Genomic DNA, 56814 nt, shown 5'->3' with positions numbered 1-56814 from the left:
GAGTGATCGAACAATAGGTAAGGCATGTCCCGCAACCGAATCCAACCTTCATCCTGCCAGTGCAGCAAGCTCAGCGACATCTCCGGCCAATCCAACAAACTCAGCATCGGTCGATCCGAATTGTCCGACTGCTCCGCATCACGTAAGGCTGGCACCACTTGATGGGTGATCCACTCACGCAGCAACCGATTTCCAGGCGCGTAGTGATACACCAACAGTGCATATACGCCGGATTCACTGAGCATCAACTGCTTTTCCGGTTGCCGGTAATATTCAATCCACAATGTTCGGTGCTGGTCCTTGTCTAGCTTGTTGACCATGCGCTCACTTAGATGGAAACCCATCAAGCGGCCGATATCACGGGCGCAAAACCATGGTTGATTTTCAAGGAGAAGGGCGTGTAGAGGGAGGTTGTGGCGAGTGAAAATTGTCGAAATGTACGGATCAGATATGACTGATCTTTGAGGTGCCGCAGAGCGGTTGTGCGTGTCGACTGGCATTTCCATTACCCCTACGTATGAAGTTGATGAGGGCCGAACCCGACGTAGAGGATCTAAGAAATCCCAACAAGCTATCCCTTTCAGACACAGGATTACGCATTTATAGCTGATAACAGCATGCGGTCTGTGTGGCGAAATTAGCTTCTACGTTGGGCGTTTCTTAGGCACCTGCAATAGAGCTTAGAGCTGCTTGGAGTGGCCCTCAATACAGACGGTGCTGGAATTTCTGTAGGAGGTTTAGCTACTGCTGAGATGACGCGTAAGTGTTTTCCTAGCCAACAAAAAGCCCCGATCAGATCGGGGCTTTCAGATGTTCGATTTGTCGATTCAAGTCGTCAAATCGCGGCTAGCTTGGGAATCAATCCCAGCTAAGTGCACCACCAGTCTGATACTCAATAACCCGAGTCTCAAAGAAGTTCTTCTCTTTCTTCAAGTCCATGATCTCGCTCATCCAAGGGAACGGGTTAGTGGTCCCTGGGTACTCTTCCTTCAAACCGATCTGCGACAGGCGACGGTTAGCGATGAACTTGAGGTAGTCCTCCATCATCGCCGCGTTCATGCCCAACACCCCACGAGGCATGGTGTCACGTGCGTATTCAATCTCCAGCTGAGTACCTTGCAGGATCATCTGCGAGGCTTCTTCCTTCATCTCGGCATCCCACAAATGCGGGTTTTCGATTTTGATCTGGTTGATCACGTCGATGCCGAAGTTCAGGTGCATGGATTCGTCGCGCAGGATGTACTGGAACTGCTCGGCGACGCCGGTCATTTTGTTGCGGCGGCCCATGGAGAGGATCTGGGTGAAGCCGCAGTAGAAGAAGATGCCTTCCAGAACGCAGTAGTAGGCGATCAGGTTGCGCAGCAGTTCTTTGTCGGTTTCGACGGTGCCGGTTTCGAACTTCGGATCGGAGATCGAGCGGGTGTATTTCAGGCCCCAGGTGGCTTTTTTCGCGACCGATGGGATCTCGTGGTACATGTTGAAGATTTCGCCTTCATCCATGGCCAGCGATTCGATGCAGTACTGGTAGGCGTGGGTGTGGATCGCCTCTTCGAAGGCCTGGCGCAGGATGTATTGGCGGCATTCCGGGTTGGTGATCAGGCGGTACACGGCCAGGACCAGGTTGTTGGCAACCAGGGAGTCGGCGGTGGAGAAGAAGCCGAGGTTGCGCATTACGATGCGGCGCTCGTCGTCGGTCAGGCCTTCCGGGTTTTTCCAGAGGGCGATGTCGGCGGTCATGTTGACTTCTTGCGGCATCCAGTGGTTTGCGCAGCCGTCCAGGTATTTCTGCCAGGCCCAGTCGTACTTGAAGGGTACGAGTTGGTTGAGGTCGGCGCGGCAGTTGATCATGCGCTTTTCGTCAACGGCGACACGGGCGGAGGCGCCTTCGAGTTCGGCGAGGCCTTCGGCGACGTCGAGGGAGTCCAGGGCAGCTTTGGCGCGGGCAACGGCGGCGGAGTCAGCGGCGGTCACGGCACGGGCTTCCAGGGCGGCGGCACCGCCGGCGCTGTCGAGACGGTCCATGTTGGCTTCGGTGGCGTGGCCAGCGTTGGCGCTCTTGACTGCTACTTCCGTGTCTTCTTTGTCGAATTCGTCCCAGCTCAGCATGACGTGTCGTCTCCTGCGTGAGGGCCAGTGTGCCCGTGTGAAATTGGATAGGTCGGTTTTTCACACGGCCTTACTGGCCGCGTTGGATCTAAAGGAATCGTTTTTTGCGGCAGCTATACGCAGGCATCAAACAGAATTTTGTACGGGGTTCCGAGAGCCACTGATGGGCGCAGCAAGCGTTGATCGCTTGTGCGGGGCTTCAGACTGGCTTTTCGTCCCTGTAAGGGAATATTGCAGGCCCGTTTAAGGCCGCATTATAGGGAAGTTTTGCGTGCTGTGGTGCGGCGAAATGGCTCACGGAACGGTCGACGGGGGCCGTTTTTCGGTCGGAGTGAGGGTTTACAGGGCTTTGAACGATGTTGGCGGGGGAAGATTTTTTTTCTTAATTTTTTGCCTCTGATTATTTTTGTTCAAGAAATGACCAAAAAAGGCTTTTTTCACTACATCTTGTGTTTCGGTGGGGTTTTCTCAGGCTCCAGACACAACTAAGCCCGACCGAAGTCGGGCTGTGAAGTCACGCTGGCGGATCAGCTCAGGCGAGCGGCACCGACGTGATCGGCACCATCGGCGGCTAGACGGGCTGCGCCGGTGTGGTCGGAGCCATCGGAAGCCAGTTTGCCTGCCCCGACGTGATCGGCGCCATCGGCGGCGAGGCGGGCTGCGCCGGTGTGGTCAGAGCCGTCGGAGGCGAGTTTGCCTGCCCCGACGTGATCGGCACCATCGGCGGCGAGACGGGCGGCGCCAGTGTGGTCAGAACCGTCGGAAGCGACAGCGGCTTCAGTGGTGTAAGCAGCCGAGCCGGTGCGGTCGTAACCATCGGCGGCGAAGGTGTTGGCTGCCAGGACGGAGAGGGTCAGGGCGAGGATCAGTTGGGTTTTCATGGTTGTTGCTCCAGATTCGTGGGTGTTGTTTGTCTTGGGTTGCAGTTGATTCTACGTCTGCTATTTCGATTAAAAAGCGCAAATAAATGCTTAAAATAATCGAATTAATCGATCGTTAAGGTTCGGCGCTTCATCTGCCTGATCGCGGCGGGTGGGTCGAACCTTTTGGGGGAGGGGTGAAGCAGGGGATCAGCCGTTGGAGCAGCCATTGCCCATCATGCTGTAGCGCAGGATATGTCGTTGGCCGTGGGAGTCTTCGTATTCCATTTTCATCGGCACAACTTCACACACGTTCGGGGCTTCGCTCATGGAGATCACTTTGGCGATGTCCAGGTGGGTGGAGTAGGTGTATTCCTCTATTGCTGGTTGTTGCTGCGCGACATCAGTCGGGACCTCGTTTGCCATGGCGGTTGCGCACAGACTGCTGAGGGCCAGAACCAATAAAGCTTTCATTTGAAATTTACCTTTTAGAGGTCGAAAGGGGGCACGCAATCTTTTTGGGATTGCGTGTGGAGCTTCGGTATCAGGGGTTTGATTAACTGCCTTCGTGGGGGCTGCAACTTGGTTAATCAGGTTGCCTTGTTGGCGTGGCTGATTTTAGGCGTCGACGCTTCGTCCATATAGGCGTGGTTTTGATAAACACTTTTGACAGATCCTGTAACAATCCCTGAATAACCTCTTCTTTTGTAGGAGCGAGCTTGCTCGCGATGAACCTGAGGGCTCCGCGGGGTGTCAGGCTAGGCGCGTTATCGTTGACGACCATCGCGAGCAGGGCTCGCTCCTACAGGGAACTGTGGGCGGAGTAGGGGTATTCACGATATTTTGTAGGGACTTGTTACTACCATCGTCGAATGGTTCTATAGCCCCGGCCCGGCTAAAACAGGGTCATACAAAAACAACTATTCCACCGAGGTAAGAAAGATGAGTGCGGCTTCCCTGTATCCCGTTCGTCCCGAGGTTCTGGCTAACACGCTGACCGACGAGGCGACCTACAAGGCCATGTACCAGCAGTCGGTCGTCAACCCGGACGGCTTCTGGCGCGAGCAAGCCAAGCGCCTCGACTGGATCAAGCCTTTCACCACGGTGAAGCAGACTTCCTTCGACGATCACCATGTCGACATCAAATGGTTCGCCGACGGCACCCTGAACGTTTCCTACAACTGCCTGGACCGTCATCTGGCCGAGCGCGGCGATCAGGTCGCGATCATCTGGGAGGGCGATGACCCTGCCGAAAGCCGCAACATCACTTACCGCGAACTGCACGAGCAAGTGTGCAAGTTCGCCAACGCCCTGCGTGGTCAGGACGTGCACCGCGGCGACGTGGTGACTATCTATATGCCGATGATCCCCGAAGCCGTGGTCGCCATGCTGGCCTGTACCCGGATCGGCGCGATTCACTCGGTGGTGTTCGGCGGCTTCTCCCCGGAGGCCCTGGCCGGTCGCATCATCGACTGCAAATCCAAAGTGGTTATCACCGCCGACGAAGGCATTCGTGCCGGCAAGAAGATCCCGCTCAAGGCCAACGTCGACGACGCGCTGACCAACCCGGAAACCAGCAGCATCCAGAAAGTCATCGTGTGCAAGCGCACCGGTGGCGACATCAAGTGGAACCAGCATCGCGACATCTGGTTCGAGGACCTGATGAAAGTGGCCGGCACCGTGTGTGCGCCGAAAGAGATGGGCGCCGAAGAAGCGCTGTTCATCCTTTACACCTCCGGCTCCACTGGCAAGCCGAAGGGCGTGCAGCACACCACCGGCGGCTACCTGTTGTACGCAGCCATGACCCACGAGCGCGTGTTCGACTACCGCCCGGGTGAAATCTACTGGTGCACCGCCGACGTCGGCTGGGTCACCGGCCACAGCTACATCGTCTACGGCCCGCTGGCCAATGGCGCGACCACGCTGCTGTTCGAAGGCGTGCCGAACTACCCGGACATCACCCGGGTGGCGAAGATCGTCGACAAGCACAAGGTCAATATCCTCTACACCGCACCGACCGCGATCCGCGCCATGATGGCCTCGGGCACTGCGGCTGTTGAAGGCGCTGACGGCAGCAGCCTGCGCCTGTTGGGTTCGGTGGGCGAGCCGATCAACCCGGAAGCCTGGGACTGGTACTACAAGAATGTCGGCAAGTCCCGTTGCCCGATCGTCGACACCTGGTGGCAGACCGAAACCGGCGGCAACATGATGAGCCCGCTGCCGGGCGCTCATGCGCTCAAGCCAGGCTCTGCGGCGCGTCCGTTCTTCGGCGTGGTGCCGGCCCTGGTGGACAACCTGGGCAACATCGTCGAAGGCGAGGCCGAGGGCAACCTGGTGATTCTCGATTCGTGGCCAGGCCAGGCACGTACGCTGTTTGGCGACCATGACCGCTTCGTCGACACTTACTTCAAAACCTTCCGTGGCATGTACTTCACCGGTGACGGCGCCCGTCGCGATGCCGATGGTTACTACTGGATCACCGGTCGGGTGGACGACGTGCTCAACGTGTCCGGCCACCGCATGGGCACCGCCGAGATCGAAAGCGCGATGGTTGCGCACCCGAAAGTCGCCGAAGCGGCGGTGGTTGGCGTGCCGCACGACATCAAGGGGCAGGGCATTTATGTCTATGTCACCCTTAAGAACGGTGAAGAGCCGAACGAGCAGTTGCGCCTGGAACTGAAAAACTGGGTGCGCAAGGAGATCGGCCCGATTGCTTCACCGGATGTGATCCAGTGGGCGCCGGGGCTGCCGAAGACTCGTTCGGGCAAGATCATGCGCCGGATTCTGCGCAAGATTGCCACGGCGGAATATGAGGGGTTGGGTGATATTTCCACCTTGGCTGATCCGAGTGTGGTGCAGCATTTGATTGATACCCACAAGACCATGAATGTCGCGTAAGCGGCGGTTCTGAGTCACTTAAACGCCCTGTCAGGTGTTGAGCCTGGCGGGGCTTTTTTGTGCCTGGGTTTTTGTGTTGGTTGGGCTGGCCTCATCGCGAGCAAGCTCGCTCCCACAGGGGATCTGTGGTGAATGCGATATTTGCGTTCGACACAAAACCATTGTGGGAGCGGGCTTGCTCGCGATAGCGGTTTAGCAGGCGCTACAGCAACATCTACCAATAATTATCGGGATACTCTGTCGGCATTTTCCTACTGTTACCTGCGTTCTTTCAGGTTACTGAATGTGTAACCGCATCGCGCCAATACGGGGCATTGGGAAACGCCGGGGCTTAAATCCGGGCCTGAAATGCGCCTCAAAAAAATAAGCCGCTACACTGCGCTTGCCGGATTAGAAGGGTTTGCCAATAATAGGCCCGCAATTTGCAGCATAGATCGGTTCACTATCTTTTGCTCTTGCATGATTTTGCAGGGCTGTCAACGTGCTAAAACGGCTTTCTCGGTGCTTCTGTAATTAGTTGTCGCATTGAAGAAATATCGGCCTCGGGCCTGTCGTTAGAATGCCGATCACTCGCTCGTCGTTGCTCGTGTTGAATTTCAACACCCGCTTCCCAGGACGCAGCACTGCTTTCTGGTTCCACTCATTCGCATATTGGGCTGTCGCTCACTCTGCCGTTTTTGCCCTTTACCGATGGAGTCCCAAGATGAAGAAACTCGTGCTGCTTGGCGCCCTGGCACTGTCCGTGCTGTCCTTGCCAACCTTCGCCGATGAAAAACCTCTGAAAATCGGTATCGAGGCGGCTTACCCTCCGTTCGCGTCCAAGGCGCCGGATGGCAGCATCGTTGGTTTCGACTACGACATCGGCAACGCGCTGTGCGAAGAAATGAAGGTCAAGTGCGTGTGGGTCGAGCAAGAGTTCGACGGCCTGATCCCTGCGCTTAAAGTGCGCAAGATCGACGCGATCCTGTCGTCCATGTCGATCACTGAAGATCGCAAGAAGTCCGTGGACTTCACCAACAAGTACTACAACACCCCGGCTCGCCTGGTCATGAAGGCCGGCACTCAGGTCAGCGAAGGCCTGACCGAGCTCAAGGGCAAGAACATCGGCGTGCAGCGTGGTTCGATCCACGAGCGTTTCGCCCGCGAAGTCCTGGCCCCGCTGGGTGCCGAGATCAAGCCTTACGGTTCGCAGAACGAAATTTACCTCGACGTGGCCGCCGGCCGCCTCGACGGCACCGTGGCAGACGCTACGCTTTTGGATGACGGCTTCCTGAAAACCGATGCCGGTAAAGGCTTCGCCTTCGTCGGCCCTGCGTTCACCGACGTCAAATACTTCGGCGACGGCGTAGGTATCGCGGTGCGCAAGGGCGACAAGGAAGATCTGGACAAGCTCAACAACGCCATCGCAGCCATTCGTGCGAACGGCAAGTACAAGCAAATCCAGGACAAGTACTTCGCCTTCGATATCTACGGCAAGTAATTCGTCCCAGCGACAAGTCCGAAATGGCGCAAGCAACAGGATCTCTGAGGTTTGCGCCATTTTTTCATCCCAACTTTCGAGGACCTGAATCATGTTGAAAGGCTACGGGGCTGTCATCCTCGATGGCGCTTGGCTGACGCTTCAGCTCGCCTTGTCGTCCATGGCCATGGCCATCGTTCTGGGCCTGATCGGCGTGGCACTGCGTCTGTCGCCGGTGCGCTGGCTGGCCTGGCTGGGCGACCTGTATTCCACGGTGATCCGCGGTATTCCCGACCTGGTGCTGATCCTGCTGATTTTCTACGGCGGCCAGGACCTGCTCAACCGCGTCGCACCGCTGCTCGGCTTTGACGAGTACATCGACCTGAACCCGTTGGCGGCCGGTATCGGCACCCTGGGCTTCATCTTCGGTGCGTACCTGTCGGAAACCTTCCGTGGCGCCTTCATGGCGATCCCCAAGGGTCAGGCCGAAGCCGGCATGGCCTACGGCATGAGCAGTTTTCAGGTGTTCTTCCGGGTGTTGGTACCACAGATGATTCGCCTGGCGATTCCGGGTTTCACCAACAACTGGCTGGTATTGACCAAGGCTACCGCGCTGATTTCGGTGGTGGGTCTGCAAGACATGATGTTCAAGGCCAAGCAGGCGGCCGATGCCACCCGCGAGCCTTTCACCTTCTTCCTCGCAGTAGCCGCGATGTACCTGGTGATCACCAGTGTGTCGTTGCTGGCATTGCGTCACCTTGAGAAGCGCTACTCGGTAGGCGTAAGGGCGGCTGATCTATGATCTTCGACTACAACGTCATTTGGGAGGCCATGCCGCTGTACCTTGGCGGCCTGGTGACCACCCTCAAACTGCTCGCGCTGTCGCTGTTCTTCGGCTTGCTGTGCGCCTTGCCGCTGGGCCTGATGCGCGTCTCGAAGAACTCGGTCGTCAACATGTCGGCCTGGCTCTACACCTACGTGATCCGCGGCACGCCGATGCTGGTGCAGCTGTTCTTGATTTACTACGGTCTGGCGCAGTTCGAAGCGGTGCGGGAAAGTTTCCTCTGGCCGTGGCTGTCCAGCGCAACGTTCTGTGCGTGCCTGGCGTTCGCGATCAACACCAGCGCCTACACCGCCGAAATCATCGCCGGCAGCCTGCGCGCCACGCCGAACGGCGAGATCGAAGCGGCCAAGGCCATGGGCATGTCGCGGGTCAAGATGTACAAGCGCATCCTGCTGCCGTCGGCCCTGCGTCGCGCGCTGCCGCAGTACAGCAACGAAGTGATCATGATGCTGCAGACCACCAGTCTGGCGTCCATCGTGACCCTGATCGACATCACCGGTGCCGCGCGCACGGTCAACGCCCAGTTCTACCTGCCGTTCGAGGCGTACATCACCGCTGGCGTATTCTACCTGTGCCTGACCTTCATCCTGGTGAAGCTGTTCAAGATGGCCGAGCGCCGCTGGCTGGGCTACCTGGCCCCGCGCAAGCACTGATATCACTGACTGACTGTTTTTGTGAGAACCGACAGCATGTACAAACTTGAAGTCCAAGACCTGCATAAACGCTATGGCAGTCACGAAGTGCTCAAGGGCGTGTCCCTGAAAGCGGCAGCCGGCGATGTGATCAGCATCATCGGTTCCAGTGGCTCCGGCAAAAGTACTTTCCTGCGTTGCATCAACCTGCTGGAGCAGCCGCACGCGGGCAGGATTCTGCTCAACAACGAAGAGCTGAAGCTGGTGGCGAACAAGGACGGCGCGCTGAAGGCCGCCGACCCGAAACAGCTGCAACGCATGCGTTCGCGCCTGTCGATGGTGTTCCAGCATTTCAACCTGTGGTCGCACATGACCGCGCTGGAAAACATCATGGAAGCGCCGGTGCATGTGCTTGGCGTGTCCAAGGCTGAAGCTCGCGAGAAGGCCGAACACTACCTGAACAAGGTGGGCGTGGCCCATCGCAAGGATGCTTACCCTGGGCACATGTCCGGCGGCGAGCAGCAGCGCGTGGCGATTGCCCGTGCGCTGGCGATGGAACCTGAGGTGATGCTGTTCGACGAACCGACCTCGGCCCTCGACCCGGAGCTGGTCGGCGACGTGTTGAAAGTCATGCAGGCTCTGGCCCAGGAAGGCCGGACCATGGTCGTGGTGACCCACGAAATGGGCTTTGCCCGTGAAGTGTCGAACCAGCTGGTGTTCCTGCACAAAGGTGTGGTTGAAGAAAGCGGTAACCCGCGCGAAGTGCTGGTGAACCCGCAATCCGAGCGTCTGCAGCAATTCCTGTCGGGTAGCCTGAAGTAATCGCTCCCGTTACGCACCAAATTAGGCCATGCTGCGCAGCGCGCGCCAGATGGTCTAATTTGGTTGCAGCCGCTTTTGGCTTCTAACACTGTTTTCGTTTCGGATTGCCCACCATGACTGCCCATCGAATTGGTTTCCTGATTTGGCCCAGCACTAAAGCACTGACGCTTGCGCTGGCTGAGGAGGCCTTGCGTGTTGCCCAGCGTGTGCATCCAGACGTGGTTTACGAACTGTCGTTCCTGCAGGCCGAAGCGCCGAGCGAAAGCGCCTGGCAATTGCCGGGTGAGGCGTGGACCGGCAAGCTCGAAAACTTCCAGAAACTGTTCCTGCTCGCTGACGAACCACCGACCGCACTGGCGCCGGCGCTCAGCAGTGCGCTCAAGCAACTGGTGCGTTCCGGTTGCGTGATCGGCGGTCTGTCGGCCGGTGTTTACCCGCTGGCGCAGTTGGGTTTGCTCGACGGTTATCGCGCGGCTGTGCATTGGCGCTGGCAGGACGATTTCGCCGAGCGCTTTCCGAAGGTCATCGCCACCAGTCACTTGTTCGACTGGGATCGCGATCGCCTGACCGCGTGCGGCGGGATGTCGGTGCTCGACTTGTTGCTGGCCGTGCTGGCCCGCGATCACGGTGCGGAACTGGCCGGTGCGGTATCCGAAGAACTGGTGGTCGAGCGCATCCGCGAGGGCGGCGAACGCCAGCGCATTCCGTTACAGAACCGCCTGGGTTCCAGCCATCCGAAGCTCACACAAGCAGTGTTGCTCATGGAAGCCAACATCGAAGAACCGCTGACCACCGACGAAATCGCCCAGCACGTGTGCGTATCCCGTCGGCAGCTGGAGCGGATCTTCAAGCAATACCTCAACCGCGTGCCGAGCCAGTATTACCTGGAACTGCGCCTGAACAAGGCCCGGCAGATGTTGATGCAAACCAGCAAGTCGATCATCCAGATCGGCCTGTCCTGTGGCTTCTCCTCGGGGCCGCATTTCTCCAGCGCCTACCGCAATTTCTTCGGTGCCACGCCGCGGGAAGATCGCAACCAGCGGCGCAGCAGCAGCCCGTTCGAATTGTCATCGGTGCCGCCGGAGCGCGGCTGATCAGCACCTGATCCCGATCAGTCTTCCGGTTCGGACGCCTCGGACGTCGACACCTCCAATTCTGCCCGATCGATCACTTCCTGAATGCCGAAGTCGACACTGGTCAGCCTGAAATACTCGATCAGGGTCTGCAGGCTGTCTTCGGAGAACGGATTGCCCCGCAAGTTGATGCTTTCGGCGACTTCCAGCGGCAGTTCGAGGACGTCGGCGGGTATCCGGCTGATTGCGTTGTCGCTCAGGTCTACGGTTTCCAGGCTCTTGAGCTGCAACAGTCCAGCGGGTAATTCGGTGAGCCCGCAGTTGTCCAGTTGCAGGGTCGCCAGGTCCGCCATCTGGCTGATATCTGGAGCCAGCCCCAGCGGATTGTTCCTCAAGTCGATGAATTCCAGGCGGGCCATCTCGGCCAGGTTCAGGGCAGACTGCGGGGTCAGGGTGATGTTGCAGTCGAGGAGATTGAGCGATCTCAAATCGCTCATCCGGAAGATCGCCTCCGGGATATCGCCCAGTCTGAAGTCGTTGATAACGAGGGTCTTGAGTTTGGGGAAGCACTCCAGGAATCCGGTGACGCCTGTGGTCAGGCCACTTTCGCTACTCAGGTAAACCAGAGAAACATGGCTGAAATCTGCGCTCAGTGTCGGCAGGTTACCGGTAATCCGTGTCTCCAGACTCAGGTCATAAGTAGTTGCTTGCAGTGAAACGTCGAAGTCCTCCGGGTCGCTTTCCCGGCGCCAGCAGCGCAGTACGGACTCTCTGAATGCGTCCCGCGTCGAGTGTTCGATCAGCAGTTGCTGGGCAGTGAAGGGTTGATTGCTGTGGGGGTGGACGGCGGGAATATTGCCGGTCCAGGCGGACAGGTCGTTCTCCAGGGTGGTGAGTTCGACTTCCAGGCGGGTCAGTTCGACTCGCCCCTCATCCAGGGTCCCGGGCAGTTTGTAGACGAATTTGCTGGCGTCTTCCTGGTCCATCCAGGGGTACAGTGCCTGCGCGCGGTGGATATCTGTTTCTTCGGCAAAGATACCGAAGTCCTGACGGGTCTGCTGGAAGTGCTGTTTGAGGCGTTCGCGGGCTGCGTTTGAAAGCGGATTGTTGCCCAGGTCGAAACCCTCCTGGGTGCGTTGTTGCAGTGTGAACAATGCGCTGGGCAACTCTTTGATCTGGTTGTTATTGAGCAGGGCGGTGCGCAGGCGTGGGCGAGTCAATAATTCGCGCGGGAGTTCAGTAATGCCCGTCTGCGATAAGTCGATGTAATTCAAATCGGGCATGCTGCCGACATCGGGTGTCAGGCCCAAGGGGTTCTTGTACAGGTCCATTGTGGTCAACCGATGCAGGCCCGCGAGCCCGACTTGGCTTTCGGGGCTGAGGGTGATCGCGCAATTGCTCAGAATGAGTTCTTCGAGTTGCAACGATGGAAGGGTGTCCGGTAAGTGGCCAAGGTTGAAATCGCGCAGTTTCAGGATGCGTAAACCGGTAAAGCTGCGCAGAAACTCATGCATGCCCCGCGTGGCGCTGCTGCCTTCCAGTGTAAGCATTGTGACGCCGCTGAAGTCGGTGCTCAGGGCTGGCAATTCGCCGATGATCGGTTGGAAGAAGTTGAAGTCGACTCTTTCAAGCGCGGTCTCGGGAAGGGTCCATTGCTGTCGCCAGCAGTCCATCAGGTCGATGGTGAACTGTCGACGGAGCTGCTTTTGTGCAGCGAATTGCTCGGGAGTGACCCTGAGTTGTGTGTCTGGAATAAACAGCGGAATTTCGTCGCGCCAGGAAGAAAGCGTTTCCTGGAGCTGCGTGTGTTGAACCATAAGCCGATTCAGTTCTGCCCGCGGTCCGTTTGGGTGCTGTTGCAGGCGTTCGACGAAGGCGTCGAGCTCTTCGGCGGATAGATGGGGGAACAGTGTCTGAGCCCGAGCTTGCAAGGTAGGTGTGTTGCGTGGCATTTGACGATACCCGTCACCGCCACCGAGCAAGCGCATTACCTTTGGGTCGTAGGTGGGTTTGAGGTTGGGGTGTCGAGCCAGCAGCGAGCTTAATGCGTCACGGCTCAAGGCGTGATTGCGAATTAACTGTTTGAGTCGTTCACCTTCACCGATATGAAGGTTCAGGGCGGTGCGTTCACTGTCCGGCATGGCCTGTAATAGGCATGCGTAAAGCGAGTCCATGCCGCTGAGTTCTTCGCCGTCTTGATCGAACGCCTGATACTCGCCTTCTACTCTGAGCACCAGCACTTTACGCAGGGGCGCGTCGGCACTGCCAACGCTGTCGATCAGGAGGCCTTCATGGGCGTACTGGCGGGTTTCCAGTCGTAGCTGTCCCGTCCAGCCTGGCAGTTTTTCCAGGGTGTGCAAGGCCAGCCGGTCGGTGTCGAGGTTGTTCTCGGTCGATGGCAAATCAAGCCCCTCGTAGGCGCGTGTCACTCGTACTTGTAATCTGGCCTCCTGGCTCAGCTCGACCAGGCGAGGGGAAATGGTTGGTTTTTTCAGCTGTTGCAGTTCCTGTTCGTTTGCTGTGTTCACAATCGCTTCTGCAACGCTGCTTGGTAGTCCGGGCTCAGCATCCATGACTGCTTGTATGGGGCCTTGAGCGCCCCGTTCGAGTCTGCGATAACGCTGATCGAACAGGCCTTGCCGTTTCTGTTCGGCAAGCCGCGCGAGTATCTTGCGCAACCGCTGCGCCCGGTTTTCCAGGCCAGGGGAGGGGTGACCGAATTCTTCGCCCATCAGCGTTCTGGCTTCGCTGTCCGACAGGGTCAGGAGAAAGGTTTTCAGCAGGTCGCCGTCGGTGAGGCGGGTGGCGTCGATTTCCACCACGGGTACATCGGGCGCCGGGCTTTGCCAAAGGGTTTGCGCATTTTCGTCGATCAGTCGCAGGCCTTTGTTTGCCGGCCAGTAACCGTTTTCATTGAGCAGTTCCAGCTGTGTCACGGGATCCGCCTTGAGGGAGTGCTCCGGCTGGTCGCTGCCGATCTGATCAATAAAGGTTTGTATGTCCTGATCGATCCTGAAGCGTTTGAGTGTGTCGGCCAGTAACGGCGGCACCTGCCCGGCATGCACGTGTATCTTGCGCAGGGTATCTTCGTGGCTGCCGCTGATGCTGAGGATGCGCTCGCGGGTGCTGGCCGAAAATCGCTGCATGTCCGGGCCGATACGGTGCAGCACGGTGGCCTGGTCCCAGCTCAACGGCTGGTCGAGTTCGGTTTGCCAGGCGCCGGTGCCGTTGTGCCGCAGTTGTGGTTTGTAGGCGTCAGGGCGGGAGGGGTGGTCGATGCGGTACTCGCCGATGACGGAGTCCTCGCTGACGGCGTAGTTTTTGCCTTCCAGGGGTAACAGGGTTTTACCTTGATGCCTGTGCAGTCCGAGTGAATCCGGTTTTGAGTCCGCTGGGAGTGTGGCGGGGTGCTCGTAGGCGGTCAGGTCGGGTTTCCAATAGCGGGTTTCGCCATTGGGCCGCTTCACCGAATTGAAACGGTCGATGAACTGCACAATTTCCTTGGGCAGGATCGCGCGAAATTCTCCCGCCGCGATCACGCCACCCACCGCAAAGGTGCCCAGTTGTACGGCGGATTCAACAACGCCCATGAAATGCTCGAAGGCCTCGGTGGTGTGGCCCTCGGCCCAGTCAACAATGCTTTCGAAGGTTTCGTCGAGCAACTGGTAGGCCATGTAGGCCAGCATCAACTCGCCAAGGAAGGGTACGAACGGCAGGGCAATAAAGGCCGCGATGTTCAGCAGGGTCGAAGCTATTTCCGTAAAGGAGTCCCATAAGGCCCAGCGGGCTCTCTGGTCGACTGTTGCGGTGGACACGGCGATCACTCGCGCATCGTTGAGGATCTTGTTGAGCTTGCTCTGATAGAGGTGGGTCAAGAGATCGTCTTTCACCGGTGTGGCCGCAATGTGCAAGTCGGGACGTTGGTTGGGGCGCTCTCGCCAGGTCGGGTGCGGATCGCCCGGTGGAACAGGCTGCCAGGTTAAAGGTGATAGCTCGTTGTTCAACTGCGCGAAAAAGTGCCCACGATCCTCATGATTGATGAATCGACTGAAAAACTGTTGGTATTCGGGGGCACGCAAGCGCTGACCAAGTTCCTCGGCGAATGCGGCGGTTGAACTGTATTCCTTGATCGGGTGTTCGGGGTCGTCAGGAATGTAGGCCACCACTCTGACCACTTCTGTTGCGCGCTCCAGATCCGGTGCAAACAAAACGATGCCAGTCAGGCGAGCGTTCATGATTGTCAGTTCATGGTAGCCCCAGGGCAGACCATGCAAACGTAAAGAAGGCAGGTTGTCGAGCAAGCCAAGAGTCAGTCGGTGGACGTCACTGCCCAGCAATTTTTGCATCTGCGCCATGTGCAGGGCAGCGGTGAGTGCGGTTTTCTGGCTGTCGTGAATTTTCGATTTCAGTATTGCCGCGGCCACGGGATTGCTGATGCCAAGGTTGTCGTCCAGATACTCTTTATAGCGCTGGCCAATGTCCAGTTCCCGGCAGAGGCTGGTAAAAGCCGTGATGGGCATCTTTTCCAGTATCTGCGGCAATGTATTGAATTGCCCGGTAGCAGAGGGGGGGCGTGATGTAAGTCGAGGCGGGCTCGAAGGCGTCTGCTTTGGTTTCGGTGCTTTCAAAATTGTGCAGTGCGGCATCCAGCAGGGACACCGTCCAGGTGCGCGCAGCGCCGGATTTCAGCCGAAGCCATGGGATGTGAGCCGGGATGTAAAGGCGAAGGAACGTTTTACGAGCGTCCAGTTCCAGGCCGAATCGGGTCTTGAGCGCCGCTTCGAGAAGTGGTTCGGCGAAGTCGGCGGGGCTCTGCAGCTTTGCCATCATTTGATCAACCTGGTTCTGGCTGGTCACATGACGGGCAATGAGTTTGCCCAGTTCTGCATGCTGATGGGGTGGAGCGTCCTTGAGCCCGGCCGGAATGCCTGGCGCGCTGTTGCGCAGTGCCTCACGCCGTTGAGGCGTTGCTTGGCGGAGCCAGGAGGGGATCACGTTGATCAGGTGCTGATAGTGAGCGTCTGGCCTGAAGGCGTCGCGAGCAATGTCGGTATGTTGGGTATTCATGCGGTTAAGGTGACCATCGAAGTGGGATGAGGCCCTTAGGAAACCGCGCGAACCCGGACGCTGTGCGGTACATATTTACCGCACTCGGGTCATTGCCATGAGTTACAACGCAGCAAGCCTGCCGCAAACGTCCGCCGCCAGTTAAACTGCGCCTTTGCGACCCTATATGTCGCATTGCCGTAAACCCGGGAAAATCCGGGGTTTGCGCTATAAGAAGTTGTCGCTTGGCGGCAAGGCCGGGCTGAAAACTGTCCTTACAATCCTCACCAAGCTCGCCAGTTTCAGGCGAGTGTTTTCTCTTCAGGAGACTCCGATGTCCGTTGAGCACGCTGCGGTACAACGCGCCGATTTCGATCAGGTAATGGTTCCCAACTATGCGCCTGCCGCATTCATTCCTGTGCGTGGCGCCGGTTCCCGCGTTTGGGACCAGTCCGGTCGCGAGCTGATCGACTTCGCCGGCGGGATCGCCGTCAACGTATTGGGTCACGCGCATCCGGCGCTGGTCGGTGCCTTGACCGAGCAGGCGAACAAGCTGTGGCACGTGTCCAATGTGTTCACCAATGAGCCGGCCCTGCGCCTGGCGCACAAGCTGGTTGACGCCACCTTTGCCGAGCGCGCCTTCTTCTGCAACTCCGGCGCCGAAGCCAACGAGGCCGCCTTCAAGCTGGCCCGTCGTGTCGCGTTCGACCGTTATGGCAGCGAGAAGTACGAGATCATCGCCGCGCTCAACAGCTTCCACGGCCGTACCCTGTTCACCGTGAACGTCGGTGGCCAGTCGAAGTATTCCGATGGCTTCGGTCCGAAGATCACCGGCATCACCCACGTGCCGTACAACGATCTGGCTGCGTTGAAAGCTGCCGTTTCCGACAAGACCTGCGCCGTGGTCCTGGAGCCTATTCAAGGTGAGGGCGGTGTACTGCCGGCCGAACTGGCCTACCTGCAAGGCGCCCGCGAACTGTGCAACGAGCACAACGCGCTGCTGGTGTTCGACGAAGTGCAAACCGGCATGGGCCGTACCGGCCACCTGTTCGCCTACCAGCATTACGGCGTGATCCCGGACATCCTGACCAGCGCCAAGAGCCTGGGCGGTGGTTTCCCGATCGCCGCCATGCTGACCACCGAAGACCTGGCCAAGCACCTGGTCGTCGGCACCCACGGCACCACTTACGGCGGCAACCCGCTGGCGTGCGCTGTCGCAGGTGCGGTGATCGACGTGATCAACACCCCAGAGGTGCTGGCTGGCGTCAATGCCAAGCACGACAAGTTCAAGGCACGCCTTGAGCAGATCGGCGAGAAATACGGCCTGTTCACCCAGGTCCGTGGCCTGGGTCTGTTGATCGGCTGTGTGCTGAGCGATGCCTGGAAAGGCAAGGCCAAGGACATCTTCAACGCCGCTGAACAAGAAGGCCTGATGATTCTGCAAGCCGGCCCGGACGTGGTGCGTTTCGCCCCGAGCCTGGTGGTGGAAGACGCCGATATCGATGCCGGTCTGGACCGCTTCGAACGTGCCGCGGCAAAACTGACGCAAGCCTGATAGACCCTTCGACGCCTGACCTTTCAGGCGTCGAACCCAATTTTTATGCCGGGCCCGCTTTACTGTAGGAGCGAGCTTGCTCGCGATGGTGGATCAGCCACATTGGTGTCGACTGACACTCCATCGCGAGCAAGCTCGCTCCCACAGGAGTTCCAAGGCGGCCCCGGCTTATTTCCCTCAAAAGAGTTTTAGAAAGGAGTGACACCATGCTGGTGATGCGCCCCGCGCAAATGGCTGATCTGGGCGAGGTACAGCGTCTGGCTGCGGACAGTCCGATTGGTGTCACTTCCTTGCCGGATGACGTTGAGCGCCTGAGCGACAAGATCGCGGCAAGCGAAGCCTCGTTCGCCGCCGAAGTGAGTTTCAACGGTGAGGAAAGCTATTTCTTCGTCCTCGAAGACTCCGCTACCGGCAAGCTGGTCGGTTGCTCGGCCATCGTGGCGTCGGCCGGTTACTCCGAGCCGTTCTACAGCTTTCGCAACGAAACCTTCGTGCACGCTTCCCGCGAGCTGAAGATTCACAACAAGATCCACGTGCTCTCCCAGTGCCACGACCTGACCGGCAACAGCTTGCTGACCAGCTTCTATGTGCAGCGCGAGTTGGTGGGGTCGCCTTGGTCGGAGCTCAACTCCCGTGGCCGTTTGCTGTTCGTGGCCAGCCATCCGGAGCGTTTTGCCGATTCCGTGGTGACCGAAATCGTCGGTTACAGCGATGAAAACGGCGACTCGCCGTTCTGGGATGCCATCGGCCGCAACTTCTTCGACCTCAACTACGCCGAAGCAGAGCGTCTGTGCGGGCTGAAAAGCCGTACGTTCCTTGCCGAACTGATGCCGCATTACCCGATCTACGTGCCACTGCTGCCGGACTCCGCTCAAGAGGCCATGGGCCAGGTGCACCCGCGCGCGCAGATCACCTTCGACATTCTGATGCGCGAAGGTTTCGAGACCGATCACTACATCGACATCTTCGACGGTGGCCCGACCCTGCATGCCCGTGTCTCGGGGATCCGTTCGATCGCCCAAAGCCGTGTGGTGCCGGTGAAGATCGGTGAGCCGGTCAAAGGTGTCGGTCGCCAGTACCTGGTTGCCAATGCCCAGTTGCAGGATTACCGCGCGGTCATGCTCGAGCTCGATTACGCGCCGGGCAAACCGGTGACCCTGGACCTGGAGGCCGCCGAAGCCCTGGGTGTCGGCGAGGGTGCCAGCGTGCGCCTGGTCGCGGTTTAACAGCGACCTGGCCTGATTGCTCGTTTAGAAAGCAGCGAAGTTTCACGGGTGGCGCAAGCGGCCCGTTTGAGGAGATAGCATGATCGTTCGTCCCGTACGCAGCAGCGATTTACCCGCTCTGATCGACCTGGCCCGCAGCACCGGCACCGGCCTGACCACCTTGCCGGCCAACGAAGAGCGGCTGGCCCATCGGGTCGGCTGGGCCGAGAAGACCTTTCGCGGCGAAGCCGGGCGGGGCGACGCGGACTACCTGTTCGTGCTCGAAGATGACGACGGGCGCGTGGTGGGTATTTCCGCCATTGCCGGCGCCGTTGGCCTGCGTGAGCCCTGGTACAACTTCCGGGTCGGTCTGACGGTCAGCGCTTCGCAAGAGCTGAACATCTATCGTGAAATCCCGACGCTGTTCCTGGCCAACGACCTGACCGGCAACTCCGAGCTGTGCTCGCTGTTCCTGCACGCCGATTACCGCAGTGGCCTCAACGGTCGCATGCTGTCCAAGGCGCGGATGCTGTTCATCGCCGAATTCCCGCAACTGTTCGGCAACAAGATCATTGCCGAAATGCGCGGTGTTTCCGACGAGGCCGGGCGTTCGCCGTTCTGGGAAAGCCTGGGCCGGCACTTCTTCAAGATGGAATTCAGCCAGGCTGACTACCTGACCGGCGTGGGCAACAAGGCGTTCATCGCCGAACTGATGCCGAAATTCCCGCTGTACACCTGCTTCCTGTCGCCGGATGCGCGCAACGTGATCGGTCAGGTTCATCCGGACACCGAGCCGGCGCTGGCCATGCTCAAGAGCGAAGGTTTCAGCTACCAGGGCTACGTCGATATCTTCGACGCAGGCCCGGCGATCGAGTGCGAAACCGGCAAGATCCGCGCCGTGCGCGACAGCCAGGCGCTGGTGCTGGCCGTCGGCACACCGGGTGACGATGCCACGCCATTCATCATTCACAACCGCAAGCGCGAGGACTGCCGGATCACTGCCGCGCCTGCACGTCTGGCCGCCGGCACCCTGGTGGTCGACCCGCTGACCGCCAAACGTCTTCAACTCAACGCGGGCGATCAAGTGCGCGCCGTGGCGTTGTCCGCAGCTCGGGAGTCGAAATAATGAAGTCGCTTTACATCGCAGGTGAATGGCTGGCAGGTGGGGGCGAAGCCTTCGAGTCGCTGAACCCGGTGACCCAGCAGGTGCTGTGGTCCGGCGTCGGAGCCACCGCCGGTCAGGTCGAGTCGGCTGTGCAAGCGGCGCGTCAGGCGTTCCCGGACTGGGCGCGGCGCACCCTGGAAGAGCGTATCTCGGTGCTGGAGGCCTTTGCCGCCGCGCTGAAGAATCACGCTGACGAATTGGCTCATACCATCGGCGAAGAAACCGGCAAACCCCTGTGGGAAGCGGCGACCGAAGTCACCAGCATGGTCAACAAGATTGCCATCTCGGTGCAGAGCTACCGCGAACGTACCGGCGAGAAGAGCGGGCCGCTGGGCGATGCCACCGCTGTGCTGCGCCACAAACCCCACGGTGTAGTCGCGGTGTTTGGTCCGTACAACTTCCCGGGTCACCTGCCGAACGGCCATATCGTGCCGGCACTGTTGGCCGGTAACAGCGTGCTGTTCAAGCCAAGCGAACTGACACCGAAAGTCGCTGAGCTGACGGTCAAGTGCTGGATCGAGGCTGGCCTGCCAGCTGGCGTCTTGAACCTGCTGCAAGGCGCTCGCGAAACCGGCATCGCCCTGGCGGCGAACCCGGGCATCGACGGGCTGTTCTTCACCGGTTCCAGCCGCACCGGCAATCACCTGCACCAGCAATTCGCCGGTCGTCCGGACAAGATCCTGGCGCTGGAAATGGGCGGTAACAACCCGCTGGTGGTCGATCAGGTCGCCGACCTCGATGCCGCGGTGTACACCATCATTCAGTCGGCGTTCATTTCCGCCGGCCAGCGTTGCACCTGTGCCCGTCGCTTGCTGGTGCCGCAAGGTGCCTGGGGCGACTCGTTGCTGGCGCGCCTGGTGGCGGTCAGCTCGACCCTCTCAGTCGGAGCCTTCGATCAGCAGCCGGCGCCGTTCATGGGCTCGGTGGTTTCCCTTGGCGCTGCGAAAGCGTTGATGGATGCGCAAGAGCATCTGCTGGCCAACGGCGCCGTGGCGCTGCTGGAAATGACGCAGCCTCAGGCTCAATCGGCCTTGCTGACCCCGGGCATCCTGGACGTGAGCGCCGTTGCCGATCGTCCTGACGAAGAGCTGTTCGGCCCGTTGCTGCAGGTGATCCGCTACGCTGATTTTGAAGCGGCGATCGCTGAAGCCAACGACACCGCCTACGGTCTGGCGGCCGGCCTGCTGTCGGACTCCGAGGCGCGTTACCAGCAATTCTGGCTGGAAAGCCGTGCCGGTATCGTCAACTGGAACAAGCAACTGACCGGTGCCGCGAGCAGCGCGCCATTCGGCGGCGTAGGGGCCTCGGGCAACCACCGCGCCAGCGCTTACTACGCGGCGGATTACTGCGCGTACCCGGTGGCCTCGCTGGAAACGCCGAGCCTGGTATTGCCGTCGGCCCTTACGCCTGGCGTGAAGATGGCGTGATGCCTATCGCGGGCAAGCCCGCTCCCACAGGTTCGGTGGCGTTCACATATCTTGTGTACGACGCAATCACTGTAGGAGCGAGCTCGCTCGCGATGGCCGCGACGCGGTCTAAAAGAACAGTTACTGAAGCCTATAACAACAGATTCTCGTGGAGCCTCGCTGATGAAATCCTATGAAGTCAATTTTGACGGTCTAGTGGGGCCGACCCATAACTACGGCGGCCTGTCCTACGGCAACGTCGCGTCCCAGAGCAACAGCCAGCAGTCTTCCAACCCCAAGGAAGCGGCGCTGCAAGGCCTGGCAAAGATGAAAGCGCTGATGGAAATGGGTTTCCAGCAAGGCGTACTGGCACCGCAAGAGCGCCCGGATGTGGCTGCACTGCGTCGCCTGGGCTTTGGCGGCACCGACGCTCAAGTGATCGAACGCGCTGCCCAAGAGGCGATGCCGCTGCTGGTGGCCAGTTGCTCGGCGTCGAGCATGTGGGTGGCCAACGCCGCGACCGTCAGCCCGAGCGCCGACACCGCTGATGGCCGCGTGCATTTCACCGCCGCCAACCTCAACTGCAAATACCACCGCAGCATCGAACACCCGACCACCAGCCGCGTGCTGGGGGCGATGTTCGCTGACCAGAAACACTTCGCCCACCACGCCGCCTTGCCGGCCGTGGCGCAATTCGGTGACGAAGGCGCGGCCAACCACACGCGTTTCTGCCGTGAATACGGCGAAGCCGGTGTCGAATTCTTCGTGTTCGGCCGCAGTGCGTTCGACACCCGCTACCCGGCACCGCAGAAGTACCCGGCGCGCCAGACCCTCGAAGCGTCCCAGGCCGTTGCCCGTTTACACGGCTTGAGCGATGACGGCGTAGTCTACGCCCAGCAGAACCCGTCGGTGATCGATCAGGGCGTGTTCCACAACGACGTGATCGCCGTGGGTAATGGTGAAGTGCTGTTCTATCACGAGGACGCGTTCCTCGAGACCGAGAAGATGCTCGCTGAATTGCAGAGCAAACTCGCCAAAGTCGGTGGGAAATTTCAGTCTGTGTGTGTGCCACGTTCCGCCGTCAGCGTGGAAGACGCGGTTCGTTCCTACCTGTTCAACAGCCAACTGCTGTCGCGTCCTGACGGCTCCATGCTGTTGATCGTGCCGGAAGAATGCCGTGGCAACGAGCGTGTCTGGCAGTACTTGCAGGGTTTGACCAGCTCCGGCGGCCTGATCCGCGAAGTGAAAGTCTTCGATCTCAAGCAGAGCATGCAGAACGGCGGTGGCCCTGCTTGCCTTCGACTGCGTGTCGCGCTCAACGAAACCGAACTGGCGGCCGTCAACCCAGGGGTTATCATGACGGCACCGTTGTACGGCACACTGACCGAATGGGTCGAGAAGCACTATCGCGACCGCATGACCGAAAACGATCTGGCGGACCCGCAATTGCTGCTTGAGTGCCGGACGGCACTGGATGAACTGACGCAAATCCTTAAACTGGGCGCGGTTTATCCATTCCAGATCAATTGATCGACGGCGCGCCGCTTTCTACGGCAGCGCGCTGATTCATCTCAAACGAGAGCGTAAAGACATGAGCGATACCCTGCAGCTGATCCTTGAAGACACCGACGGCACGCAACTGGAAACGTCCTGCACCCGCGTCGCGGTCCTGTGGCAAGGTAAAGAGCTGTGGATCCAGCAGGACGGCCGTGGCCAGTTGCTGATCGGCGTGGACGTCGAAGAAGGCGACGCCGAGTACGCCAACCTGCTGTTGCGCCCATTGGCGACTAATCTGGTAAGTCTGCAACTGGAAATGGAACCGGCTGACCTCGGTGACGACGAGGAACACGTCCACGGCCCGGACTGCAACCACGATCACTAAGGAAACCGCTCTATGCTCGCCCTCGGCAAACTGCTTGAACTGACCCTCGCCGGCCGCGAACCGGCGGAGAAGACTCAACTGACTGTCGAAGGCGTGCGCATGCGCTGGTTGAGCGAGGGTGCGCTGGAAGTCCGGCCACCTGAAGCCCGTGACAACGGCCTGGACCTGCTGCTGTCGGCGGGGATCCATGGCAACGAAACAGCGCCGATCGAATTGCTCGATCGCCTGTTGCACGACATTGCCCGTGGCGACTTGAAGCCGCGTGCACGTATTCTGTTCCTGTTCGGCAACCCGGAAGCGATTCGCAAGGGCGAGCGTTTCGTCGAGCAGGACGTCAATCGGCTGTTCAATGGCCGTCACGAACAAAGCAGCGGTTGCGAAGCCCTGCGCGCCTGTGAGCTGGAACGTTTGGCTGCCAGCTTCTTCAGCCTGCCGGATCGCCAGCGCCTGCACTACGACCTGCACACGGCGATTCGTGGCTCGAAAATCGAGCAGTTCGCCTTGTACCCGTGGAAGGAAGACCGCCAGCATTCGCGTCAGGAACTGGCGCGCCTGCGTGCTGCCGGCATGGAAGCGGTGTTGCTGCAGAACAAGCCGTCCATCGTGTTCAGCTCCTATACCTACGACAAGCTGGGTGCCGAGGCTTTTACCCTGGAGTTGGGCAAGGCGCGGCCGTTCGGTCAGAACGACGGTGTCAACGTCTCGCTGCTGGAGAGGCGCCTAAAGCAGATCATCGAGGGCACCGAACCAGAACTGACTGAGGACGCGCTGGACGGTTTGCAGCTGTACAGCGTGGCGCGAGAAATCATCAAGCACAGCGACAGCTTCCGCCTGAACCTGCCGGCGGACATCGAGAACTTTTCGGAGCTGGAAGTGGGTTACCTGCTGGCGGAAGATATCGCCAACACCCGCTGGATCATCGAGGAAGAGGGCGCCCGGATCATCTTCCCGAACCCCAGGGTGAAGAATGGTTTGCGTGCCGGCATCCTGGTCGTGCCGACCACCGACGAAAACCTGGCCTGATTACGGCATTTAACCTCTGTAGGAGCGAGCTTGCTCGCGATGAATCTGAAAACGCCGCGGGGTGCCAGGCTTCCCGCGTTATCGTTGACGACTATCGCGAGCAAGCTCGCTCCTACAAGGTTTTCGGCTTTTAGACAGCTACCGCGCGCGGTTCAGTGCGGCGCAGCGAACGGATTTTCAACAGCGTATCCGCACAGGTCTTTGCCGCTTCCTGGCCTTTATGCAGGAAATGCTCGAAGAAGAACTTCTGGTGTTCTTCGCCGGCATGGAAGTGGTGCGGGGTCAGGGACACCGAGAACACCGGCACTTCGGTTTCCAGTTGAACCTGCATCAGGCCGCTGACCACCGACTGGGCGACGAACTCGTGACGGTAGATCCCGCCGTCCACCACCAGGGCTGCGGCGACGATGCCGGCATAACGACCGGTCTTGGCCAGCAACTTGGCGTGCAGGGGCATTTCAAAGGCGCCGCCGACTTCGAAGAAATCGATGTCGGATTCCTGATAGCCCTGGGTAATCATTTCGGCGACGAAGCCTTTACGGCTCTGATCGACAATGTCCTTGTGCCAGCAGGCCTGGATGAACGCTACGCGCTCGCCCTGATGGTGTTTGCTTTTGCTGTCGATTGCGGTGGGTTGCATGTTCTGACTCCTGTTTGTGTGAAAAACAGGGCGTTATGAATCGAAGGGGATTTGAGGGTACGCACGCTCGCACGAATGCCGGCGGACGGCCCTTTGTTGTCAATCCCGTTCTCTCTTCATCCGGACTATGACCGTCGGCCCCGGGATCACACCGGGTCTGCTGACCTTGCTGTCAGGCACCGCCGAAGCCGTGCTGTCACCAAGCGCTCGCGGGCTATGCGCATTGCGCGCAATTACCGCCGGTGGGGAGTTGCACCCCGCCCTGAGAACGTTTTTGCCGCCCAAATGTTTGGCGGCGCAGCGTTTTTATCACATATTTGCGGTATGCGCATGACCCCTTTTGGATGATTGTCATCGACTTTTCCGTTGGATTAATCGGCCTTTTCCTACGCAAGGGTTGATTAATCGTCGCCATGCCCGCAGTAATTCCTTCCTGAAAGGGATTTCCCCTGCTTACCGAGGCCAGATTCATGAGTGTTATCGATCTTCGCAGCGACACTGTCACCCAACCTTGCGCCGGCATGCTTGAGGCAATGACCAAGGCCGCCACCGGCGATGACGTGTATGGCGAAGATCCGACGGTCAATCACCTGGAAGCCGAATTGGCCAGGCGCCTGGGTTTCGCCGCAGCACTGTTCGTGCCGACCGGCACCATGAGCAACCTGCTGGGGTTGATGGCCCATTGCGAGCGCGGTGACGAGTACATCGTCGGCCAGCAGGCCCACACTTATAAGTACGAAGGGGGTGGCGCGGCGGTGCTTGGCTCGATCCAGCCGCAACCGCTGGAAGTGCAGGCCGATGGTTCGCTGGACCTGGCGCAGGTCGCTGCTGCGATCAAGCCGGACGACTTCCATTTCGCCCGCACCCGTTTGCTGGCGCTGGAAAACACCATGCAAGGCAAGGTCCTGCCGCTGGAATACCTGGCGCGGGCGCGCAGTTTTACCCGCGAGCATGGCTTGCAACTGCACCTGGACGGCGCACGTCTGTACAACGCGGCAGTGAAGCTGGGTGTGGATGCCCGGGAAATCACCCAGTATTTCGATTCCGTCTCGGTGTGCCTGTCCAAAGGCCTGGGCGCACCGGTCGGTTCGGTGCTGTGCGGCTCGACCGAGCTGATCGGCAAGGCCCGGCGCCTGCGCAAGATGGTCGGTGGCGGCATGCGTCAGGCCGGTGTTCTCGCAGCGGCAGGCCTGTATGCGCTGGATAACAACGTAGAGCGCCTGGCCGATGACCATGTCAACGCGCAGTTGCTCGCCGAAGGCCTGCGCGGGGCGGGGTTCGAGGTCGAACCGGTGCAGACCAACATGGTTTACGTGCAGATGGGCGACCAGGCCGAGGCCATCAAGGCCTTTGCCGCCAACCGCGGGATCAAGCTCAGTGCCGCCGCGCGTCTGCGCATGGTCACGCACATGGACGTCAGCCGTGCGCAAATCGAGCAGGTCGTCGCGACATTCGTCGACTTTTCGCGCAAGTGATAGCGTTAGCACTCCAATTGACCGTTTCTATCGTATAAACACGCTGTACCCCGCGCGCAGGGCCGATATAATGCGGCCCTTTGCCGTCGCTTCGTCTGTTGACGTTTCGAACAGGCCTTTGGCCGCAGCCTCCGTGGAAGAACCTAATGAAAAGCGCAGAAATCCGTGAAGCCTTCCTTCGCTTCTTCGAAGAGCAAGGCCACACCCGTGTAGCCTCCAGCTCTTTGATTCCGGGCAACGACCCAACCCTGCTGTTCACCAACGCGGGGATGAACCAGTTCAAGGACTGCTTCCTGGGCCAGGAAAAGCGCGCGTACACCCGCGCTGTCAGCAGCCAGAAATGCGTGCGCGCCGGCGGCAAGCACAACGACCTGGAAAACGTCGGTTATACCGCTCGTCACCACACCTTCTTCGAAATGCTGGGTAACTTCAGCTTCGGTGATTATTTCAAGCGTGATGCCATCAGCTACGCCTGGAACTTCCTGACTTCCGACAAGTGGTTGAACCTGCCGAAGGAAAAGCTCTGGGTCACCGTCTACGCCAGCGATGACGAGGCGTACGACATCTGGACCAAGGAAATCGGGGTTCCGGCCGAGCGCATGGTGCGCATCGGCGACAACAAGGGCGCGCCGTACGCCTCCGACAACTTCTGGACCATGGGCGATACCGGCCCGTGCGGTCCTTGCACCGAGATTTTCTACGATCACGGCGCCGACATCTGGGGTGGCCCGCCGGGCTCGCCGGAAGAAGACGGCGACCGTTACATTGAAATCTGGAACAACGTGTTCATGCAGTTCAACCGCACCGCCGATGGCGTGTTGCACCCGCTGCCAGCGCCGTCGGTCGACACCGGCATGGGCCTGGAGCGGATCAGTGCCGTGCTGCAGCACGTTCACTCGAACTATGAAATCGACCTGTTCCAGAGCCTGCTGAGCGCTTCGGCCAAGGCTATCGGCTGCACCAACGACGCCCAGGCTTCGTTGAAAGTCGTGGCTGACCACATCCGTTCCTGCGGCTTCCTGATCGCCGACGGCGTGCTGCCGTCCAACGAAGGTCGTGGCTACGTGCTGCGCCGGATCATCCGTCGCGCCTGCCGTCACGGTAACAAGCTGGGCGCCAAGGGCAGCTTCTTCTATCAGATCGTCGCGGCCCTGGTCGCCGAGATGGGCGAAGCGTTCCCTGAGCTGAAATCCCAGCAGGCGCACATTGAACGCGTGCTGAAGGCCGAAGAGGAACAATTCGCCAAGACCCTGGAGCAGGGCCTGAAGATCCTCGAGCAGGATCTGGCTGAGCTTAAGGGCGACGTGGTGCCGGGCGACGTGGTGTTCAAACTCTACGACACCTATGGCTTCCCGATGGACCTGACTGGCGACATCGCTCGCGAGCGCAGCCTGACCATCGACGAAGACGGTTTCGAGCGTGAAATGGAAGCCCAGCGCGTCCGTGCCCGTTCCGCCAGCTCCTTCGGCATGGACTACAACAGCCTGGTCAAGGTTGATGTGGACACCGAATTCACCGGTTACACCGCTCACAGCGGTTCCGCCAAGATCGTTGCTCTCTATAAGGACGGGCAATCGGTCGACGTGTTGAGCGAAGGCGAAGAGGGCGTGGTCGTTCTCGATCAGACGCCGTTCTATGCGGAATCCGGTGGTCAGATTGGTGATTGCGGCTTCCTCCAGGCTGGTGCTGCGCGTTTCGACGTGCGCGACACCACCAAGACCGGCGGTGCGTTCCTGCACCACGGTGTGCTGGATTCGGGCAGCCTGATCGTTGGCTCGCCAGTTCAGGCGCAGGTGGATGCCGACGTGCGTCACGCGACTTCGCTGAACCATTCCGCGACTCACTTGCTGCACGCCGCATTGCGTCAGGTGCTGGGCGATCACGTTCAGCAGAAAGGCTCGCTGGTCGACAGTCAGCGCCTGCGCTTCGACTTCAGCCACTTCGAAGCCATCAAGCCTGAACAACTGAAAGCGCTGGAAGACATCGTCAACGCCGAGATTCGCAAGAACTCCGAAGTTGAAACCGAAGAAACCGATATCGAAACCGCCAAGCAGAAAGGCGCCATGGCGCTGTTCGGCGAAAAATACGGCGACAACGTACGCGTACTGAGCATGGGCGATTTCTCCGTCGAGCTGTGCGGCGGTATCCATGCGAACCGTACCGGCGACATCGGCCTGCTGAAAATCATCAGCGAAGGCGGTGTGGCATCGGGCGTGCGTCGTATCGAGGCAGTCACCGGTGCGCAAGCGCTGGCTTACTTGAACGCGGCGGAAGAACAACTCAAGGAAGCGGCCAGCCTGGTCAAGGGCAGCCGCGATAACCTGATCGACAAGCTGTCGGCTGTGCTGGAGCGCAACCGTCTGCTGGAGAAGCAACTCGAGCAGTTGCAAGCCAAGGCTGCCAGTGCCGCGGGCGACGATCTGTCGGCCCAGGCGCTGGACGTCAAGGATGTGAAAGTGCTGGCCGTGCGTCTGGACGGTCAGGATGGCAAGGCGCTGCTGGCGCTGGTCGATCAACTGAAAAACAAACTCGGCCGCGCAGTGATCCTGCTCGGCAGTGTCCATGAGGAAAAGGTCGTTCTGGTTGCAGGCGTAACCAAAGACCTGACTGGCCAACTCAAAGCCGGTGATTTGATGAAGCAAGCCGCTGCGGCAGTGGGCGGGAAGGGTGGTGGTCGTCCAGACATGGCGCAAGGCGGCGGTACCGACGCTGGCGCACTGGATGCGGCACTGGCCCTGACCGTTCCGTTTGTAGAGCAGGGTCTATAAGGCAGTACTTGCGGCCCGCAGTCTAGTGGTGGGCCGCAACGCTGTTTGAGTGATTATTTGGGCGCCCTTCATGGGCAGAGGCGGCTTTGAAATGGCTTTGATCGTACAGAAATTTGGAGGCACCTCGGTCGGCACTGTCGAGAGAATCGAGCAGGTCGCCGACAAGGTTAAGAAATTCCGCGATGCCGGCGATGACCTGGTGGTTGTGCTGTCTGCAATGAGCGGCGAAACCAACCGTCTGATCGATCTGGCCAAGCAAATCAGTGGCGACGGCCAACCGGTTCCGCGCGAGCTGGACGTGATCGTTTCCACCGGTGAGCAGGTGACGATTGCCCTGTTGGCCATGGCGCTGATCAAGCGCGGCGTGCCGGCGGTGTCGTACACCGGCAATCAGGTGCGGATTCTGACGGATAGCGCGCACAATAAAGCGCGTATCTTGCAGATTGATGACCAGAAGATTCGCGGTGACCTGAAGGCAGGTCGTGTGGTGGTTGTCGCCGGTTTCCAGGGCGTCGACGAGCACGGCAACATCACCACCCTCGGTCGTGGCGGTTCCGACACCACCGGCGTGGCGCTGGCGGCAGCCCTGAAGGCTGACGAATGCCAGATCTACACCGACGTCGACGGCGTCTACACCACCGACCCGCGTGTGGTGTCCGTGGCTCAGCGCCTGGACAAGATCACCTTCGAAGAGATGCTGGAAATGGCCAGCCTCGGTTCCAAGGTGTTGCAGATCCGCGCGGTCGAGTTCGCCGGCAAGTACAACGTTCCGCTGCGCGTACTGCACAGCTTCAAGGAGGGTCCGGGCACCCTCATTACTATTGATGAAGAGGAAACCATGGAACAGCCGATCATTTCCGGTATCGCTTTCAACCGCGATGAAGCCAAGCTGACCATCCGTGGCGTGCCAGACATCCCGGGCGTTGCCTTCAAGATTCTCGGCCCGATCAGTGCCGCGAACATTGAAGTCGACATGATCGTGCAGAACGTCGCGCACGATAACACCACCGACTTCACCTTCACCGTGCACCGCAACGACTACCAGGCGGCGCAAGCCGTGCTGGAAAAAACCGCTGGCGAGCTGGGTGCCCGTGAAGTCGTGGGCGACACCAAGATCGCCAAGGTGTCGATCGTCGGCGTTGGCATGCGCTCTCACGCAGGCGTGGCCAGCCGCATGTTCGAATCCCTGGCCAAGGAAAGCATCAACATCCAGATGATCTCGACTTCGGAAATCAAAGTCTCCGTAGTGATCGAAGAGAAGTATCTGGAACTGGCTGTGCGCGCTCTGCACACGGCTTTCGAACTGGACGCACCGGCCCGCCAGGGCGAGTGATGCGTTTGCCAAAAGGCGCGGTCTGACCGCGCCTTTTGTTTTTTTGAATGGCGTGACCCCCGAGACTGTTCTTTTGCTCGCGCTAGTCAATACTCAGGCATGTAGGGCTGCGACCGCTCCGGTTGTGGGTCGAGTGCCTTTTTTTTGCAGACTGTTGTCCCTGAAATGTAATGCGTGAGGAGAAAGGTATGCTGATTCTGACTCGTCGGTGTGCAGAAAGCCTGATTATCGGTGATGGCGAAATCACCGTGACCGTGCTCGGCGTCAAAGGAAATCAAGTGCGCATCGGTGTTAATGCCCCCAAAGAGGTAGCTGTTCACCGGGAAGAAATTTACCTGCGTATCAAGAAAGAGAAGGACGAAGAACCAAGCCATTAATTTTTATCGTTTTTTATGTTTGCAAACGGGGAAGAAGCTGGTTAATATACGCCCCGTGTTGCGGAGAGCTGGCCGAGTGGCCGAAGGCGCTCCCCTGCTAAGGGAGTACACCTCAAAAGGGTGTCGGGGGTTCGAATCCCCCGTTCTCCGCCATTATTTGCGTAGTACGTTGTAATCTGGCTTTTTCGGTAAGTTGTTGAAATTACTAGAAAAAGTGCTTGACATAGAGATTAGACGGCCTATAATGCGCGGCAACAAATGCACTCGTAGCTCAGCTGGATAGAGTACTCGGCTACGAACCGAGCGGTCACAGGTTCGAATCCTGTCGAGTGCACCATTTAAGAGTTAGTTACAGCAATGTAAGTAACTTGGTTTCAACCAGTTGTGATCTGGTATAAAAACACAAATTGCACTCGTAGCTCAGCTGGATAGAGTACTCGGCTACGAACCGAGCGGTCACAGGTTCGAATCCTGTCGAGTGCACCATATACAACAGAAAGCCCGCATTTAATGCGGGCTTTTTGCCGTCCGGGATTTGGCTTTTCCTTTCGTGCATCCCCTCTCGTCGAACTCCACCTGTGCACTACGACCTCGCAGGGTGTCGTAGCGGTAGCTCGTGGCTGAATTTCGAATACTGATCCTGTCTGGCTTGCCGAGGGCGCTTTCGACGTCTTGCTGGCTCATGCCGGCGATCACTCGCTGATTGATGATCGCCTCCCGGCGCTCCCTGGCATTGATCAGGTTTCCACACTTGTCCTGCGCCTGACCGACCACGGTCGGCTCTCTGCTTCGAATTTTCATACCTGATGTTTCGCGGGGCTCGGCTGGCGGCATAAGCGCCATCGTGCTGCCAGGTGTAGAGGCACGGGCGTCCTGAAGTGAAACATTCTCTCCCGCGGCACAACCCAGTGTGGTGAAGGTAATGCGCCCATTGGCAGCCTCACAGCGCTGAACGGTGGTGGCGACCGCCAAGGGCAGGGGGCTGAGCAGGGTGAAAACCAAAAAGAATTGAGCAACTGATGGCATCAGGCGTCCTCCGTGACGTTCCTTTTCAAGGGTAGCGGCTACAATTTTCGAAGGGGTGTGTGTTTTCTTTTCGGAATACGTCGTCGCATTTTCATGGATCAGGCCGATGCTCAGGTTTGTTGTGCAAGCGCTTGTTTCAGCCGAGATTTTTTAACGTTTAAAACCGTCAGGCGGTGTATCATTGCGCCCGTCAGCCCCGCCGGGGCTTGTGGAATACCTCCATGGACTTACCCAGTAGTTACTCAGTACCCCGTTTCACCAATCATGAATTGACTGATTGATCCTTCCGGCGTGCCCCGCTGCTGGGAGTGGAGTTCGCCTATGTCCGAAGTTGAAGTAAAGAAAACGCAGGAAAGCTTGCAGGATCGCCTGGCTCAGGTGGTTGAGTTGCTGCAGCGCCAGCGAGTTGTAGAAGACCTGACTCACCGCCAGGAAGGCCCGCATCATGACCGGGTCGAGAACCTGGTCCACCGGCAGAACCTCGTCGAGTTGCAACGCAAACTCGATGACCTGCACTCCGCCGACGTCGCCTACATCCTTGAAGCCTTGCCGCTGGACGATCGTCTGACGCTCTGGCAACTGGTGAAGGCCGATCGCGACGGCGACATCCTTCTTGAAGTATCCGATTCGGTCCGTGAATCACTGATCGCCGACATGGACGATCACGAGCTCCTGGCAGCCGCCAAGGACATGGATGCCGACGAACTCGCTGACCTGGCCTCCGAGCTGCCGCGAGACGTCGTCCATGAGCTCATGGAGACCCTCGACCAGCAACAACGCGAGCGCGTGCGTTCGGCTCTGTCCTATGACGAGGAGCAGGTCGGTGCGTTGATGGACTTCGAGATGGTGACCATCCGCGAGGATGTCAGCCTTGAAGTGGTCTTGCGTTATCTGCGCCGTCTCAAGGAGTTGCCGGGCCACACCGACAAGCTGTTCGTGGTCGATTATGACGGCGTGCTCAAGGGCGTGTTGCCGATCAAGCGTTTGCTGGTCAACGATCCGGACAAACAGGTTTCCGAGGTGATGGCCAGCGATCCGGTGAGTTTCCACCCGGACGAAGACGCCTACGATGCCGCCCAGGCATTCGAGCGTTATGACTTGATCTCCGCACCCGTGGTCGACAAGAACGGCAAGCTGATCGGCCGTCTGACCATCGATGAAATGGTCGACCTGATCCGTGAAGAGAGCGAAAGCGAAGTTCTCAACATGGCGGGTCTGCGTGAAGAAGAAGACATTTTTGCGTCGGTCTGGAAATCCCTGCGTAACCGTTGGGCCTGGCTGGCGATCAACCTGATTACCGCGTTCGTGGCTTCTCGGGTCATCGGTTTGTTTGAGGGTTCGATCGAGAAGCTCGTGGCGCTTGCGGCGTTGATGCCGATCGTGGCGGGGATCGGTGGTAACTCGGGTAACCAGACCATCACCATGATTGTTCGGGCCATGGCGCTGGACCAGGTGAGCACCGGCAATACCTCGCGCCTGATGCGCAAGGAATTGGCGGTAGCGCTGATCAACGGCGTGATCTGGGGCGGGGTGATCGGTGTGGTTGCCTACCTGCTCTATGGCAGTTGGTCTTTGGGCGTGGTGATGACCGCCGCGATGACGCTTAACTTGCTACTGGCGGCGTTGATGGGGGTTTTGATCCCGATGACCCTGGCGAAGATGGGGCGCGACCCGGCGATGGGGGCCAGCGTGATGATCACGGCCATGACCGACAGCGGCGGCTTCTTCATCTTCCTGGGGTTGGCGACAATCTTCCTGCTCTGAAGCCTCGTTCATCGAAAACCCGTCTTTGGCGGGTTTTTTTGTGCCCGGATTTCAGGCAAAAAAAAGCCAGCGATCAGGCTGGCTTGGGCTTACTGGCAGAATCAGGAAGCGTCGGCGGTCATTTCAGCGTCATGGGCGATCAGCGAAACAAGGGCGTTCTGCTGTCGATGGGAGAGCTGGCGGAAGCGCTGCAGCAACTCCCGTTCGTGCAAGGAAAGCTCCGGGCTGTCCAGGCGCATGCTCAACTCTTCTCCCAGTGCGCCTTCCTGAATAAGACTCTGCTCAAGGCGCGCAATGATTTCGGAGTTCATGCTGCGATGATGATTGCGAGCCACCTCGGCAATGCGTTCACGCATTCCGTCTGGCAGACGTACGACGAACTTGTCAGCCGTACGGCTGGAATAAATTGCCTGTTTCAATGGGCGCATATATTTAACCGGTTAGTTCAGGGGAGCGGTTTTCGGGATTGGCCGCAGGATGTCTGGTAGGACAAGCGCTCTGACCAAATGTTCAACCTGAATTGATAGAGGCGCGCATCATGCCTCAAAGCAGCCAGATCCTTGGCGCCAATTATGTGACAAATATTGAACCGAATAAAGGCGTTCTGCCAGCACCAATTATCAGAAACGCGGACTGGTTTGAAAAGTTCGACCAGGCCGCATCGCTTATCGCTTTCTCCACCCGACGAAAGGTTGCCGGCGGGCAGGAAAAAGTGAACTCGGACCCTGTTCCTTGTCTTTTATAGGATAGTGGCAAATTGCCGATTTACTAGGGGAAGTCGTATAGCGGGGGTGAATTCAGGATGGATGGCAGGCCCTTGCAGCGGGTCTGCCATGTCAGGATCAACGCAGTACCGGATCGAACTTGATCTTGCGCCCGGCGATCAATGCGAGCACGAACAGCGTGCTGAATACGCCACAGGCGATCAGGGGGAGAGTGACGACCATGTCCTGGGTCAATGACAGATGGAAAATGCCGCTCAACAAGGCGAGGGTGAAGAAACTCGCGGCTGATCTGGACATGCTGTGCTCCTGGTAAAGGTCATTCAAAATACCAAACGTTCGGCAGACGGAGCCGGCACCAGGATGTTTTCCTGGTCGATCTCCTGACTGACAAGGCTGTGCCGGTCGCTCGTCACTGCCAGCTGCGGTGCCTTCTGCAACTGAAGGTAATGCGGCATACGTTGGGCAACCTGCGTAGCGCTGCTCTGGGGAACAAAATGAACGCCTGCTAAAACCACCAGTGCGATTGCAGACAAGAGTGAAAGGGCGCTCTTCATGGGGCGTACCTCGGTTGTTCTATGAAAACAGCAGAAGCAGCTCGCATGCCAGAGTCTATCGACAATTAAATTCTTTAAAAACAATGAATTAAGTTATTTTTGGTAAAGCGCCATATTGCATTTTGCAATGATGGCTTTTTGCAGTGATGCAATTTGCATGGTAAACAAGTCCGCGCCCGGCCGAGGCGTCTGCCTACACTTAAAAAGCCTACGGACGACATGACAAAAGCCAGCCCGGCCGTTAACATGCACGCCGTCCATCGCACCGCGTATCGTCGCGGTCAACCTGTGTCTCAGTAGCTCAATTGGATAGAGCATCCCCCTCCTAAGGGGAAGGTTGGCAGTTCGAACCTGCCCTGGGACACCATATTTTTCAGCTCCCCCCGCCTGTTTCAACGCTTCCTTTTCACGACTTGTAGATAAAGTTCTGCAAGTTCAGGCGCCATGGATTTATCGAAGCCTTCAACTCTGCCTTCGCGCCTTTCCGTCTCCTCTCCCACGTAGTCTGAATCTCCCATCCCGTCTGGGAGTGCGCGGGGGAGTAGGTACAGGTTGGTGCGGCAGGATTTACCGGGAACGACATCAGTATTGCGAGAGCCCTGTCCCTGGCCACCGAAAAGGACGGCGAAACGGTGACGGCCTAACCCTTAAAGTGGGGGGAGGCCGTCTTGCATCGACTTGAAATTCAATCCAGTTCTACCCAGGCGGACTCGGTTGGTGCTTCGTTGGTGAGCCCGTGTTTGAGCGCATACATCAACAAGTCGATGCGGTTGATGAGATCTAGCTTTTGATAGATGTTGCTGAGGTGGTTGTGCACGGTGTGCTCGCTGATCCCCAGGCGCCCGGCGATGCTCACATATTTGGCGGACGGTTCGCCCACGATGGCGCGAATCAGTTCTCTCTCGCGCAGCGTCAACCGCGCCTGTTTCGCCCGCTCCAGATTGCATTTCATGGGTGTATGTCTGGACGCGGCATAGCCGGAAAGGCCGCCAGCCCAGGCTCTATCCATTGCGATGTCGCTATGGTGGACCTTGAGGATGGCCTGGATGATCGATTCCGTCGGGTCTTCCGCCAGCACGATGCCGCGAGCGCCAGCCTCTATCGCCTGAGCAGCGGGGACGACTTCGTACAGGCCCTTGAGCAGCAGCACTTTCATTTCGGCGCTACGGGTGAGTCCCGCGACGACATCCAGAGGGTTCAGCGCATCCGGAAAGAAACTGAAAAAAATGACATCGGGCCGCAGCTGATCGGCAAGATCCAGCGCCTGGGTATAGGTGGTGGCCTGTCCTGTCACTTCCATGCAGGGCATTCTGGCATTGATCAAGTCGTGAAGGCCCTTGAGTACGAGGGGGCGACAATCGATCAACATCACGCCAATTGGCTCTTTTTGGTCAGTCATGATCTTCCTGACCTCCTTGAAAAACCAATGATGGCCTCCACCCGCTGGCCTTCCCGGGTCAGCAACTTGCTCACCGGGGCGCAGCGATTGAAGGATGGATTCGAACGCCGGGAGGCCATGATGATGCCCGCCCAGGCATTGGCAACCAGCGACCCGGGGGCCATTTCCATCAACAGCACTGGCACGTGGGGCGAACTTTTCCATAAGGCAGGCAAAGCCCGGGAGAGAAGTTCAATACAAATAATTATCAGTGGTTTACGCATGATGATGTGCTCCCTCCCGCCTCTCAACTGATTCTAGGTCAGCCCGGAGCGCTGCCAACCTGTCCATCCGTCAGTCCTCGATACAAGCCCGGTGCGGACAGACCTGAGCGATGTACTCAAGGAGGGGAGTAAACCTCGAAAATCAAGGTATTAGGCTCGCCATGGGTGGCCAATGGCCAAGGTCTGATCCGGATTGCGTTCGTCAATTAATCGACGAGTGGTGTTCACTTAGGAACGCTAATATCAGCTTAGTCAATTTATCGGCGATCTCTGTCTGGTCAGCCACCGGCATTTGCGGGTGTTCATGTATCGCTGGTGTTCATGTATCAGCACTTTTTCGTGCGCGAGGTCTCGTTTTCAGTAAGGCCTACACCTATTCAGAACGGGCGTAGGGGAAGGTTCTCAAGGGAATGCCATGGCTGGCCGATAACACGGGCAGTCAGGGACTTGTTCGTCTCTTCCGGTCGACATGGGGCGCACTCTCTATGAGAAGGTGTTTGATGGCCTAGTGCCACCAGTTATCATCAGCGCGCCAAAACAGGGGCTGCGAAGCTGAGTCCGTCCGTGTATTTGCCTTTGGGTTCTTCTTCTTAAATTGCCTGGAAATCTTCGATGCTGTCGTATCACCAAAAGCGTTTTCTGATCGTCGATGATTTCTCGGACTTCCGCAGTTCGGTCAGGTCGATGTTGCGCGAACTGGGCGTCAAGGAAGTGGACACTGCCGATACCGGTGAGCAGGCGCTGAAAATGTGCTCGCAGAAGGCCTACGACTTCATCCTGCAGGACTTTCACCTGGGTGACGGCAAGAAGAACGGCCAGCAGGTGCTCGAAGACCTGATGGAAGAAAAGCTGATCAGCCATGAGGCGGTGTTCGTCATGGTCACCGCCGAAACCAGCCAGGCCATGGTGCTCAGTGCGTTGGAGCATGAGCCCGATGCCTACCTGACCAAGCCGTTCAACCGTTCCAGCCTGGCTCAGCGCCTGGAGCGCCTGGAGCAGCGCAAGACTCTGCTCAAGCCGATCCTGCAGGCCCTCGACCGGGGCAAGCCGATGGAGGTGCTCAACGCCTGTATCGCCCTGTGCAAACAAGATATTCGTTACTCGCCGTTGTGCCTGCGCTATCGCGCCGATGCCCTGCGCGAACTGAATCAGAACGAAGCGCTGGAGCGCCTCTATGACGGCATCATCGCCGACCGCCCGTTGCCATGGGCGTTTGCCGGGTTGGGCAAGTTGCTGTTCAAGCGCGGTCAGGTCGGGCAGGCCAAGGGCATTTATGAGAAAGCCTTGAAAGTCTTCCCGATGATGCCGTCGTTGTATGACGGCATGGCGGATGTATTGGTCGCCGAAGGGGACACCAAGGGGGCGCAGCGCGTCCTGGAAGAGGCGATTCGCCTGTCGCCGCTGGCGGTGCGTCGCCAGGCGTTGCTCGGTAAGCTGGCGATGACCAACGAGGACTTCGATACGGCGGCCAAGGCCTATCGCCAGGCCGTGAGCCAGGGCGCCCAGTCGCGGTTCAAGGATGCCGAGAGCAACCTCGGCCTGGCCCATGCATTGATCAGCAAGGGCAGCGAACGGGGCCTGGACACGCGGACCCGTCTGGAAATCAACACCACATTGAGTGCCGTGGCCAAGGAAAACCCTTCCGATCCGGGCCTGCAAATCCGCGCGCGCCTGATGAAGGCCACCAGCCTGTTGCTCAACGACGCCGAGACGGCCGACAAGCTTACCGAGCAAGCCTTGCTGCGTCTGGACGGCATGGAGCAATTCATGAGCGCCGAAGCGGCGTTGCTGGTGGCCAAGCAACTGAAACTGCTCGGGCAGACAGAGGCCGGTACCGCGATGCTGAAAAACTGCGTGGAAATCTACGGTGACGATCCGGTGGTCATGAAGGACATCGCCAAGCAGACCGACGACCCGAGCATCCTCAATTCCGGCAACGCCGCCGCGGAACTCAACCGTCAGGGCGTGCGCGTGTACAAGACCGGCAACCTGGTGGAGGCCCGGCAGGTATTTCGCAGGGCCCTGGCGATGCAACCGAAGAACATCAGTATCGCCCTGAACATGGCGCAGTCGTTGTTGCATGGCACCGATACCAGCGTTCCCTCGGCAGAGCTGGAGGAGTGCCAGGTTTGCCTGAAATTGGTCGGCCTGATGCCCGACACCGACGCGCGCTATCCGCGTTACCAGAAGCTGAAAAGCAAGGCGTTTGGCCAATGAACGACAACGAACCGGCACTGGATTTCTCCACGGTGATCGCCTCGACCGTGCACGACATGAAGAACTCGCTGGCCATGCTGATGCAGGCCCACAGCCAGTGGCTGGGGCGATTGCCGGAGTCGGCGCGGCAGGCGCCGGAGCAGGGTGTGATCGACTTCGAATTCGCCCACCTCAACGGCATGCTCGTGCAGTTGCTGGGGCTGTACAAGCTCGGCGTCAACCAGATGCCGCTGCAACCGGCCTACCATGAACTGGACGATTTCATCGAAGCGCAACTGGCTTGTCATCAGGAGGTGTTCGCCAGCCGCGGGATCATCGCCACCTATGAAGTGGACCCGCTGAGCCCGCTGGGTTTCTTCGACCGTGAGTTGATCGCGTCGGTATTGGCCAACTGCATCAACAACGCCATTCGCTTTGCACGGCATGCCGTTTTGATCAGCGTCAGCGACGAAGCCGGACAACTGGTGTTGACCATCAATGACGATGGCGAGGGGTATCCGGCGCAGATGATCGAACGTCAGTTCGATTACGTGCAGGGTATCAATCAAAGCACCGGTAGCACCGGGCTGGGCCTGTACTTTGCCGGGCGAATTGCCGCGCTGCATCAGCGCAACGGCGTGGGTGGACGTACCGAAATCAGCAATGGCGGGCCGTTGGGCGGTGGGGTGTTCCGCCTTTACCTGCCCTGACAGACAGCATTTTTTTCGACGCTGCTTGAAATTCCGAACACGTGGAGCCTATTTTGTACGGTCGCCGTTCGCGGCCCGCACAATAACAAGGATAGCGTCATGACGACCGTTGGCCTGAGTTCACTCGCGCAGCGATTGACGGGCATTGATCAAGTTGAATGTGTCACGCCGGATTTGAATGGCGTACCACGGGGCAAAGTGATGACCTCCGAGGGCTTTCTCGACGGTCGACGTTTGCAGATGGCGCGGGGCGTGCTGCTGCAATGCATCATGGGCGGATATCCGCCGGCACGGTTTTACGGCAGCGATGACGGCGACCTGGCGCTGATCCCGGACCCTGCACAAATCCATCGCTTGCCCTGGAGCCATCCACCGCGGGCCTTGGCCATTTGCGATGCGGATGAACTGGGCACCACCACCAGCTCCAACCTGTCGACCCGTGGTCAGCTCAAGGCAGTGATTGCCCGTTACGCGGCCCGCGGCCTGGCGCCTGTGGTGGCGACCGAGCTCGAGTTTTTTGTCTTCGCCCCCAACACCGATCCGACCCTGGCTTTTCAACCGCCACTGGGGCTGGACGGTCGCCGCGAAGATGGTCAGTCGGCGTTCAGCGTCAGTTCCAACAACGGCTTGCGGCCGTTCTTCAATGAAGTCTACGAGTGCATGGCTGCGTTGGGGTTGCCTCGCGATACCTTCATGCACGAAATGGGCGTCAGCCAGTTCGAGATCAATCTGCTGCACGGTGATCCGCTGCTGCTGGCCGACCAGACATTCCTGTTCAAGCACCTGCTCAAGGAAGTGGCCCTCAAGCACGGCCTGAGCGTGGTGTGCATGGCCAAGCCGTTGGCGCATACGCCGGGCAGTTCGATGCATATCCATCAGAGTGTGGTCGAGATCGATTCCGGGCGTAACGTGTTCAGCGACGAGGCGGGGCAGGAGACGGCCACCTTCCGCCACTTCATTGCCGGTCAGCAAACGTGCATGGCCGATTTCACTGCGTTGTTTGCGCCGAACGTGAACTCCTATCAGCGCTTGTGCCACCCTTACGCCTCACCGAATAATGCCTGTTGGTCCTACGACAACCGGGCGGCCGGCCTGCGCATTCCGGCCAGTTTGCCGGTGGCCCGTCGGGTCGAGAACCGCTTGCCGGGGGCCGATGCCAACCCGTATCTGGCGATTGCCGCAAGCCTGGCGGCGGGGTTGCATGGCATCGAGAAGACATTGGAGCCGAGCGCGCCGATCCAGGGTGAGTTCGAGGTGCCGGACAATCTTTCGTTGCCGTGTACCTTGCATGCGGCACTCGAGCGTCTGAAACGTAGCCAGTTGGCCAAGGAACTGTTCGGCGCGGAATTCATCGAAGGCTACATCGCTTCGAAGACCCTGGAACTGACCAGTTTCCATGATGAAATTACTCCCTGGGAAAGGCGTGTTTTAGCAGCCCAGGCCTGACGTTCCGTCGACATCCGGCTATCGTTTAGCGATAGCCGATTCTCACTGCAAGGAGCCGCTCGGAACGCCGATGCGCCAAATCTGGAAATCCTTTCGAGCATTGTATTTCGCCTCGCTGATGATGTTGATCGGCTCGGGTCTGTTGAGTACTTACCTGGCGTTGCGCCTGGCTGCCGACCATGTCGACAGTCTGTGGGTCGGTGCGCTGATGGCTGCCAACTATTTCGGCCTGGTGCTGGGGGGCAAGATCGGCCACCGGTTGATTGCCCGGGTCGGGCATATCCGGGCCTATTCGGCGTGTGCCGGGATCGTTGGCGCGGCGGTGCTCGGCCATGGCCTGGTGGACTGGTTGCCGGCCTGGCTGTTTTTGCGGGTGATCGTCGGCCTCGGCATGATGTGCCAGTACATGGTGATCGAGAGCTGGCTCAATGAACAGGCCGATGCCAATCAGCGCGGCATGGTCTTCAGCGGCTACATGATCGCTTCGTACTTGGGGTTGGTTCTGGGGCAGTTGATTCTGGTCATGCACCCAGGGCTGGGGCTTGAATTGCTGATGTTGGTCGCCCTGTGCTTCGCGCTGTGCCTGGTACCCGTGGCCCTGACCCGGCGCATTCACCCGGCACCCTTGCACCCGGCACCGATGGAGCCACGGTTCTTTATCAAGCGCGTGCCGCAGTCACTGAGCACGGTGCTCGGAGCGGGCCTGATCGTCGGTTCGTTCTACGGTCTGGCCCCGCTGTATGCCTCGCAGCAAGGGTTGTCGACCGAGCAGGTCGGTCTGTTCATGGGTAGCTGCATTTTTGCCGGGCTGCTGGTGCAGTGGCCGTTGGGCTGGTTGTCCGACCGCTACGATCGGGCCGTGCTGATCCGCAGTTTCGCGTTCAGCCTGGCACTGGCTGCACTGCCGCTGGCGATCATGCCGCAGGTGCCGCTGGAGGTATTGTTCATCGCCGGGTTCCTCTGTTCGCTGGTGCAGTTCTGCCTGTATCCGTTGGCGGTGGCGTTCTCCAATGACCACGTCGAAGGTGATCGCCGGGTGTCCCTGACGGCGATGTTGCTGGTTACCTATGGCGTGGGTGCGAGTATCGGGCCACTGGTGGCAGGTGTGCTGATGAAACTGTTCGGCAGCCAGATGCTCTATGCGTTCTTCAGTTTCTTTGCGTTGGTGCTGGTATGGCGGATTCGCCCGAAAGCAGTGACCAACCTGCATCAGGTCGACGACGCACCGCTGCATCACGTGGCCATGCCGGACAATATGACGAGTTCGCCACTGGTGGCCTGCCTCGACCCGCGTGTTGACGAGCAAGTGGTGCAGGATCAGATGCACAGTCCGGTGAGTACCGGGCCAGAGCCTGAATCAGAACCTGTCACCGAAACTGAAACCGATCAGCCGCCGCAAGACCCTGATACAGGGCGGGACCCTAACTTCAGCGAGGCCAGGCCTTAAAACCGGGGCACAAAAAACGGGCAGTCACCGCAAGGGACTGCCCGTTTTTTGTTGATGCGCTATCAGATGTCGTCTTTGTCGAAGCGACGCGCTTCGCGTTGCAACTGGTAGACGAAACGTTCGACCTGACGTTGCACCAGCCCGCTCATGTTGTGGAAGCGAACGCCGGCGAAGGTGGTGGAAATCCTTTCTTCGAAGTGCAGATAACGCAACTCGACCGGCGCGGTCATTTTGCCGAAGGGCAGGTCGGCGTTGAAACGGTCGTAAACCTGACCCAGTTGCAGGCTGCCGGTGATGTCGCCGTCGAAGCGCAGTTTGCACCCGGTGGCGGAAATATCCAGCAGCTTGCCGCTGATGGGCGCCTTGAGTTTTTCGCCGTCGAGGTTGACGTTGACCAGTTGTGCCAGCTTCAGCGCGGCGCGGAAGGCATTGCGGCGCTGGTGGTACACCACTTCATCGGGCAGGGGGCCGCGATAGCAGCGGCTGCCACCGGATTCGTCGATGTTCAACTGGCCGTTGCTTTCCCAGGCAATGCGTACGCCTTCGTGGAAGCCTTCGACCCTGAACGACTCGCCCGCCAGCAGGTAACGCTCGCCGTCACGGGGAATCATTTCGTCCAGGGCAATCATGTTGCTGTCACGGTCCAGGTCCACCAGGTAGCTCTGGAAGCGCTGGCTGCGCTCGTGGAACGTGATGATCAGCGGGTCATGGCTTTCGAGCAACTGGCGCAGGTTGCTGGAGATTTCCAAGGGCGTGGAGAGCACCTTGGGTGGCTGCGGAGCATCATCCACGGATAAGGCATTGGACACGTTTAATCAATCTCCAGACAAAATTTGACTACGACTGGCTATCAGTTTGCCAGTATGTTGCGCGTCTTGATAGAGCGGGGGCATTGACCGGCTCATGCCTGACTGAGCGGACGCGGCTTGGCAAGCTTGGAGAATGTTCCGCTGGCATCGTAAAGCGCCGGGGTTTCACCGCCGTTGAGGATTTTCAGCTGGGTGGCTGTAGCGGCCTGTTGAGTGAGGATCGACTGGCCGTTGTTGGCGTTGATGGCCTGGCACTGGGCCAGGAGATCGGTCAGCACGTCACTTTGCGCCAGCAACTGCTCGCCAATGCTCGACTGGCTGGCCAATTGCTCCAGACCGCCACGGTTGGTCGGCAGGTTGAGGTTGGCAAGGATTTCACTGCGCTTGCGGCCATGCTGTTCGAGCAAAACGACCAATGCCTGTTTCTGCGCCAGGATGTTCTCGAGCAATGGCATGTCGCGGCCATGCAATGCGAGGGATTCGGTCTGCAGTAACTCCAGCAGGTGTTGCGCTGGGGCAAAGTCGTCGGTGATCAGTTGCAGTAAATGAGTGTCGTGCATGGCTGGCCTTGGGTTTTAAGCGTCCAAAAGCCTGGCGCCGGCGGTGGCCTAGCGCTGGGCTTCGAAGTTGAGCAGTTTGCTGGCTACACGGTTGCTGTCGACTTTATAGCTGCCATCGGCAATCGCTGCTTTCAATTCGGCCACGCGGGCTTTGTCGACGGCAGGCTGATCGCGCAGCTGTTCAGTGACCTTCTGCAACTGTTGAGCCTCATCGCTGAGATGTACCGATTCCCCGCTTTTGACGGTACCGGCCTGTTCGGCCGCGGACTCCAGCGGCGCGGATTTGCCGGCCTCGGCACTTTCCTTGCTGGCGCTGGTACGTGTACTGCCCGTCAGGGACGAGGAGCTGTTCAAACGGCTGAAATCGATGACCATGATAAAAAACCTCTGGGAATTTGGACGCTTGCCATGGTTTCGGCCATTCCCTGGAAAACTTTAGGCTCATTTATCAATGAACCTTGCGCGCGTCAGCGCATGCCCTGCATGGAGCACAGTCTAGGGAACAGCCGCGGCAAGCGCCACATTCTGATGAACAGAGCGAATTACATGGACACTTCCACCTGCCCCGGCGCCATGACCTGCGCCTTGATGACTCGTTGGGAGTTGAGGTTTTTCACCCGGATCTGCTCGCTCAGGCTGCCGTTTGACAGGGCTTCGCCCGGCATGCGCACGCTGAGGGTACCGCTGCGGGCGGTTATCACCACCTGATCACCCTTGCGGATGACTTCGGCCTGTTCGATATGCACCAGGGTAATCACCTGGTCGGCGACCATTGGTCGGGTCAGTCGCTGCCCGATCGCCTGATCGAGGGCGGTCAGGTAGCCCTGGCTGATGAGGCTGATATCGCGCTCGCGCAGGACCACATCTCCAGGCTCGACAATGGCGGCACGGCGCAGTGGCCGGGCGCTGGTCACGACATCGCGAAACAGGCGGACTTGAGCGGGTACGAACACCGTCCAGGGGGAAGCGCCCTCGCAGCGAACCTTGACCGTAACCCGTCCCAGCGGCTTGGGACTCTCGAGTGTTGCTGTCAATTCCCTGTCGCACATGGGCATGTGCATGCGCGGATCGAGCTGGTTGACCTGGATCTCGTAGCGACCCTCCGTTTGACTGGTCGCCAGATAGTCTTCTACGGTGAATTCAAGAAAGCCCTGAGTGACGCCGATAAGCATGTCAGGCAAGGTAACCGCGTCAGCAAGGGCAGGGCTGCCAGCGTTGAACAGGCAAGCAGCCGCCAGCACGCCGAGCAATTTGCGGTAGGGTGTGGTCAGGCGTCGAAAAAATGTCGGTTTTGTGTTCATAACGATTAAAAAAGCAAGCGCCGTGCCGTTTAGTGATGAAGGCGCGTCGCAACAACACTTGGCGTTGGCGTAGGAGTCTGGCATGGCTGGTGTAATGGATTCGGTAAACCAGCGCACGCAACTGGTGGGGCAGAATCGCCTTGAGTTGTTGTTGTTCCGTCTCGACGGCCAGCAACTGTACGGGATCAATGTGTTCAAGGTTCGGGAGGTGCTGCAATGCCCCAAACTGACGCTGATGCCCAAATCCAGTCCTGTCGTGTGCGGCGTGGCGAACATCCGGGGGGCGACCATTCCGATCCTTGATCTGGCGATGGCAACTGGTTCCGGCGCGTTGAAAGACAAGAACAACCCCTTCGTGATCATCACGGAGTACAACACCAAGACCCAGGGTTTCCTGGTCCGCTCGGTGGAGCGCATCGTCAACATGAACTGGGAGGAGATCCATCCGCCACCCAAGGGCACCGGGCGCGATCACTACCTGACGGCGGTGACGCGGGTCGACAATCAGTTGGTCGAAATCATCGACGTCGAGAAGGTGCTGGCGGAAGTGGCGCCGACGCCGGAAGCGATTTCCGTGGGTGTGGTGGATGTCGAAACCCAGCACAAGGCGCTTTCGTTGCGCGTGCTGACGGTCGACGACTCGTCGGTGGCGCGCAAGCAGGTCACGCGCTGCCTGCAAACGGTCGGCGTGGAAGTGGTGGCGTTGAACGACGGTCGGCAAGCGCTGGACTACCTGCGCAAACTGGTCGACGAGGGCAAGAAGCCGGAAGAAGAGTTCCTGATGATGATCTCCGACATCGAGATGCCGGAGATGGACGGGTACACCCTGACGGCGGAAATCCGCAACGACCCGCGCATGCAAAAGCTTCATATCATCCTGCATACTTCGTTGTCGGGGGTATTCAATCAGGCGATGGTCAAGAAGGTCGGTGCCGATGACTTCCTGGCCAAGTTCCGTCCTGATGACCTGGCATCCCGGGTAGTCGACCGGATCAAAGCAGCAGATATCAGCTAGGGGCCTGCGCCCCTGGCAGTCAACACGATTTAAGAGGCGGCATCATTGTCTACGGGTAATTTGGATTTCGAACAGTTCCGGGTGTTCCTGGAAAAAGCCTGTGGCATTTTGCTCGGTGAAAACAAGCAGTACCTGGTCTCCAGCCGTCTCAACAAACTGATGGAACAGCAAGGCATCAAGTCTTTGGGGGAACTGGTTCAGCGCATGCAGACCCAGCCGCGCAGCGGTTTGCGCGAGCAGGTGGTGGATGCCATGACCACCAACGAAACCCTGTGGTTTCGTGACACCTACCCGTTTGAAGTCTTGAAGAACAAGGTACTGCCCGAAGCGATCAAGGCCAGTCCCGGTCAGCGCCTGCGCATCTGGTCGGCAGCATGCTCGTCGGGCCAGGAGCCGTATTCGTTGTCGATGTCCATCGACGAGTTCGAGCGGGTCAACATGGGCCAGTTGAGGATGGGCGTACAGATTGTTGCCACTGACCTGTCCGGTACCATGCTGAACAACTGCAAGACCGGCGAGTACGACAGCCTGGCCATCGGCCGCGGCCTGTCGCCTGAGCGCCTGCAGCGTTATTTCGACCCGAAAGGGCCGGGGCGCTGGGCGATCAAGGCGCCGATCAAGAGCCGGGTGGAATTCCGTTCCTTCAACCTGCTGGACAGCTACGCGAGCCTCGGCAAGTTCGACATCGTGTTTTGCCGCAATGTGTTGATCTACTTCTCCGCCGAGGTGAAGAAGGACATCCTGCTGCGCATCCACAGCACATTGAAGCCAGGCGGTTACCTGTTTCTCGGTGCTTCCGAAGCGTTGAACGGTTTGCCGGATCATTACCAGATGGTCCAGTGCAGCCCGGGGATCATTTACCAGGCGAAGTGAATTTGCCGGCGTCATCGAAAACGGGAGTCCTTATAGGCTCCCGTTTTTTGTGTGCTGATTTCTTGCAAACGCTGCTGGCCCCTGTGGGAGCGAGCTTGCTCGCGATAGCGTCCTGACAGTCGAGTTCAACTTTCCCTGACACACCGCAATCGCGAGCAAGCTCGCTCCCACAGGGGCGGCGGTGTTCTGAAAAGGGTGAGGAGGCGGCAGAAAAGCGGCATCCGGCGGAAAACCGTTGCCGCTTTTCTGGCATTGCCGTGTCGCCATGGCCTGCAAGGCCCCGGTTTCCGGGGTTTTCTGAATTGGCATGGGGCTTGCTAAGTTGATTCTACGAAAAATCAGGTCACCCGAAGGTTTCCCGACATGAGCATCAGCTTCGATAAAGCGCTCGGTATCCACGAACAAGCCCTGGGCTTCCGAGCCCAGCGTGCCGAAGTCCTGGCCAACAACATCGCCAACGCCGATACCCCGAACTACAAGGCTCGGGACCTGGACTTCTCGAAAGTGCTCGCCGAGCAGAACGAGAAAACCAAAAGCGGCACTTTCGCCTTGAACATGACCAACAGCCGTCATATCGAGGCTGAAGGCCTGGGCAATGGCGACGAGTCGTTGCTGTATCGCACGCCGATGCAACCGTCGATTGACCAGAACACCGTGGACGCCCAGCTGGAGCAGTCGAACTACGCGGAAAACGCGATCGGCTTCCAGGCCAGCTTCACCCTGCTCAACAGCAAATTCAAAGGGCTGGTGTCAGCTCTGCGCGGAGAGTAAGCCATGTCTCTATCCAGTGTTTTCAACATTGCCGGTAGCGGCATGAGTGCGCAGACCACGCGTTTGAACACCGTCGCTTCGAACATCGCCAACGCCGAAACGGTCTCGTCGAGCATCGACCAGACCTACCGTGCGCGTCACCCGGTATTTGCCACCATGTTCCAGGGCGGGCAGAGCGGCGGCAGCGATTCGCTGTTCCAGAGCCAGGACGCCGCCGGTCAGGGTGTTCAGGTGCTGGGTGTGGTCGAAGACCAGAGCAATCTTGACGCGCGCTACGAGCCGAACCATCCGGCGGCCGATGCCAAGGGTTACGTCTACTACCCGAACGTCAATGTGGTGGAGGAAATGGCCGACATGATTTCCGCAAGCCGTTCGTTCCAGACCAACGCCGAAATGATGAACACCGCCAAAACCATGATGCAGAAGGTCCTGACCCTCGGTCAGTGATAAGGGGCGACTCAGATGAGTGTTACCGATTCCACCAGTGGTTTGAGCCTCAACGATATCCTGGCCAACTCCTCGATCAAGACCAGCACCACGACTGACGGCCTCGCATCGGCAACCGGCAGCGCCACGGGCAACAAGGCCCTGGGCAAGGATGCATTCCTGAAATTGCTGGTTACTCAGTTGAAAAACCAGAACCCGCTGGAACCCCAGGACAACGGCGAATTCGTGGCCCAGCTGGCGCAATTCAGTAGCCTGGAAGGCATCACCACGCTCAACGATACGGTGACCGGCCTGGCCAGCAACTACAACTCGTCCCAGGCCTTGCAAGCGTCGTCGCTGGTGGGGCGTTCGGTCATCGCTCCAGGCGACAAGGCCGTGGTCGATACCACCAAGAGCCTCAGCGGCACGGTGGTCGTTCCGTCTTCGGTGGCGTCTGCCACCCTGAAGATCACCGACGCAGCCGGCAAGACAGTGCGCACCATCGACCTCGGTTCACAGAAGGCCGGCAACGCCAGCTTCATCTGGGACGGCAAGAACGATGCGGGTGAGACCGTACCTGCAGGCACCTATACCTTCGGCGCCACGACCACGATCGATGGTCAGTCCGTTGCGTTGATCACCAACCTGCCCGCGACCGTCAACAGCGTGACCATCAGCCAGACTGGCGGTGAGTTGATGCTCAATCTGGCCGGGCTGGGCAGCGTTGCTCTGTCCAAAGTACAAACCATTGGTATGTAGAGCCGACTAACACGGCATAAAGGAGTGGATGATGTCTTTTAATATCGGCCTTAGCGGTCTCTATGCAGCCAACAAACAACTGGACGTGACCGGCAACAACATCGCCAACGTCGCGACCACCGGTTTCAAATCGTCCCGTGCAGAATTCGAAGACGTGTACTCGGCGACCCGCCTGGGTACCGGCAGCAAGACCGTCGGCAACGGCGTGCGCCTGGCCAACGTTTCCCAGCAGTTCGGCCAGGGTGACGTGAGCAACACCGGCAACGTGCTCGATATGGGTATCCAGGGCAACGGTTTCTTTGTCCTGAGCAACAACGGCTCGCTGACCTATACCCGTGCCGGTACGTTCAAGACCGACAAGGAAGGCTACGTCACCAACAGCGACGGTACTGCCCGCCTGCAAGGTTACGGTGTGGACTCCAACGGCAAGATCGTCAATGGCGTGCTGACGGACCTGCGGATCGACACGTCCAACCTGGCACCGAAGTCCACCAGCACCGTGTCGTCGACGATCAACCTGAACTCGACGTCGGCAGTGATCGACCAGACGGTTGCGGCGAACAAGTTCAACCCGTCCAAGACCGAGACCTTTACCAAGTCGTTCAGTACCCCGATCTACGATACACAGGGTAACCAGCACACCATGGATCAATACATGGTCAAGACTGGAGCGAACACGTGGGACACCTACACACTGATCGATGGCCGCAATCCGGATGGCAGTGATCCTACTGTTACCGCGCCGGTTGCTTCGACCATGTCGTTCGATTCCACCGGCAAACTGACTTCGGTCAGCACGCCAGTGACGCCACCAACCACGCCACCGACTTCGGTGATCAGCAGTGACCTGAAAATCACCAACTGGACCCCGGGCAGTGTCACCAATGGCGTCTGGACAGCCAACGGTGCCGCAGCCGATCCAGCAGGGTTGACCATCGCCATGGCCAACACTACCCAGTTCAATGCCGACACCGCGCGTTCGATTCCGGCGCAGAACGGTTACGCCACCGGCCAGATCACCAACCTGACCATCGACGGCAGCGGTGTGCTGCTGGCCAACTTCAGCAACAACCAGACCAAGCCGATCGGCCAGATTTCCCTGGCCAGCTTCACCAACGAGCAAGGCCTGCAGCCGGTAGGCGGCACCAGCTGGAAAGAAACCTACGCGTCGGGTATCCCGGGCTACGATGCGCCGGAGACCGGCACCCTGGGTTCGATCGTTTCCAACTCTCTGGAAGAGTCCAACGTCAATCTGACCAATGAACTGGTCGACCTGATCAAGGCGCAGAGCAACTACCAGGCGAACGCCAAGACCATCTCCACCCAGAGCACCATCATGCAGACCATCATTCAGATGACTTGATGCCGGTTGGCTGAACATGCTGCACAAGGAGCCCTTCGCAAGAAGGGCTTTTTTGTGCTCGCCGAAAGCCTGTAGGAACAGGCAAAAGAAAACCCCCGACCCGCCAGAGGCTGATCGGGGGTTTCGAGCAAGCACCTTTGGGTGCTTGCTGGCTCAGCTTATTGGCAAGCTTCGCAATCCGGCTCGTCGATGGCGCAAGCCTTTGGCACTGGAGCGGGACCTGCAGGCGCCGCCAGGACCGAGTCGTCACCGTGGTTGCCGCCGCTGGAAACCGCGTTCAGCTTGCCGGTGTTGATGGTCGACTTCTCGGTGCTGGTCGCAGCCAGGGCACGGAGGTAGTAAGTGGTTTTCAGGCCACGGTACCAGGCCATGCGGTAGGTCACGTCCAGTTTCTTGCCCGAAGCGCCAGCGATGTACAGGTTCAGCGACTGAGCCTGGTCGATCCACTTCTGACGACGGCTGGCGGCGTCAACGATCCACTTGGTGTCCACTTCGAAGGCAGTCGCGTAGAGCTCTTTGAGTTCTTGCGGGATGCGCTCGATCTGCTGCACCGAACCGTCGTAGTACTTCAGGTCGTTGATCATGACCGAGTCCCACAGGCCGCGAGCCTTCAGGTCGCGAACCAGGTACGGGTTGATCACGGTGAATTCGCCCGACAGGTTCGATTTCACATACAGGTTCTGGTAGGTCGGCTCGATCGACTGCGATACGCCAGTAATGTTGGCGATGGTTGCGGTCGGTGCGATGGCCATGATGTTGGAGTTACGGATACCTTTCTGCACACGGGCGCGAACCGGTGCCCAGTCCAGGGATTCTTTCAGGTCGACATCGATGTACTTCTGGCCACGGGCTTCGATCAGGATTTGTTGCGAATCCAGCGGCAGGATGCCTTTGGACCACAGCGAACCCTGGAAGGTCTCGTAGGCGCCACGCTCATCAGCCAGGTCGCAGGAAGCCTGGATCGCGTAGTAGCTGACCGCTTCCATCGACTTGTCGGCGAACTCGACGGCAGCGTCGGAACCGTAAGGGATGTGCTGCAGGTACAGCGCATCCTGGAAGCCCATGATGCCCAGGCCGACCGGACGGTGCTTGAAGTTGGAGTTCTTCGCTTGCGGCACCGAGTAGTAGTTGATGTCGATAACGTTATCGAGCATGCGCACGGCAGTGTTCACGGTGCGTTCCAGCTTGGCGGTGTCCAGCTTGCCGTCGACAATGTGGTTCGGCAGGTTGATCGAGCCCAGGTTGCAAACGGCGATCTCGTCCTTGTTGGTGTTCAAGGTGATCTCGGTGCACAGGTTCGAGCTGTGGACCACGCCCACGTGCTGCTGCGGGCTGCGCAGGTTGCACGGGTCCTTGAAGGTCAGCCATGGGTGGCCGGTTTCGAACAGCATGGACAGCATCTTGCGCCACAGGTCTTTGGCCTGGATGGTCTTGAACAGCTTGACCTTGCCTGGGTACTCGGTCAGGGCTTCGTAGTACTCGTAACGCTCTTCGAAGGCCTTGCCGGTCAGGTCGTGCAGATCCGGCACTTCGGATGGCGAGAACAGGGTCCACTTGCCGTCATCGAAGACACGCTTCATGAACAGGTCAGGGATCCAGTTGGCGGTGTTCATGTCGTGGGTACGACGACGATCATCACCGGTGTTCTTGCGCAGTTCGATGAACTCTTCGATGTCCATGTGCCAGGTTTCCAGGTAGGCACAGACAGCGCCTTTGCGCTTGCCACCCTGGTTAACGGCGACGGCGGTGTCGTTCACTACTTTGAGGAACGGTACAACGCCCTGGGACTTGCCGTTGGTGCCCTTGATGTACGAACCCAGTGCACGGACTGGCGTCCAGTCGTTGCCCAGGCCGCCGGCGAACTTGGACAGCATGGCGTTGTCGTGGATCGCGTGGTAGATGCCCGACAGGTCATCCGGCACGGTGGTCAGGTAGCAGCTCGACAGCTGTGGACGCAGGGTGCCGGCGTTGAACAGGGTCGGGGTCGACGACATGTAGTCGAAGGACGACAACAGGTTGTAGAACTCGATGGCACGGGCTTCGCGGTCTTTCTCTTCGATCGCCAGGCCCATGGCCACGCGCATGAAGAACACCTGCGGCAGTTCGAAACGGATACCGTCCTTGTGGATGAAGTAACGGTCGTACAGGGTTTGCAGGCCCAGGTAGGTGAACTGCTGGTCGCGCTCGTGGTTGATCGCCTTGCCGAGTTTTTCCAGGTCGAAATTGGCCAGCTCAGGGTTCAGCAGCTCGTATTCGATACCTTTGGCGATGTAGGCCGGCAGCGCCTTGGCGTACAGGTCGACCATCTCGTGGTGAGTGGCGCTCTCGGCTACACCGAGGAAGCCCAGGCCTTCGGCACGCAGGGTGTCCATCAGCAGGCGCGCGGTCACGAAAGAGTAGTTCGGCTCGCGTTCAACCAGGGTGCGGGCAGTCATTACCAGGGCGGTGTTGACGTCGGTCAGGGCCACGCCGTCGTACAGGTTCTTCAGAGTTTCGCGCTGGATCAGGTCGCCGTCGACTTCTTCCAGGCCTTCGCACGCTTCGGTGACGATGGTGTTCAGGCGACCCATGTCCAGTGGCGCCAGGCTGCCGTCGGCGCGGGTGATGCGGATCGACGGGTGAGCGTTGACCGCTTCCTCGGCCGGGGCGTGGGCAGCGCGTTCTTTCGAACGACCGTCACGGTAGATTACGTAGTCGCGGGCGACTTTCTGCTCGCCGGCACGCATCAGGGCCAGTTCGACCTGGTCCTGGATTTCTTCGATGTGGATGGTGCCGCCCGATGGCATGCGACGCTTGAAGGTCGCGGTGACCTGTTCGGTCAGGCGGGCAACGGTGTCGTGGATTCGCGACGAGGCAGCGGCGGTGCCGCCTTCAACTGCGAGAAACGCTTTGGTGATGGCGACGGTGATTTTGTCATCGGTGTAGGGAACGACAGTGCCGTTGCGCTTGATCACACGCAGTTGGCCTGGCGCGGTGGCGGACAGATCCGAATTCGAATCAGCGGCCTGCGGCAAGGTGCCCTGCGGGTTCTCGCGAGTTGTGTCGGTTTGCATGGGGGGGGGTCTCCACATTCTCTATGTTTGTTTGGGCACCATCACGGTGCCCACCGTTCCGTCCTGAAGCACTACAACCGGCGAGCGCCGGGCATAACAACTTCGGGACAGTAGGAAGGGGGCTATAGGGCGCCGCTTCCATGCCGAAGTCTTTGGTCTCACGCCTTGGGCCTGAGACCGGAGTCCTTTGAGGGTGACAGTTGGGACTGCAACACCCGTACCGTTTTGACCACTCGGGGCCGAAATACAGTAGCCATCCGCACGCGCGGTTTGGTCTTTCAAAAATACGTATGGTTCAACCGGACAGAGGCAATAAAAGCGCTTGAAATTGGTGTCTGGTTTGTGTTTGGTTTTTCGCGCAAAACCCTACATCTAGGGGTTTTTTAGCGCCGGGGTACAAGATAATGCGTTTTGGGGGGCGATTGCAACGTACTGCCTGTGGATAAACCTGTGCGTAAATTGTGTGTGAAAGAGGTAACCGGCGTGTAGGCCGCGACGCTGCTGGACCGGACCTTTTTTCAGCGATTTTCAACCATCGAAAACGCTCGGGCGGATTTTTAAGGGCGCGAACCCTATCACAAAAAACCCTGTTGTCCGAACGCATTTACCCGCTTGTGTTCTCGACGGGCGGCGTTTATACAATCGGCCCAGTGTGTATACATATTTATCCCCCCGAATCATTACAAAAAGAGGGGCGGATCCTTCCTTATTAGTGTTTTTGGCAAGCAGAGGTCACCCGTGGAGCAAGAAGCCTGGCAGGTATTGATTGTGGAGGACGACCAGCGACTAGCCGAACTGACCCGCGATTACCTGGAAGCCAATGGCCTGCGTGTATCGATCGAAGGCAATGGTGCGCTCGCTGCGAATCGCATTATCAAGGAACAACCGGACCTGGTGATCCTCGACCTGATGCTCCCCGGTGAAGATGGCCTGAGCATTTGCCGCAAGGTCCGCGCCCGATATGACGGCCCGATCCTGATGCTCACTGCCCGCACCGATGACACTGACCAAATTCTCGGCCTGGACCTGGGGGCTGACGACTACGTCTGCAAACCGGTACGCCCGCGCCTGCTGCTGGCGCGCATCCAGGCACTGCTGCGCCGTAGCGAAACGCCCGAAGTCGCCCCGGAAAAACAGCGGCGTCTACAGTTCGGCCCGCTGATCGTCGATAACGCCTTGCGCGAAGCCTGGCTGCAGGGCAACGGCATCGAGCTGACCAGCGCCGAATTCGACCTGCTCTGGCTACTGGTGGCCAATGCCGGGCGTATCCTTTCCCGGGAAGAGATCTTCACCGCGCTGCGGGGCATTGGCTATGACGGTCAGGACCGCTCCATCGATGTGCGCATCTCGCGCATCCGCCCGAAGATCGGCGATGACCCGGAGCATCCACGGCTGATCAAGACCGTGCGCAGCAAAGGCTATCTGTTCGTTCCCGAGGCTTGCGTAGATCCGTCCCTGTGAACTCGATCTTCCTGCGTATCTATGGCGGCATGTGCGCCGCGCTGATTCTGGTGGCGGTGCTCGGTGTGCTGGCGTTGCACCTGCTAAATGAGGTGCGCAGCGAGCAATACCGCGAGCGCCTGGCCCACGGCACGTTCTCGCTGATGGCCGACAACCTGCAACCGATGAACCAGACCGAACGACATCGGGCCTTGCTGGTGTGGGAGCGGCTGCTGGGGATTCCGCTGGCGCTGAAAACCTTTGCCGAGACCGACCTCGACCTGACCCAGCGCACCCGTGTGTTGCGCGGTCAGGCACTGGTGGAACAGACCGGGCCGCACGCAGCGAAGGTCTACAAGCTGGTCAGCGACAAGGAACAGTTGATGCTCACAGGGGAAGTGCAGCAGATCAGCGAGCAACTGGCCCGGGCGACCATCTACCTGTTGACCGATGAACTGGTGCGCACCCCGGTCGCCGACCAACCCTTGCGCCTGGCGCAATTGAAGGAAAGCAAGGGTTTCGGCTTCGATCTGCGCCTGGTCACGGTTGACGAGGCGGACATGGATGAAGACCAGAGCCGTCGGGTATCCGAGGGCGATACGGTGATGGCGCTGGGCAAGGGGGGGGATTCGATCCGGGTATTTGCCGGCATGGTGGGCACGCCGTGGGTCCTGGAAATCGGCCCTTTGTATCAGATGAATCCTTATCCGCCGGAGTGGTTGGTGTTGATCGCCGCGCTGGGCCTGACGCTGATCGGTTTGATCGTCTATCTGTTGGTGCGTCAGCTGGAGCGACGCTTGCGTGGACTGGAAGCCGCCGCCACGCGCATTGCCAAAGGCAGCCTGGAAACCCGTGTGCCGGCGCGCGGCGCGGACTCGGTGGGACGGCTGGCCTCGGCGTTCAACGGCATGGCCGAACACTTGCAGCAGTTGCTGGCGATCCAGCGCGAACTGGTGCGTGCGGTGTCCCACGAATTGCGCACGCCGGTTGCACGCCTGCGCTTTGGCCTGGAGATGATCGGCTCGGCCACCACACCGCAAGCCCTGGAAAAATACTGCCAGGGCATGGACCACGACATCGAGGACCTCGACCGGCTGGTGGACGAGATGCTGACTTACGCGCGGTTGGAGCAGGGCTCGCCGGCACTGAACTTTCAGCGGATCGATCTGGATGCCTTGGTCGATCAGGTGATCGAAGAACTGGCGCCGTTGCGCGCCGACGTCACGGTGCAACGGGGCTTGTGTCTATCGGCTGCCGATAACGACGACGCCTGGGTCGAGGCTGAACCGCGCTATCTGCATCGGGCGATCCAGAACCTGGTGACTAATGCCATGCGCCACGCGCAATCACGGGTAACCATCAGCTATCAAGTGGGGCAGCAGCGATGCCGAGTGGATATCGAGGATGACGGGCCGGGTGTGCCGGAGTCGGCGTGGGAAAAGATCTTTACGCCGTTCCTGCGTCTCGACGACAGCCGTACCCGCGCGTCTGGAGGCCATGGGTTAGGCCTGTCCATTGTGCGGCGCATCATCCATTGGCATGGCGGGCGCGCGTTGATCGGCAAGAGCAAGAGCCTGGGCGGGGCGTGCTTCAGTCTGAGCTGGCCGCGCAATCAGGAAAAGCGTTGAGCCTTGTGTTGTCTGTTGCGGCCCCATCGCGAACAAGCTCGCTCCCACACTGGATCCCTTATGGGAGCGAGCTTGCTCGCGATGGCGGCCTGACAGGCGCCAAATACTTCAGGCCTTGATGCTGACCAGACTCAGCAACTGCCCGTCCTTGACCCCGAACTGCGCATCCAGCTCGGTGCCATTGCGCCATTCGCTGGACAGATCGGTGAGCAGTCGCAACCGCACCTCACCCGACTCACGCCACTCCAGCACTTCGGCGTGTTCGAAATAAAAGCGTTGCTGAACGATCGGATAGAGCGCCTTGAACAGGCTTTCCTTGACCGAGAATGTCAGGGTGACCAGCAGCGCCCGTTGATCGTGATCACCGGCCGCCATGCGCTGTAGCTCCGGCGGATTGAGGATTTCCCCGGCCAGGCGTTCGGCCCGTTCGGCATTGAGCAGGTTTTCCAGGTCCATGCCCAGGCCGCGCCAATGGCTTTTGTTCGCCACGATCGCTGCGGCCCGGCCAGTGCTGTGGGTGATCGAACCAGTGATATGAGCAGGCCAGACCGGTGCCCGGTCTTCACCGATGGCCGGAATGAAACTCAAGCCTTCCAGTCGCTGTAACGCGGCCCGGGCACACACTCGCCCGGCGAGAAATTCCGCCTGCCGTTTGGCCACCGAGCGCTGGATGCTCGCCGGCGCTTCGACAGCGCTGCGCTGGAAGTCATCGCTGTC

The 56814-nt window shown here is 59.1% G+C and carries 50 protein-coding genes, 4 tRNA genes and 1 riboswitch (2 of these 55 only partly in view); of the genes, 35 read left to right on the top strand and 19 right to left on the bottom strand.

The window, feature by feature from the left end:
- From AC1Q6Y_RS03550 to AC1Q6Y_RS03535, 4 genes are all read right to left on the bottom strand, one after another.
- Positions 1-500: the 5' portion of a BRO-N domain-containing protein gene (locus tag AC1Q6Y_RS03550; protein ID WP_492587661.1), read on the bottom strand. Its footprint begins 82 nt before the window's first position; the window shows 500 of its 582 coding nt (coding positions 1-500); its start codon is at positions 498-500; its stop codon lies off the left edge, out of view.
- 358 nt (positions 501-858) lie between these two features.
- Positions 859-2106, bottom strand: coding sequence for a ribonucleotide-diphosphate reductase subunit beta (locus AC1Q6Y_RS03545; protein ID WP_007978181.1), 1248 nt, complete (start codon positions 2104-2106; stop codon positions 859-861).
- A gap of 527 nt (positions 2107-2633) precedes the next feature.
- Positions 2634-2987: a hypothetical protein gene (locus AC1Q6Y_RS03540; RefSeq protein WP_154947570.1), complete on the bottom strand. Its 354-nt coding sequence runs from the start codon at positions 2985-2987 to the stop codon at positions 2634-2636.
- 189 nt (positions 2988-3176) lie between these two features.
- Positions 3177-3440, bottom strand: a complete 264-nt coding sequence (locus tag AC1Q6Y_RS03535) for a DUF2790 domain-containing protein (protein ID WP_057713604.1) — start codon at positions 3438-3440, stop codon at positions 3177-3179.
- 468 nt (positions 3441-3908) lie between these two features.
- Between AC1Q6Y_RS03535 and acs the strand changes: the two genes are divergently transcribed.
- The 6 genes from acs (at position 3909) to argR (ending at position 10715) form a co-directional block, all read left to right on the top strand.
- Positions 3909-5864 carry an acetate--CoA ligase gene (gene acs / locus AC1Q6Y_RS03530; protein ID WP_154860380.1) on the top strand — a complete coding sequence of 652 codons (1956 nt, stop codon included), beginning with the start codon at positions 3909-3911 and terminating at the stop codon, positions 5862-5864.
- A 703-nt stretch (positions 5865-6567) separates the two neighbouring features.
- Positions 6568-7344: an ABC transporter substrate-binding protein gene (locus AC1Q6Y_RS03525; protein ID WP_056724133.1), complete on the top strand. Its 777-nt coding sequence runs from the start codon at positions 6568-6570 to the stop codon at positions 7342-7344.
- A 91-nt stretch (positions 7345-7435) separates the two neighbouring features.
- Positions 7436-8125, top strand: a complete 690-nt coding sequence (locus AC1Q6Y_RS03520; protein WP_015096506.1) for an ABC transporter permease — start codon at positions 7436-7438, stop codon at positions 8123-8125.
- Positions 8122-8820, top strand: a complete 699-nt coding sequence (locus tag AC1Q6Y_RS03515; RefSeq protein WP_056724135.1) for an ABC transporter permease — start codon at positions 8122-8124, stop codon at positions 8818-8820. Before AC1Q6Y_RS03520 ends, AC1Q6Y_RS03515 begins: the two co-directional genes overlap by 4 nt.
- A 36-nt stretch (positions 8821-8856) precedes the next feature.
- The gene (locus AC1Q6Y_RS03510) at positions 8857-9621 is read left to right on the top strand and encodes an ABC transporter ATP-binding protein (protein ID WP_057713607.1); all 765 of its coding nucleotides are present in this window, start codon (positions 8857-8859) and stop codon (positions 9619-9621) included.
- A 113-nt stretch (positions 9622-9734) separates the two neighbouring features.
- A complete protein-coding gene (argR, locus tag AC1Q6Y_RS03505) occupies positions 9735-10715 on the top strand; it encodes a transcriptional regulator ArgR (protein ID WP_150812124.1) in 981 nt (326 codons plus the stop codon).
- Between the two features lie 17 nt (positions 10716-10732).
- On the opposite strand, the gene AC1Q6Y_RS03500 is transcribed toward argR, so the two are convergent.
- Together AC1Q6Y_RS03500 and AC1Q6Y_RS03495 are read right to left on the bottom strand one after the other, a co-directional pair.
- Entirely contained in the window at positions 10733-15214 is a 4482-nt protein-coding gene (locus AC1Q6Y_RS03500; protein WP_492624041.1) for a dermonecrotic toxin domain-containing protein, read from the bottom strand.
- Positions 15156-15761, bottom strand: a complete 606-nt coding sequence (locus AC1Q6Y_RS03495; protein WP_492624040.1) for a dermonecrotic toxin domain-containing protein — start codon at positions 15759-15761, stop codon at positions 15156-15158. Before AC1Q6Y_RS03495 ends, AC1Q6Y_RS03500 begins: the two co-directional genes overlap by 59 nt.
- Before the next feature lie 313 nt (positions 15762-16074).
- On the opposite strand from AC1Q6Y_RS03495, the gene AC1Q6Y_RS03490 reads away from it, so the two are divergent.
- From AC1Q6Y_RS03490 to astE, 7 genes are all read left to right on the top strand, one after another.
- Entirely contained in the window at positions 16075-17295 is a 1221-nt protein-coding gene (locus AC1Q6Y_RS03490) for an aspartate aminotransferase family protein (protein WP_057713610.1), read from the top strand.
- 206 nt (positions 17296-17501) lie between these two features.
- Positions 17502-18521 carry an arginine/ornithine succinyltransferase subunit alpha gene (gene aruF, locus AC1Q6Y_RS03485; protein WP_046042322.1) on the top strand — a complete coding sequence of 340 codons (1020 nt, stop codon included), beginning with the start codon at positions 17502-17504 and terminating at the stop codon, positions 18519-18521.
- 79 nt (positions 18522-18600) lie between these two features.
- Entirely contained in the window at positions 18601-19626 is a 1026-nt protein-coding gene (gene astA / locus AC1Q6Y_RS03480) for an arginine N-succinyltransferase (RefSeq protein ID WP_057713611.1), read from the top strand.
- Positions 19623-21092 carry a succinylglutamate-semialdehyde dehydrogenase gene (gene astD / locus AC1Q6Y_RS03475; RefSeq protein WP_198530256.1) on the top strand — a complete coding sequence of 490 codons (1470 nt, stop codon included), beginning with the start codon at positions 19623-19625 and terminating at the stop codon, positions 21090-21092. Before astA ends, astD begins: the two co-directional genes overlap by 4 nt.
- Before the next feature lie 162 nt (positions 21093-21254).
- Positions 21255-22601, top strand: a complete 1347-nt coding sequence (astB, locus tag AC1Q6Y_RS03470) for an N-succinylarginine dihydrolase (protein WP_090457334.1) — start codon at positions 21255-21257, stop codon at positions 22599-22601.
- Positions 22602-22662: 61 nt separating this feature from the next.
- Positions 22663-22953: a topoisomerase II gene (locus AC1Q6Y_RS03465; RefSeq protein WP_090457332.1), complete on the top strand. Its 291-nt coding sequence runs from the start codon at positions 22663-22665 to the stop codon at positions 22951-22953.
- Between the two features lie 12 nt (positions 22954-22965).
- Positions 22966-23976, top strand: a complete 1011-nt coding sequence (astE, locus tag AC1Q6Y_RS03460) for a succinylglutamate desuccinylase (protein ID WP_489339095.1) — start codon at positions 22966-22968, stop codon at positions 23974-23976.
- Positions 23977-24106: 130 nt separating this feature from the next.
- Here astE and AC1Q6Y_RS03455 read toward each other — a convergent pair whose 3' ends face one another.
- Positions 24107-24616 (bottom strand): 6,7-dimethyl-8-ribityllumazine synthase, encoded by a 510-nt coding sequence (locus tag AC1Q6Y_RS03455; RefSeq protein ID WP_057713615.1) that lies wholly within the window; start codon positions 24614-24616, stop codon positions 24107-24109.
- Positions 24617-24719: 103 nt separating this feature from the next.
- Positions 24720-24890: riboswitch (FMN riboswitch) on the bottom strand.
- Positions 24891-25086: 196 nt separating this feature from the next.
- Between AC1Q6Y_RS03455 and ltaE the strand changes: the two genes are divergently transcribed.
- From ltaE to AC1Q6Y_RS03420, 7 genes are all read left to right on the top strand, one after another.
- Complete coding sequence (ltaE, locus tag AC1Q6Y_RS03450; protein WP_492624039.1) at positions 25087-26091, top strand: low-specificity L-threonine aldolase; 1005 nt, start codon at positions 25087-25089, stop codon at positions 26089-26091.
- A gap of 146 nt (positions 26092-26237) precedes the next feature.
- Positions 26238-28859: an alanine--tRNA ligase gene (alaS, locus tag AC1Q6Y_RS03445; RefSeq protein WP_492624038.1), complete on the top strand. Its 2622-nt coding sequence runs from the start codon at positions 26238-26240 to the stop codon at positions 28857-28859.
- 91 nt (positions 28860-28950) lie between these two features.
- Positions 28951-30192 carry an aspartate kinase gene (locus AC1Q6Y_RS03440; protein WP_007971040.1) on the top strand — a complete coding sequence of 414 codons (1242 nt, stop codon included), beginning with the start codon at positions 28951-28953 and terminating at the stop codon, positions 30190-30192.
- Between the two features lie 188 nt (positions 30193-30380).
- Positions 30381-30569 carry a carbon storage regulator CsrA gene (gene csrA, locus AC1Q6Y_RS03435; protein WP_002554426.1) on the top strand — a complete coding sequence of 63 codons (189 nt, stop codon included), beginning with the start codon at positions 30381-30383 and terminating at the stop codon, positions 30567-30569.
- A 62-nt stretch (positions 30570-30631) separates the two neighbouring features.
- Positions 30632-30722: transfer RNA gene (locus tag AC1Q6Y_RS03430), tRNA-Ser, on the top strand.
- 107 nt (positions 30723-30829) lie between these two features.
- Positions 30830-30906 (top strand) — tRNA-Arg (locus tag AC1Q6Y_RS03425).
- Between the two features lie 72 nt (positions 30907-30978).
- A tRNA-Arg gene (locus AC1Q6Y_RS03420) sits at positions 30979-31055 on the top strand.
- A gap of 21 nt (positions 31056-31076) precedes the next feature.
- Here the strand turns inward: AC1Q6Y_RS03420 and AC1Q6Y_RS03415 are convergent.
- Positions 31077-31595: a cell envelope protein SmpA gene (locus AC1Q6Y_RS03415; RefSeq protein ID WP_492624037.1), complete on the bottom strand. Its 519-nt coding sequence runs from the start codon at positions 31593-31595 to the stop codon at positions 31077-31079.
- A 321-nt stretch (positions 31596-31916) separates the two neighbouring features.
- On the opposite strand from AC1Q6Y_RS03415, the gene mgtE reads away from it, so the two are divergent.
- Complete coding sequence (gene mgtE / locus AC1Q6Y_RS03410; protein WP_007971042.1) at positions 31917-33359, top strand: magnesium transporter; 1443 nt, start codon at positions 31917-31919, stop codon at positions 33357-33359.
- A 101-nt stretch (positions 33360-33460) separates the two neighbouring features.
- Here the strand turns inward: mgtE and AC1Q6Y_RS03405 are convergent, their stop codons facing one another.
- The gene (locus AC1Q6Y_RS03405; protein WP_008066583.1) at positions 33461-33787 is read right to left on the bottom strand and encodes an Arc family DNA-binding protein; all 327 of its coding nucleotides are present in this window, start codon (positions 33785-33787) and stop codon (positions 33461-33463) included.
- A gap of 110 nt (positions 33788-33897) precedes the next feature.
- On the opposite strand from AC1Q6Y_RS03405, the gene AC1Q6Y_RS03400 reads away from it, so the two are divergent.
- Positions 33898-34104: a hypothetical protein gene (locus tag AC1Q6Y_RS03400; protein ID WP_079246716.1), complete on the top strand. Its 207-nt coding sequence runs from the start codon at positions 33898-33900 to the stop codon at positions 34102-34104.
- Positions 34105-34201: 97 nt separating this feature from the next.
- Here AC1Q6Y_RS03400 and AC1Q6Y_RS03395 read toward each other — a convergent pair whose 3' ends face one another.
- Together AC1Q6Y_RS03395 and AC1Q6Y_RS03390 are read right to left on the bottom strand one after the other, a co-directional pair.
- Positions 34202-34381: a PA3371 family protein gene (locus tag AC1Q6Y_RS03395; protein ID WP_057713619.1), complete on the bottom strand. Its 180-nt coding sequence runs from the start codon at positions 34379-34381 to the stop codon at positions 34202-34204.
- 23 nt (positions 34382-34404) lie between these two features.
- Positions 34405-34638 (bottom strand): hypothetical protein, encoded by a 234-nt coding sequence (locus tag AC1Q6Y_RS03390; RefSeq protein ID WP_218494340.1) that lies wholly within the window; start codon positions 34636-34638, stop codon positions 34405-34407.
- 290 nt (positions 34639-34928) lie between these two features.
- Between AC1Q6Y_RS03390 and AC1Q6Y_RS03385 the strand changes: the two genes are divergently transcribed.
- A tRNA-Arg gene (locus AC1Q6Y_RS03385) sits at positions 34929-35005 on the top strand.
- A gap of 318 nt (positions 35006-35323) precedes the next feature.
- On the opposite strand, the gene AC1Q6Y_RS03380 is transcribed toward AC1Q6Y_RS03385, so the two are convergent.
- On the bottom strand, positions 35324-36037 hold the full coding sequence (locus AC1Q6Y_RS03380; RefSeq protein ID WP_057713621.1) for a response regulator transcription factor: 714 nt from the start codon (positions 36035-36037) through the stop codon (positions 35324-35326).
- Complete coding sequence (locus AC1Q6Y_RS03375; protein ID WP_090457313.1) at positions 36034-36300, bottom strand: hypothetical protein; 267 nt, start codon at positions 36298-36300, stop codon at positions 36034-36036. Before AC1Q6Y_RS03375 ends, AC1Q6Y_RS03380 begins: the two co-directional genes overlap by 4 nt.
- Positions 36301-36912: 612 nt before the next feature.
- On the opposite strand from AC1Q6Y_RS03375, the gene AC1Q6Y_RS03370 reads away from it, so the two are divergent.
- The 4 genes from AC1Q6Y_RS03370 (at position 36913) to AC1Q6Y_RS03355 (ending at position 42099) form a co-directional block, all read left to right on the top strand.
- Positions 36913-38517, top strand: a complete 1605-nt coding sequence (locus tag AC1Q6Y_RS03370; protein WP_492587521.1) for a response regulator — start codon at positions 36913-36915, stop codon at positions 38515-38517.
- On the top strand, positions 38514-39206 hold the full coding sequence (locus AC1Q6Y_RS03365) for a sensor histidine kinase (protein ID WP_492624036.1): 693 nt from the start codon (positions 38514-38516) through the stop codon (positions 39204-39206). Before AC1Q6Y_RS03370 ends, AC1Q6Y_RS03365 begins: the two co-directional genes overlap by 4 nt.
- A 201-nt stretch (positions 39207-39407) precedes the next feature.
- Positions 39408-40652, top strand: coding sequence for a glutamine synthetase family protein (locus AC1Q6Y_RS03360; protein ID WP_167362901.1), 1245 nt, complete (start codon positions 39408-39410; stop codon positions 40650-40652).
- 70 nt (positions 40653-40722) lie between these two features.
- Positions 40723-42099, top strand: a complete 1377-nt coding sequence (locus tag AC1Q6Y_RS03355; RefSeq protein ID WP_102669972.1) for an MFS transporter — start codon at positions 40723-40725, stop codon at positions 42097-42099.
- Positions 42100-42161: 62 nt separating this feature from the next.
- On the opposite strand, the gene AC1Q6Y_RS03350 is transcribed toward AC1Q6Y_RS03355, so the two are convergent.
- The 4 genes from AC1Q6Y_RS03350 to flgA form a co-directional block, all read right to left on the bottom strand.
- Positions 42162-42908, bottom strand: a complete 747-nt coding sequence (locus tag AC1Q6Y_RS03350; RefSeq protein WP_057713627.1) for a flagellar brake protein — start codon at positions 42906-42908, stop codon at positions 42162-42164.
- A 92-nt stretch (positions 42909-43000) separates the two neighbouring features.
- A complete protein-coding gene (locus AC1Q6Y_RS03345) occupies positions 43001-43468 on the bottom strand; it encodes a flagella synthesis protein FlgN (protein WP_057713628.1) in 468 nt (155 codons plus the stop codon).
- 48 nt (positions 43469-43516) lie between these two features.
- Positions 43517-43843, bottom strand: coding sequence for a flagellar biosynthesis anti-sigma factor FlgM (gene flgM / locus AC1Q6Y_RS03340; RefSeq protein WP_057713629.1), 327 nt, complete (start codon positions 43841-43843; stop codon positions 43517-43519).
- A 167-nt stretch (positions 43844-44010) separates the two neighbouring features.
- Positions 44011-44769, bottom strand: a complete 759-nt coding sequence (flgA, locus tag AC1Q6Y_RS03335; protein WP_492624035.1) for a flagellar basal body P-ring formation chaperone FlgA — start codon at positions 44767-44769, stop codon at positions 44011-44013.
- Positions 44770-44851: 82 nt separating this feature from the next.
- Between flgA and AC1Q6Y_RS03330 the strand changes: the two genes are divergently transcribed.
- The 6 genes from AC1Q6Y_RS03330 to flgE all read left to right on the top strand — a co-directional run bounded on the left by AC1Q6Y_RS03330 (position 44852) and on the right by flgE (position 49976).
- On the top strand, positions 44852-45784 hold the full coding sequence (locus tag AC1Q6Y_RS03330; RefSeq protein ID WP_007980130.1) for a chemotaxis protein CheV: 933 nt from the start codon (positions 44852-44854) through the stop codon (positions 45782-45784).
- Positions 45785-45829: 45 nt separating this feature from the next.
- Positions 45830-46657 carry a protein-glutamate O-methyltransferase CheR gene (gene cheR, locus AC1Q6Y_RS03325; protein WP_007980127.1) on the top strand — a complete coding sequence of 276 codons (828 nt, stop codon included), beginning with the start codon at positions 45830-45832 and terminating at the stop codon, positions 46655-46657.
- A gap of 363 nt (positions 46658-47020) precedes the next feature.
- Positions 47021-47428, top strand: a complete 408-nt coding sequence (gene flgB, locus AC1Q6Y_RS03320) for a flagellar basal body rod protein FlgB (protein ID WP_008051530.1) — start codon at positions 47021-47023, stop codon at positions 47426-47428.
- 3 nt (positions 47429-47431) lie between these two features.
- Positions 47432-47875, top strand: coding sequence for a flagellar basal body rod protein FlgC (gene flgC, locus AC1Q6Y_RS03315; RefSeq protein WP_057713632.1), 444 nt, complete (start codon positions 47432-47434; stop codon positions 47873-47875).
- A 15-nt stretch (positions 47876-47890) separates the two neighbouring features.
- Positions 47891-48613 carry a flagellar hook assembly protein FlgD gene (gene flgD, locus AC1Q6Y_RS03310; RefSeq protein WP_057713633.1) on the top strand — a complete coding sequence of 241 codons (723 nt, stop codon included), beginning with the start codon at positions 47891-47893 and terminating at the stop codon, positions 48611-48613.
- A gap of 31 nt (positions 48614-48644) precedes the next feature.
- The gene (flgE, locus tag AC1Q6Y_RS03305) at positions 48645-49976 is read left to right on the top strand and encodes a flagellar hook protein FlgE (protein ID WP_057713634.1); all 1332 of its coding nucleotides are present in this window, start codon (positions 48645-48647) and stop codon (positions 49974-49976) included.
- 158 nt (positions 49977-50134) lie between these two features.
- Here flgE and AC1Q6Y_RS03300 read toward each other — a convergent pair whose 3' ends face one another.
- Positions 50135-53029, bottom strand: coding sequence for a ribonucleoside-diphosphate reductase subunit alpha (locus tag AC1Q6Y_RS03300; protein ID WP_057713635.1), 2895 nt, complete (start codon positions 53027-53029; stop codon positions 50135-50137).
- Positions 53030-53767: 738 nt separating this feature from the next.
- On the opposite strand from AC1Q6Y_RS03300, the gene AC1Q6Y_RS03295 reads away from it, so the two are divergent.
- On the top strand, positions 53768-54490 hold the full coding sequence (locus tag AC1Q6Y_RS03295; protein WP_008051517.1) for a response regulator: 723 nt from the start codon (positions 53768-53770) through the stop codon (positions 54488-54490).
- Positions 54487-56097 (top strand): ATP-binding protein, encoded by a 1611-nt coding sequence (locus AC1Q6Y_RS03290; RefSeq protein ID WP_057713636.1) that lies wholly within the window; start codon positions 54487-54489, stop codon positions 56095-56097. Before AC1Q6Y_RS03295 ends, AC1Q6Y_RS03290 begins: the two co-directional genes overlap by 4 nt.
- A gap of 108 nt (positions 56098-56205) precedes the next feature.
- Here the strand turns inward: AC1Q6Y_RS03290 and AC1Q6Y_RS03285 are convergent, their stop codons facing one another.
- Positions 56206-56814, bottom strand: partial view of a 4'-phosphopantetheinyl transferase family protein gene (locus AC1Q6Y_RS03285; RefSeq protein ID WP_198530231.1) — the 3' portion only. Its footprint extends 117 nt past the window's final position; 609 of the gene's 726 nt are visible here — the last part of the coding sequence; the start codon falls outside the window, past its right edge; its stop codon occupies positions 56206-56208.

The organism is Pseudomonas sp. GW823-FHT06E10, assembly GCF_058794995.1.
This window is presented reverse-complemented; position numbering and strand designations above follow the sequence as displayed.

Excerpts from the sequence above, each read along its gene's own strand:
- AC1Q6Y_RS03365 (WP_492624036.1), top strand. The coding sequence starts at position 38,514 with ATGAACGACAACGAACCGGCACTGGATTTCTCCACGGTGATCGCCTCG.
- aruF (WP_046042322.1), top strand. The coding sequence starts at position 17,502 with ATGCTGGTGATGCGCCCCGCGCAAATGGCTGATCTGGGCGAGGTACAG.
- AC1Q6Y_RS03495 (WP_492624040.1), bottom strand. The coding sequence starts at position 15,761 with ATGAATACCCAACATACCGACATTGCTCGCGACGCCTTCAGGCCAGAC.
- AC1Q6Y_RS03395 (WP_057713619.1), bottom strand. The coding sequence starts at position 34,381 with ATGTCCAGATCAGCCGCGAGTTTCTTCACCCTCGCCTTGTTGAGCGGC.
- flgE (WP_057713634.1), top strand. The coding sequence starts at position 48,645 with ATGTCTTTTAATATCGGCCTTAGCGGTCTCTATGCAGCCAACAAACAA.
- AC1Q6Y_RS03500 (WP_492624041.1), bottom strand. The coding sequence starts at position 15,214 with ATGCCCATCACGGCTTTTACCAGCCTCTGCCGGGAACTGGACATTGGC.
- AC1Q6Y_RS03455 (WP_057713615.1), bottom strand. The coding sequence starts at position 24,616 with ATGCAACCCACCGCAATCGACAGCAAAAGCAAACACCATCAGGGCGAG.
- AC1Q6Y_RS03540 (WP_154947570.1), bottom strand. The coding sequence starts at position 2,987 with ATGAAAACCCAACTGATCCTCGCCCTGACCCTCTCCGTCCTGGCAGCC.
- AC1Q6Y_RS03380 (WP_057713621.1), bottom strand. The coding sequence starts at position 36,037 with ATGACTGACCAAAAAGAGCCAATTGGCGTGATGTTGATCGATTGTCGC.
- AC1Q6Y_RS03440 (WP_007971040.1), top strand. The coding sequence starts at position 28,951 with ATGGCTTTGATCGTACAGAAATTTGGAGGCACCTCGGTCGGCACTGTC.
- AC1Q6Y_RS03400 (WP_079246716.1), top strand. The coding sequence starts at position 33,898 with ATGCCTCAAAGCAGCCAGATCCTTGGCGCCAATTATGTGACAAATATT.
- alaS (WP_492624038.1), top strand. The coding sequence starts at position 26,238 with ATGAAAAGCGCAGAAATCCGTGAAGCCTTCCTTCGCTTCTTCGAAGAG.
- AC1Q6Y_RS03405 (WP_008066583.1), bottom strand. The coding sequence starts at position 33,787 with ATGCGCCCATTGAAACAGGCAATTTATTCCAGCCGTACGGCTGACAAG.
- AC1Q6Y_RS03390 (WP_218494340.1), bottom strand. The coding sequence starts at position 34,638 with ATGAAGAGCGCCCTTTCACTCTTGTCTGCAATCGCACTGGTGGTTTTA.
- AC1Q6Y_RS03300 (WP_057713635.1), bottom strand. The coding sequence starts at position 53,029 with ATGCAAACCGACACAACTCGCGAGAACCCGCAGGGCACCTTGCCGCAG.
- csrA (WP_002554426.1), top strand. The coding sequence starts at position 30,381 with ATGCTGATTCTGACTCGTCGGTGTGCAGAAAGCCTGATTATCGGTGAT.
- flgD (WP_057713633.1), top strand. The coding sequence starts at position 47,891 with ATGAGTGTTACCGATTCCACCAGTGGTTTGAGCCTCAACGATATCCTG.
- AC1Q6Y_RS03375 (WP_090457313.1), bottom strand. The coding sequence starts at position 36,300 with ATGCGTAAACCACTGATAATTATTTGTATTGAACTTCTCTCCCGGGCT.
- astE (WP_489339095.1), top strand. The coding sequence starts at position 22,966 with ATGCTCGCCCTCGGCAAACTGCTTGAACTGACCCTCGCCGGCCGCGAA.
- AC1Q6Y_RS03535 (WP_057713604.1), bottom strand. The coding sequence starts at position 3,440 with ATGAAAGCTTTATTGGTTCTGGCCCTCAGCAGTCTGTGCGCAACCGCC.
- AC1Q6Y_RS03370 (WP_492587521.1), top strand. The coding sequence starts at position 36,913 with ATGCTGTCGTATCACCAAAAGCGTTTTCTGATCGTCGATGATTTCTCG.
- AC1Q6Y_RS03330 (WP_007980130.1), top strand. The coding sequence starts at position 44,852 with ATGGCTGGTGTAATGGATTCGGTAAACCAGCGCACGCAACTGGTGGGG.
- AC1Q6Y_RS03345 (WP_057713628.1), bottom strand. The coding sequence starts at position 43,468 with ATGCACGACACTCATTTACTGCAACTGATCACCGACGACTTTGCCCCA.
- AC1Q6Y_RS03355 (WP_102669972.1), top strand. The coding sequence starts at position 40,723 with ATGCGCCAAATCTGGAAATCCTTTCGAGCATTGTATTTCGCCTCGCTG.
- AC1Q6Y_RS03510 (WP_057713607.1), top strand. The coding sequence starts at position 8,857 with ATGTACAAACTTGAAGTCCAAGACCTGCATAAACGCTATGGCAGTCAC.
- AC1Q6Y_RS03415 (WP_492624037.1), bottom strand. The coding sequence starts at position 31,595 with ATGCCATCAGTTGCTCAATTCTTTTTGGTTTTCACCCTGCTCAGCCCC.
- AC1Q6Y_RS03520 (WP_015096506.1), top strand. The coding sequence starts at position 7,436 with ATGTTGAAAGGCTACGGGGCTGTCATCCTCGATGGCGCTTGGCTGACG.
- AC1Q6Y_RS03360 (WP_167362901.1), top strand. The coding sequence starts at position 39,408 with ATGACCTCCGAGGGCTTTCTCGACGGTCGACGTTTGCAGATGGCGCGG.
- flgC (WP_057713632.1), top strand. The coding sequence starts at position 47,432 with ATGTCTCTATCCAGTGTTTTCAACATTGCCGGTAGCGGCATGAGTGCG.
- flgM (WP_057713629.1), bottom strand. The coding sequence starts at position 43,843 with ATGGTCATCGATTTCAGCCGTTTGAACAGCTCCTCGTCCCTGACGGGC.
- AC1Q6Y_RS03465 (WP_090457332.1), top strand. The coding sequence starts at position 22,663 with ATGAGCGATACCCTGCAGCTGATCCTTGAAGACACCGACGGCACGCAA.
- astB (WP_090457334.1), top strand. The coding sequence starts at position 21,255 with ATGAAATCCTATGAAGTCAATTTTGACGGTCTAGTGGGGCCGACCCAT.
- AC1Q6Y_RS03525 (WP_056724133.1), top strand. The coding sequence starts at position 6,568 with ATGAAGAAACTCGTGCTGCTTGGCGCCCTGGCACTGTCCGTGCTGTCC.
- argR (WP_150812124.1), top strand. The coding sequence starts at position 9,735 with ATGACTGCCCATCGAATTGGTTTCCTGATTTGGCCCAGCACTAAAGCA.
- flgB (WP_008051530.1), top strand. The coding sequence starts at position 47,021 with ATGAGCATCAGCTTCGATAAAGCGCTCGGTATCCACGAACAAGCCCTG.
- flgA (WP_492624035.1), bottom strand. The coding sequence starts at position 44,769 with ATGAACACAAAACCGACATTTTTTCGACGCCTGACCACACCCTACCGC.
- AC1Q6Y_RS03490 (WP_057713610.1), top strand. The coding sequence starts at position 16,075 with ATGTCCGTTGAGCACGCTGCGGTACAACGCGCCGATTTCGATCAGGTA.
- mgtE (WP_007971042.1), top strand. The coding sequence starts at position 31,917 with ATGTCCGAAGTTGAAGTAAAGAAAACGCAGGAAAGCTTGCAGGATCGC.
- AC1Q6Y_RS03545 (WP_007978181.1), bottom strand. The coding sequence starts at position 2,106 with ATGCTGAGCTGGGACGAATTCGACAAAGAAGACACGGAAGTAGCAGTC.
- ltaE (WP_492624039.1), top strand. The coding sequence starts at position 25,087 with ATGAGTGTTATCGATCTTCGCAGCGACACTGTCACCCAACCTTGCGCC.
- AC1Q6Y_RS03515 (WP_056724135.1), top strand. The coding sequence starts at position 8,122 with ATGATCTTCGACTACAACGTCATTTGGGAGGCCATGCCGCTGTACCTT.
- astA (WP_057713611.1), top strand. The coding sequence starts at position 18,601 with ATGATCGTTCGTCCCGTACGCAGCAGCGATTTACCCGCTCTGATCGAC.
- acs (WP_154860380.1), top strand. The coding sequence starts at position 3,909 with ATGAGTGCGGCTTCCCTGTATCCCGTTCGTCCCGAGGTTCTGGCTAAC.